The sequence below is a fragment of the Acidiphilium sp. 20-67-58 genome, from assembly GCF_002255515.1.
Classification (GTDB): Bacteria; Pseudomonadota; Alphaproteobacteria; order Acetobacterales; family Acetobacteraceae; genus Acidiphilium.
Genome location: NZ_NCAS01000012.1, coordinates 1 through 56,181, shown reverse-complemented (window position 1 = coordinate 56,181; position 56,181 = coordinate 1). Strand labels below are relative to the sequence as shown.

Annotated in this window: 57 protein-coding genes, 1 tRNA gene, 1 pseudogene and 1 riboswitch; of the genes and pseudogenes, 43 read left to right on the top strand and 16 right to left on the bottom strand. The window is 64.1% G+C overall.

Annotated features, from left to right (window positions below; translation table 11 throughout):
* Positions 1-65: 65 nt before the first annotated feature.
* The 4 genes from B7Z76_RS06885 to B7Z76_RS06870 all read right to left on the bottom strand — a co-directional run bounded on the left by B7Z76_RS06885 (position 66) and on the right by B7Z76_RS06870 (position 4,499).
* Positions 66-2,063: a TonB-dependent siderophore receptor gene (locus B7Z76_RS06885; RefSeq protein WP_174502963.1), complete on the bottom strand. Its 1,998-nt coding sequence runs from the start codon at positions 2,061-2,063 to the stop codon at positions 66-68.
* Positions 2,064-2,168: 105 nt separating this feature from the next.
* Positions 2,169-2,378: riboswitch (cobalamin riboswitch) on the bottom strand.
* 33 nt (positions 2,379-2,411) lie between these two features.
* A complete protein-coding gene (locus B7Z76_RS06880) occupies positions 2,412-3,095 on the bottom strand; it encodes a haloacid dehalogenase type II (protein ID WP_174502962.1) in 684 nt (227 codons plus the stop codon).
* A gap of 14 nt (positions 3,096-3,109) precedes the next feature.
* A complete protein-coding gene (locus B7Z76_RS06875) occupies positions 3,110-3,808 on the bottom strand; it encodes a glutathione S-transferase family protein (RefSeq protein ID WP_174502961.1) in 699 nt (232 codons plus the stop codon).
* A gap of 88 nt (positions 3,809-3,896) precedes the next feature.
* A complete protein-coding gene (locus B7Z76_RS06870; protein WP_174502960.1) occupies positions 3,897-4,499 on the bottom strand; it encodes a TetR/AcrR family transcriptional regulator in 603 nt (200 codons plus the stop codon).
* Between the two features lie 101 nt (positions 4,500-4,600).
* Here B7Z76_RS06870 and B7Z76_RS06865 point away from each other — a divergent pair, with 101 nt between their 5' ends.
* The 4 genes from B7Z76_RS06865 (at position 4,601) to dnaA (ending at position 9,073) form a co-directional block, all read left to right on the top strand.
* Entirely contained in the window at positions 4,601-5,266 is a 666-nt protein-coding gene (locus B7Z76_RS06865; protein WP_174502959.1) for a DsbA family protein, read from the top strand.
* Positions 5,267-5,359: 93 nt separating this feature from the next.
* Positions 5,360-6,544: an O-succinylhomoserine sulfhydrylase gene (gene metZ, locus B7Z76_RS06860; RefSeq protein ID WP_291342942.1), complete on the top strand. Its 1,185-nt coding sequence runs from the start codon at positions 5,360-5,362 to the stop codon at positions 6,542-6,544.
* Positions 6,545-6,781: 237 nt separating this feature from the next.
* A complete protein-coding gene (rpsT, locus tag B7Z76_RS06855; RefSeq protein WP_174502957.1) occupies positions 6,782-7,054 on the top strand; it encodes a 30S ribosomal protein S20 in 273 nt (90 codons plus the stop codon).
* 573 nt (positions 7,055-7,627) lie between these two features.
* Positions 7,628-9,073: a chromosomal replication initiator protein DnaA gene (gene dnaA, locus B7Z76_RS06850; RefSeq protein ID WP_174502956.1), complete on the top strand. Its 1,446-nt coding sequence runs from the start codon at positions 7,628-7,630 to the stop codon at positions 9,071-9,073.
* A 25-nt stretch (positions 9,074-9,098) separates the two neighbouring features.
* Here dnaA and fghA read toward each other — a convergent pair whose 3' ends face one another.
* A complete protein-coding gene (gene fghA / locus B7Z76_RS06845) occupies positions 9,099-9,950 on the bottom strand; it encodes an S-formylglutathione hydrolase (RefSeq protein ID WP_291342940.1) in 852 nt (283 codons plus the stop codon).
* Positions 9,951-10,263: 313 nt separating this feature from the next.
* Here fghA and B7Z76_RS06840 point away from each other — a divergent pair, with 313 nt between their 5' ends.
* The 5 genes from B7Z76_RS06840 to B7Z76_RS06820 all read left to right on the top strand — a co-directional run bounded on the left by B7Z76_RS06840 (position 10,264) and on the right by B7Z76_RS06820 (position 16,789).
* Positions 10,264-10,467: a cold-shock protein gene (locus B7Z76_RS06840; protein WP_007421600.1), complete on the top strand. Its 204-nt coding sequence runs from the start codon at positions 10,264-10,266 to the stop codon at positions 10,465-10,467.
* Positions 10,468-11,020: 553 nt separating this feature from the next.
* Positions 11,021-11,455 carry a MerR family DNA-binding transcriptional regulator gene (locus tag B7Z76_RS06835; RefSeq protein ID WP_174502954.1) on the top strand — a complete coding sequence of 145 codons (435 nt, stop codon included), beginning with the start codon at positions 11,021-11,023 and terminating at the stop codon, positions 11,453-11,455.
* A gap of 24 nt (positions 11,456-11,479) precedes the next feature.
* Positions 11,480-12,616 carry a thiolase family protein gene (locus B7Z76_RS06830; protein ID WP_291342934.1) on the top strand — a complete coding sequence of 379 codons (1,137 nt, stop codon included), beginning with the start codon at positions 11,480-11,482 and terminating at the stop codon, positions 12,614-12,616.
* Positions 12,616-14,976, top strand: coding sequence for a 3-hydroxyacyl-CoA dehydrogenase/enoyl-CoA hydratase family protein (locus B7Z76_RS06825; RefSeq protein WP_291342932.1), 2,361 nt, complete (start codon positions 12,616-12,618; stop codon positions 14,974-14,976). Before B7Z76_RS06830 ends, B7Z76_RS06825 begins: the two co-directional genes overlap by 1 nt.
* A 22-nt stretch (positions 14,977-14,998) precedes the next feature.
* On the top strand, positions 14,999-16,789 hold the full coding sequence (locus B7Z76_RS06820) for an acyl-CoA dehydrogenase C-terminal domain-containing protein (RefSeq protein ID WP_291342930.1): 1,791 nt from the start codon (positions 14,999-15,001) through the stop codon (positions 16,787-16,789).
* Positions 16,790-16,808: 19 nt separating this feature from the next.
* Here B7Z76_RS06820 and B7Z76_RS06815 read toward each other — a convergent pair whose 3' ends face one another.
* Genes B7Z76_RS06815 through B7Z76_RS06805 form a run of 3 tightly spaced genes read right to left on the bottom strand, consistent with a single transcriptional unit; the run spans position 16,809 to position 18,984 of the window.
* Positions 16,809-17,366, bottom strand: a complete 558-nt coding sequence (locus B7Z76_RS06815) for a YbhB/YbcL family Raf kinase inhibitor-like protein (protein WP_291342928.1) — start codon at positions 17,364-17,366, stop codon at positions 16,809-16,811.
* A gap of 11 nt (positions 17,367-17,377) precedes the next feature.
* A complete protein-coding gene (locus B7Z76_RS06810) occupies positions 17,378-18,091 on the bottom strand; it encodes an ABC transporter permease subunit (RefSeq protein ID WP_174502949.1) in 714 nt (237 codons plus the stop codon).
* Between the two features lie 35 nt (positions 18,092-18,126).
* The gene (locus B7Z76_RS06805; protein ID WP_291342927.1) at positions 18,127-18,984 is read right to left on the bottom strand and encodes an extracellular solute-binding protein; all 858 of its coding nucleotides are present in this window, start codon (positions 18,982-18,984) and stop codon (positions 18,127-18,129) included.
* 261 nt (positions 18,985-19,245) lie between these two features.
* Here B7Z76_RS06805 and B7Z76_RS06800 point away from each other — a divergent pair, with 261 nt between their 5' ends.
* The 18 genes from B7Z76_RS06800 to B7Z76_RS06715 all read left to right on the top strand — a co-directional run bounded on the left by B7Z76_RS06800 (position 19,246) and on the right by B7Z76_RS06715 (position 33,719).
* On the top strand, positions 19,246-19,533 hold the full coding sequence (locus B7Z76_RS06800) for a winged helix-turn-helix domain-containing protein (RefSeq protein ID WP_291342926.1): 288 nt from the start codon (positions 19,246-19,248) through the stop codon (positions 19,531-19,533).
* A gap of 120 nt (positions 19,534-19,653) precedes the next feature.
* Positions 19,654-20,133 carry a TspO/MBR family protein gene (locus tag B7Z76_RS06795; RefSeq protein WP_236656285.1) on the top strand — a complete coding sequence of 160 codons (480 nt, stop codon included), beginning with the start codon at positions 19,654-19,656 and terminating at the stop codon, positions 20,131-20,133.
* Between the two features lie 216 nt (positions 20,134-20,349).
* Positions 20,350-20,973, top strand: a complete 624-nt coding sequence (locus B7Z76_RS06790) for an ankyrin repeat domain-containing protein (protein WP_291342973.1) — start codon at positions 20,350-20,352, stop codon at positions 20,971-20,973.
* Between the two features lie 143 nt (positions 20,974-21,116).
* A complete protein-coding gene (locus B7Z76_RS06785; RefSeq protein ID WP_174502944.1) occupies positions 21,117-21,668 on the top strand; it encodes an acetate uptake transporter in 552 nt (183 codons plus the stop codon).
* Between the two features lie 255 nt (positions 21,669-21,923).
* Positions 21,924-22,151, top strand: coding sequence for a twin-arginine translocase TatA/TatE family subunit (locus tag B7Z76_RS06780; protein WP_174502943.1), 228 nt, complete (start codon positions 21,924-21,926; stop codon positions 22,149-22,151).
* 10 nt (positions 22,152-22,161) lie between these two features.
* A complete protein-coding gene (gene tatA, locus B7Z76_RS06775; RefSeq protein WP_174502942.1) occupies positions 22,162-22,422 on the top strand; it encodes a twin-arginine translocase TatA/TatE family subunit in 261 nt (86 codons plus the stop codon).
* Positions 22,423-22,437: 15 nt separating this feature from the next.
* On the top strand, positions 22,438-23,079 hold the full coding sequence (locus B7Z76_RS06770) for a methylthioribulose 1-phosphate dehydratase (RefSeq protein ID WP_291342924.1): 642 nt from the start codon (positions 22,438-22,440) through the stop codon (positions 23,077-23,079).
* Entirely contained in the window at positions 23,076-23,618 is a 543-nt protein-coding gene (locus tag B7Z76_RS06765) for an acireductone dioxygenase (RefSeq protein ID WP_174502940.1), read from the top strand. Before B7Z76_RS06770 ends, B7Z76_RS06765 begins: the two co-directional genes overlap by 4 nt.
* Before the next feature lie 15 nt (positions 23,619-23,633).
* Positions 23,634-24,332: an acireductone synthase gene (mtnC, locus tag B7Z76_RS06760; protein ID WP_174502939.1), complete on the top strand. Its 699-nt coding sequence runs from the start codon at positions 23,634-23,636 to the stop codon at positions 24,330-24,332.
* Positions 24,333-24,344: 12 nt separating this feature from the next.
* Positions 24,345-25,874, top strand: a complete 1,530-nt coding sequence (lnt, locus tag B7Z76_RS06755; protein ID WP_291342921.1) for an apolipoprotein N-acyltransferase — start codon at positions 24,345-24,347, stop codon at positions 25,872-25,874.
* Positions 25,875-26,174: 300 nt separating this feature from the next.
* Positions 26,175-26,660, top strand: a complete 486-nt coding sequence (locus B7Z76_RS06750) for a helix-turn-helix domain-containing protein (protein ID WP_174502937.1) — start codon at positions 26,175-26,177, stop codon at positions 26,658-26,660.
* Positions 26,661-26,724: 64 nt separating this feature from the next.
* Entirely contained in the window at positions 26,725-27,396 is a 672-nt protein-coding gene (gene rpe, locus B7Z76_RS06745; protein ID WP_291342918.1) for a ribulose-phosphate 3-epimerase, read from the top strand.
* A gap of 13 nt (positions 27,397-27,409) precedes the next feature.
* A complete protein-coding gene (locus tag B7Z76_RS06740) occupies positions 27,410-28,984 on the top strand; it encodes a heparinase II/III family protein (RefSeq protein WP_174502935.1) in 1,575 nt (524 codons plus the stop codon).
* A 4-nt stretch (positions 28,985-28,988) separates the two neighbouring features.
* Complete coding sequence (galE, locus tag B7Z76_RS06735) at positions 28,989-29,987, top strand: UDP-glucose 4-epimerase GalE (protein WP_291342917.1); 999 nt, start codon at positions 28,989-28,991, stop codon at positions 29,985-29,987.
* 8 nt (positions 29,988-29,995) lie between these two features.
* Complete coding sequence (locus B7Z76_RS06730) at positions 29,996-31,120, top strand: glycosyltransferase family 4 protein (RefSeq protein WP_174502933.1); 1,125 nt, start codon at positions 29,996-29,998, stop codon at positions 31,118-31,120.
* Between the two features lie 11 nt (positions 31,121-31,131).
* Positions 31,132-31,599, top strand: a complete 468-nt coding sequence (locus B7Z76_RS06725) for a CreA family protein (RefSeq protein ID WP_174502932.1) — start codon at positions 31,132-31,134, stop codon at positions 31,597-31,599.
* Positions 31,600-31,614: 15 nt separating this feature from the next.
* Positions 31,615-33,156 carry a bifunctional phosphoribosylaminoimidazolecarboxamide formyltransferase/IMP cyclohydrolase gene (gene purH / locus B7Z76_RS06720; protein WP_291342914.1) on the top strand — a complete coding sequence of 514 codons (1,542 nt, stop codon included), beginning with the start codon at positions 31,615-31,617 and terminating at the stop codon, positions 33,154-33,156.
* A 5-nt stretch (positions 33,157-33,161) separates the two neighbouring features.
* Positions 33,162-33,719, top strand: coding sequence for a carboxymuconolactone decarboxylase family protein (locus tag B7Z76_RS06715; RefSeq protein ID WP_174502930.1), 558 nt, complete (start codon positions 33,162-33,164; stop codon positions 33,717-33,719).
* Positions 33,720-33,862: 143 nt separating this feature from the next.
* Here the strand turns inward: B7Z76_RS06715 and parE are convergent, their stop codons facing one another.
* The 3 genes from parE to aroA are packed head-to-tail and all read right to left on the bottom strand — an operon-like array spanning position 33,863 to position 37,822.
* A complete protein-coding gene (gene parE, locus B7Z76_RS06710; RefSeq protein ID WP_291342912.1) occupies positions 33,863-35,824 on the bottom strand; it encodes a DNA topoisomerase IV subunit B in 1,962 nt (653 codons plus the stop codon).
* A 25-nt stretch (positions 35,825-35,849) separates the two neighbouring features.
* Complete coding sequence (gene cmk, locus B7Z76_RS06705; RefSeq protein ID WP_291342910.1) at positions 35,850-36,488, bottom strand: (d)CMP kinase; 639 nt, start codon at positions 36,486-36,488, stop codon at positions 35,850-35,852.
* Positions 36,485-37,822 carry a 3-phosphoshikimate 1-carboxyvinyltransferase gene (gene aroA / locus B7Z76_RS06700; RefSeq protein ID WP_291342908.1) on the bottom strand — a complete coding sequence of 446 codons (1,338 nt, stop codon included), beginning with the start codon at positions 37,820-37,822 and terminating at the stop codon, positions 36,485-36,487. The genes cmk and aroA overlap by 4 nt, the downstream gene beginning before the upstream one ends.
* 19 nt (positions 37,823-37,841) lie before the next feature.
* Between aroA and B7Z76_RS06695 the strand changes: the two genes are divergently transcribed.
* The 8 genes from B7Z76_RS06695 to rpmG all read left to right on the top strand — a co-directional run bounded on the left by B7Z76_RS06695 (position 37,842) and on the right by rpmG (position 45,845).
* A complete protein-coding gene (locus B7Z76_RS06695; RefSeq protein ID WP_408736370.1) occupies positions 37,842-38,285 on the top strand; it encodes a TIGR02300 family protein in 444 nt (147 codons plus the stop codon).
* Between the two features lie 111 nt (positions 38,286-38,396).
* A complete protein-coding gene (locus B7Z76_RS06690) occupies positions 38,397-38,588 on the top strand; it encodes a hypothetical protein (RefSeq protein ID WP_174502925.1) in 192 nt (63 codons plus the stop codon).
* Positions 38,589-38,671: 83 nt separating this feature from the next.
* Positions 38,672-39,901, top strand: coding sequence for a CaiB/BaiF CoA-transferase family protein (locus B7Z76_RS06685; RefSeq protein WP_291342906.1), 1,230 nt, complete (start codon positions 38,672-38,674; stop codon positions 39,899-39,901).
* 13 nt (positions 39,902-39,914) lie between these two features.
* Entirely contained in the window at positions 39,915-40,754 is an 840-nt protein-coding gene (locus B7Z76_RS06680) for an alpha/beta fold hydrolase (protein ID WP_291342904.1), read from the top strand.
* Positions 40,754-41,605, top strand: coding sequence for a YihY/virulence factor BrkB family protein (locus tag B7Z76_RS06675; protein WP_174502922.1), 852 nt, complete (start codon positions 40,754-40,756; stop codon positions 41,603-41,605). The genes B7Z76_RS06680 and B7Z76_RS06675 overlap by 1 nt, the downstream gene beginning before the upstream one ends.
* Positions 41,606-41,790: 185 nt before the next feature.
* Positions 41,791-44,031, top strand: a complete 2,241-nt coding sequence (gene rnr / locus B7Z76_RS06670) for a ribonuclease R (RefSeq protein ID WP_291342903.1) — start codon at positions 41,791-41,793, stop codon at positions 44,029-44,031.
* Between the two features lie 104 nt (positions 44,032-44,135).
* Entirely contained in the window at positions 44,136-45,632 is a 1,497-nt protein-coding gene (locus B7Z76_RS06665) for a S41 family peptidase (RefSeq protein WP_291342901.1), read from the top strand.
* A 45-nt stretch (positions 45,633-45,677) separates the two neighbouring features.
* A complete protein-coding gene (gene rpmG, locus B7Z76_RS06660; protein ID WP_007424241.1) occupies positions 45,678-45,845 on the top strand; it encodes a 50S ribosomal protein L33 in 168 nt (55 codons plus the stop codon).
* A 164-nt stretch (positions 45,846-46,009) separates the two neighbouring features.
* On the opposite strand, the gene lpxB is transcribed toward rpmG, so the two are convergent.
* From lpxB to B7Z76_RS06640, 4 genes are all read right to left on the bottom strand, one after another.
* Positions 46,010-47,149 (bottom strand): lipid-A-disaccharide synthase, encoded by a 1,140-nt coding sequence (lpxB, locus tag B7Z76_RS06655; protein ID WP_291342896.1) that lies wholly within the window; start codon positions 47,147-47,149, stop codon positions 46,010-46,012.
* Positions 47,146-48,021, bottom strand: coding sequence for a carbon-nitrogen hydrolase family protein (locus tag B7Z76_RS06650; protein WP_174504795.1), 876 nt, complete (start codon positions 48,019-48,021; stop codon positions 47,146-47,148). Before B7Z76_RS06650 ends, lpxB begins: the two co-directional genes overlap by 4 nt.
* Positions 48,018-48,539: a GNAT family N-acetyltransferase gene (locus tag B7Z76_RS06645; protein ID WP_174502918.1), complete on the bottom strand. Its 522-nt coding sequence runs from the start codon at positions 48,537-48,539 to the stop codon at positions 48,018-48,020. The genes B7Z76_RS06650 and B7Z76_RS06645 overlap by 4 nt, the downstream gene beginning before the upstream one ends.
* Before the next feature lie 88 nt (positions 48,540-48,627).
* On the bottom strand, positions 48,628-50,337 hold the full coding sequence (locus tag B7Z76_RS06640; RefSeq protein ID WP_236656280.1) for a c-type cytochrome: 1,710 nt from the start codon (positions 50,335-50,337) through the stop codon (positions 48,628-48,630).
* A 185-nt stretch (positions 50,338-50,522) separates the two neighbouring features.
* On the opposite strand from B7Z76_RS06640, the gene B7Z76_RS06635 reads away from it, so the two are divergent.
* The 5 genes from B7Z76_RS06635 (at position 50,523) to B7Z76_RS06620 (ending at position 53,015) form a co-directional block, all read left to right on the top strand.
* Positions 50,523-50,598, top strand: a tRNA-Lys gene (locus B7Z76_RS06635).
* A 100-nt stretch (positions 50,599-50,698) separates the two neighbouring features.
* Positions 50,699-51,043: an SH3-like domain-containing protein gene (locus tag B7Z76_RS16325; RefSeq protein WP_174502916.1), complete on the top strand. Its 345-nt coding sequence runs from the start codon at positions 50,699-50,701 to the stop codon at positions 51,041-51,043.
* Positions 51,040-51,324 carry an SH3-like domain-containing protein gene (locus B7Z76_RS16320; RefSeq protein ID WP_174502915.1) on the top strand — a complete coding sequence of 95 codons (285 nt, stop codon included), beginning with the start codon at positions 51,040-51,042 and terminating at the stop codon, positions 51,322-51,324. The genes B7Z76_RS16325 and B7Z76_RS16320 overlap by 4 nt, the downstream gene beginning before the upstream one ends.
* Positions 51,321-51,914, top strand: a complete 594-nt coding sequence (locus B7Z76_RS06625) for a nitrile hydratase subunit alpha (protein ID WP_174502914.1) — start codon at positions 51,321-51,323, stop codon at positions 51,912-51,914. The genes B7Z76_RS16320 and B7Z76_RS06625 overlap by 4 nt, the downstream gene beginning before the upstream one ends.
* Positions 51,915-51,950: 36 nt before the next feature.
* On the top strand, positions 51,951-53,015 hold the full coding sequence (locus tag B7Z76_RS06620) for an oxidoreductase (protein ID WP_236656279.1): 1,065 nt from the start codon (positions 51,951-51,953) through the stop codon (positions 53,013-53,015).
* Positions 53,016-53,065: 50 nt separating this feature from the next.
* Here the strand turns inward: B7Z76_RS06620 and B7Z76_RS06615 are convergent, their stop codons facing one another.
* Positions 53,066-53,512, bottom strand: coding sequence for an Lrp/AsnC family transcriptional regulator (locus B7Z76_RS06615; protein WP_174502912.1), 447 nt, complete (start codon positions 53,510-53,512; stop codon positions 53,066-53,068).
* 112 nt (positions 53,513-53,624) lie between these two features.
* Here B7Z76_RS06615 and rocF point away from each other — a divergent pair, with 112 nt between their 5' ends.
* From rocF to B7Z76_RS06600, 3 genes and pseudogenes are all read left to right on the top strand, one after another.
* Positions 53,625-54,599 (top strand): arginase, encoded by a 975-nt coding sequence (rocF, locus tag B7Z76_RS06610; RefSeq protein ID WP_236656277.1) that lies wholly within the window; start codon positions 53,625-53,627, stop codon positions 54,597-54,599.
* The gene (locus B7Z76_RS06605; RefSeq protein WP_174502911.1) at positions 54,596-55,666 is read left to right on the top strand and encodes an ornithine cyclodeaminase; all 1,071 of its coding nucleotides are present in this window, start codon (positions 54,596-54,598) and stop codon (positions 55,664-55,666) included. Before rocF ends, B7Z76_RS06605 begins: the two co-directional genes overlap by 4 nt.
* Positions 55,667-55,965: 299 nt before the next feature.
* Positions 55,966-56,181, top strand: a pseudogene (locus B7Z76_RS06600) (hypothetical protein); the annotation flags it as partial.

The following is a 56,181-nucleotide window of genomic DNA, read 5'->3' as shown; positions in this document are numbered from 1 at the left end:
TGTGCATCGCAACATATGTCTTTCACGAATATGTCTTATGCTGCCGCCTGAACCGAGCTGTCACATCATCCGCCGATCGTGCCTCTCAGGCCGAACAGGAAATTCTGGCCGGGGATTTGCACACCGTTTGCCGGCTCGAAGGGGGAGTTGGTCAGGTTGCGGCCGATCGCGAAAAGAGTGAGGGCCCGGCTGACGCGGTAGTTGACCGCCAGATTGGCGATCGTGCCGGGCCGGGCCAGGCCGGTGCCAGTCGGATAGCCGGAATTGGCGTAGAGGTAATCCGAGAAGCGGCCGACATAGCGGATGGCGGGCTCGATCGACAGCGCCGGGATCGGGTGGATCGAGAGGGTAAGCGATCCGGCGTTATCCGGCCGGCGCAGAAGGGCCGTCCGGGTCGCGACATCGCGGGCGATGGTGCGCGTATAGTCGATCCGGCCGGAGAGCCAGCGGGTCGGCGCGAAGCCGATGCCAGCCTCGATGCCGTGAATCCGGGCGCGAGCGACGTTCTCCTCCGTGCTGGTGCCATCAGGCAGGGAAGTATACTGGAACAGGTTAGCGATATCCTGGTGGAAATAGCTCATCTGCAGCGTCACTGCGTCAGGCATGCCGAAGGCGGGCAGCACGGTTTCGAAGCCGAACCGATAGCCAACCGAGTGTTCGGGGTGGAGGTTCGGGTTGCCGTGATAGCCGTAGCTGTCGATGCCGTGCAGGTCGTAGAGCGAGGGGGCAAGAAAGCCGCTGCCCGCCGAGGCCTTCAGCCGCGTATCGATTTCGGGCAGGGCCAGCACGAGACCGCCGCGCTCCGTCACCACGGTGCCGTAGCCGCTGACCGAGTCACCTCGGATGGCGCCCTGGACTGACAGGCGACGTGCGATGGTTGCCTGCGCGCCGACATGCCCCGCGGTGATGGATTGCGAGGCGGCGAGGCTGGAGAGGTAGGGAAAGCCGCCAAAGCTCGCATTGTAGTTCTCGATCGCCGTATCATGCGTGGTCTCGATGCCGGCGACGAGCGTCGGGTCTGTCATCGGGCCAAAATTCGGCAGGCGGATCACGTTGTTCCACTGGATCACCGTGCGGTCGCCGCGATAGCCGCTGTCGCCGGCGAACTGGTTGGGGTCGGCGGGATCGAGCAGGGTGAGGTAGCGGCGGTCGTCCTGGATATGGGCGATGTCGAGTTCGGTGGTCAGCCGGTTGTCGAACAGGTGCGATTTCACGCCGAAGCGGACGAAAACATTCGAATCGTAGCTGTTTTCATAGGGGTCGTCGAAGATCGGATATCCGAGATCGGGATACTGGGTGCCGGTCTGCCGGGCGCGGACGATCAGCGAGATCCGCGTGCCGGCGATGGGTGTGTAGCCGAGATTGACGGCGCCGAGCTTGTAGCGGAACGGGTCGCGATGCGCGGCATAGACGGCAAGCCGCCGCGCCGTCGCGTCGAACCCGGCCTGTTCGATGAGCGAACCTGTGATCGCATAATCGAATTTGCCGCTCTGGCCGGAGAGGGTAACGCTGCCTTCGCCCTGGCCGGGAAAGCCCCCGGCGATGTCGTAATCGACATGCGGTGCGCCATGGCCACGCTTGCTGATCAGGTTGATGACGCCGCCGATCGCGCCCGAGCCGTAGAGGCTGGACATCGGGCCGCGGACCACCACGATCCGCGCGATATCGCCGATGCCGGCATTGCCGAAATTGAACGCGCCGTTGGCCACCGAGGGATCATTCACCGGCACGCCGTCGCGCAGCACCAGCACGTCTTCGGAATTGGTGCCGTCGATGAAGACCGAGGTCTGGGCGCCAGGCCCACCCAGTTGCACCACGTTCAGGCCGGGAACCGTGTCGAGCGCCTGGACGAGGGTGGTCACGCCGCGCTGGCGCAGCGCGGCCGCGGTGATGACCGTGACCGATGCCGGGGTATCCGCAATGGGCGTCCGCACATAGGAGGCGGTAACCGTCTCGATCGGCACGGTGCCGGCGGGCAGCTGCGCGTTTTGGGCGTGTGCATTGGCAACAGCCCCGCACAAGGCGAGGGGAACGAAAAAACGATATCGCGCGGAGTCGCGCATGGAAAAACTCCGGTCCGGCACCCGGCGGGGCGGGCGCTGCCATAAGGGCGACCGAAGGCTACGGGACTTCACCCTTCGCTCCCGGTTCACCCCGCCCGGACGCGCGCGCATGGTCTCGGAACTGGCCGGTCTCCTGGCTCGCGGGTCAACAGCGCGCTCGGCCTTCTCGCGGGCGGGTCTGTGCCCCCTCGCAATGGCCCGGATGAACGCGCCTCACCGCTCACAGTTGCGGGGGCAGCCGCAGACGGGGCGACAAACCACCCTTCTGCGTTCCCGTTTCAGCCCTTGCGGGCCACCGATTCCTGATCAAGCTGTAGCGCCACCGGGGCTGGCGGCGCAAGCGCTGGTTCAGTCGAGGCCGAGCAGGCCGGGCAGGGCGGAGAGATCGCTGAGAACGGCATCGGGCGCGCCGGGCAGCCGCTCCGCCGGCTGTTTCGCGCGGTTGCACCAGGCGACGCGGAAGCCGAAGGCCGAGGCGCCATACGCATCCCAGCCATTGGAGGAGACGAAGCAGACCTCCTTGCGTTCCACCCCAAGGCGCGCCGGCACCATCTGGTAGACACGCTGATCGGTCTTGAACACGCCCACCGCCTCGACCGACAGCACATGGTCGAGCACGTCGCCGATCCCGGCATGGGCGATGGCGGCGGCGAGCATCGCAGGGGTGCCGTTCGAGAGAATTGCGGTGGCGATGCCCTTTGCCTTGAGGGCGCCCAGCGTTGCCTTCACCTCGGGATAGGCCGAGACGATGCGGTAGAGTGCGAGCAACGCCTCGCGCCGCTTCGGGTCGGCGAGGCTGGTCGCCTCCAGCGCGAAATCGAGCGCGTCGGCGGTGACGGTTTCGAAATCGGTATAGAGGTTCTGCAGGCTGCGCAGCCACGTGTATTGCAGCTGCTTGTCCCGCCAGAGTGTCACCAGCGCCGCGCGGCGGTCTTCCGGCACATCCGGGCAGCGGGCGACAGCGGAGCCGAAATCGAACAGCGTGCCGTAGGCATCGAACACGCAGGCGCGGACACCCTGGATTGCGGACATCGAAATCCTCCCGTTCAGGCGGCGGCCGGCAGGACGCGGGCCAGCCCGTCATAAGCGTCGAACATGCGGTCGCACCAGGCGTGCAGCGTGTCATCCTCGGCGAGGATCTTTACCGGGGTCGAGGCATGCGCCCAGAGGAAAGCGCTGAAGGCGACATGGTCGGCATAGTTCGGCGCGTCGCCGGCAAGGAATTGCTGATCCGCCAGCGTGCTGCGCAGCGGGCGCAAGGTGGCGCGGAGCGTGGCGAGATTTTCCTCGCGTGCGGCCCGCAGCGCCCCGACCGTGGTGCCGAACGCGGCCTCGCGGGTCGAGCGGAAATAGTCGCGGTCACCCTCGTGCAGGATGTCCACAAGGTCCGGCAGCACCACTTTCGCGATTGCGGGATGCACCGCTTCGCTGGTCCACTGGTTGACGAAGCGGACGAGGCTGCGGCCGACCGCGCCGCCGAACAGGCTGGGACGGTCGGGATAGGTATCCTCGAGGTAAAGCGCGATAGCCCAGCTGTCGTGAATGTTCCGGGTGCCGTCGACCAGCACGGGCACCTTGCCCTGGCCGGAAAACGCGATGGCGTCTTTCTCCATGAACCGCCAGACCACGGTCTCGCAAGGCAGACCCTTGTGCGCCAGCGCGAAACGGGTGCGCCAGCAATTGGGGCTGAAGCGCACGCGCTCGTCGGCGCCGGCGAGATCGTAAAGTTTCAGGGGTTCACGCATTCAGGGTCTCCTTGACGGCAGGCCGCACAGCAAACACCGCAGGTCCGGCGGTTACTGTCGGCGGGCTTTTTTGGGTGGTGTCTGCTGTTCATGCAGCCGCGGGCGCGGGTCTCCTGAGCCGGCTCACTGCATCCTCGACCAGGCGGTCAAGACGGCCAGGATCAGGGTCGAGCCGCGCGAAGGTGCGCAACGCGACGACGGTCCCCAGCAGCAACTCGGCTTGCGTCGCGGTATTCATGCCGGCCGGCAAAAGTCCGGCAGAATTCGCATGTTCAAGCCGCTCGTGGAAAAACTGCTGAACCCCGGCGAGGCGCGTCCCGACGATCGTCCGGGCCTCCGGGGACAGCGGGCCGCCATCCATCGCCGTGTTCACCAGGAGGCATCCGAGATGCAGCGGATCGTCCCGCGAATGATCTCGGATCAGGCCGAGAAAATCAGCGATCGAGGCGATCGGGTCAGTGCGTTCGGCGAGCTGTTCGAGAACGGGGGTCAACCCGTCATCGGCATACCGCTCGAGCGCTGCGCGGAACAGGCCGTCCTTGTCGCCATACCGGTGATACAGCGCCGCCGCGCTGAGGCCCGTCGCTTCGGTAAGATCCCTGAGCGAGGTTCCCGCGTAGCCATTTTGTCTGAAGACCGGAATGGCGCGGTCGAGAACGTCATCGTCAGTCAGGAGGCGTGGGCGTGGCATGTTACACTTGAGCTCGATTGCATTTTCGTTTCCATTATAATAAACCGATCATTATAAAACAACCCATGTGACGCTGCTGGGTGATACACATAATGTGACATATGGTATATGAAGCCGACCTCGTCTACTTTATTGATCCTATGTGCGCATGGTGTTGGGGGTTCGCGCCGGTTATCGATGCGATCCGCGCACGATATTCTCGCCGTCTGGGCATCCGCATCGTTGTCGGTGGCCTTCTGCCGGGAATGCGTGTCCCCATGGATGCCGCTGCGAAAAGCCTGACTTCCGCGCACTGGGAACGGGTGCGGAAAGCATCCGGGCAATCCTTCGATGACGCATTCTTCGACCGCTCAGCCTTCGTCTACGATACGGAGCCGGCGTGCCGTGCCATCGTCGCGGCACGCCGCCGCTCGGCGGAGGACGCGCTCACTCTTCTGGCCAGCATCCAACGTTCTTTTTATCTCTGCAACGAGGATGTGACGGATCCGGTGGTGCTGGCCGGAATCGCGGCGCGCCAGGGGTTTCGCATGGAGTCGTTCCGGGAAATGCTCTGTTCCGACGAACTTGGCGTGGAGACACGGCAGGATTTCGCGCTGACACAGAAATCCGGCATCGCCGGCGTCCCGACCCTGGTCGCCGCCAGGGGGCGGGATCGGCGGTATGTGGTCGTCACTGAGGGGTTTCGGCCGGCAAAGCGGATCATTCCGATGCTGGATCGCTGGCTGCAAAGGGAATTGCCCGCGGGAGGCGCACGGCGCGCCATCTGAACTCTGTCCCAGGCCTGACCTTCGTCGCGTGCAGTGCATGGGGGATGCCGGCTTGTGGCTTGCCGTCCGACGCGGGGAGGATATAGACGGATCATGAAGGAACGACATTATCGCCCCGCGACCACTCTGGTTCATGCAGGCCAGATCCGGTCCAATTTCGCAGAGAACGCCGAAGCGCTCTATCTGACCTCCGGTTTCGTCTATGATAGCGCAGAACAGGCGGAAGCCACGTTCAAAGGCGAGATTGCCCACTATCAGTATTCCCGCTTCGGCAACCCGACCGTGAGCATGCTTGAGGCAAGGCTTGCCGCGATCGAGGGGGCTGAGGCCTGCCGCGCGACCGCCACGGGCATGGCCGCGGTCAATGCCGCGTTGCTCGCCCATCTGAAGGCCGGGGACCGGGTTGTCGCTTCGCGGGCGCTGTTCGGCTCCTGTTCGTGGATCGTCTCGACCTTGCTGCCGCGCTACGGCATTGAGAGCGTGTTCGTCGATGGAGGCGATCTCGCGGCCTGGGAAGCGGCACTGGCGCCGGGTGCGGCGCTGGTCCTGCTCGAAACACCGTCCAATCCGATGCTTGAGATCATCGATCTGCGCGCCGTTGCCGACCTTGCCCACAAGGCCGGCGCCATTGTGGTGGTGGACAACGTGTTTGCCACGCCGCTGCTGCAACGGCCGCTCGAATTCGGCGCCGATGTCGTTGTCTACTCGGCCACCAAGCACATGGATGGCCAGGGCCGTGTGCTGGGTGGTGCCGTGCTGGGCAGCAAGGCCTGGATCGAGAACACGCTTCAGCCCTTCACCCGCAATACCGGTCCCGCGATTTCGCCGTTCAACGCCTGGGTCATCCTCAAGGGGCTTGAAACGATGGCGCTTCGCGTCGGCCAGGCGTCAGGATCGACGGCGACCATCGCGGATCACCTCGCAAGCCAGCGTCATGTGCGGCGGGCGCTCTATCCGTTCCGGGCCGACCATCCACAGGTTGATCTGGCGAAGCGGCAGATGAGCGCCGGGGGGACGCTCGTGACCTTCGAGCTTGAGGGCGGCAAGGAAGCGGCATTCCGCTTCATGAACGCGCTCGATCTGATCGCGATTTCAAATAATCTGGGCGATTCCAAATCGATGGTCACACATCCGGAAACCACGACCCACTCTCGAATCCCTGCGGAAGAGCGCGCTCGTCTCGGGATTGGCGGGGGGACGATCCGTTTCTCCGTCGGGCTCGAGGATGTCGCCGACCTGATCGACGATCTCGATCGGGCGTTCGCCGCGCTGGCATAAGTCGTTATGGAGGCGGCAGGTTCGGATAACGGTCTATTCACCAGCTCCTGCTGGGGCAGGCGTTTCTGCCGCCGCCTCGTGATCGGGCCACGCGGAATGCGGACGCTGGATTGCGCGGTTTCCCTGCTTGACGCCCAACCCGACCGGGGATATCAACATGCGTGATTTCGGGCCGCAGCAACCATGCGCTGCGGCCTGTTGGTTTTTGCTCCGTTTACTGGAAGAGATCTTTCGTCCATGGCCAATATTGCATCGGCACAGAAGCGCATCCGTCAGACCATTGTTCGCACTGCGCGCAACAAGGCTCGCCGGTCACGCGTGCACAGCTTCGTCCGGAAGGTTGAGGAAGCACTTGCGTCGGGTAATCACGCGGAAGCGCGTGCGGCGTTCGTGGTCGCTCAGCCGGAACTGCAGCGTGCGGTGACGAAGGGCGTTCTGAAGGCCAACACGGTGTCCCGGAAACTGTCCCGGCTGTCGGCGCGCGTGAAGGCGCTCTCTGCTCCCGTCTGAGGCTGGGCCTGGGTTTCGTCTGTTTCGGACGAATTCACATCGTCAGCGCTTGATTGGCTTTAAACCAAGCCATTGCTTTGGCTGGGCTAGTTCGCCCAGTCGAGCTTGTTTCTCTTAAACGGCAATCGGTGATGCGCTCAGCGAATGAAACAAGTCGCTGATCTCGTCTACCAATTGTCGTTTTCGGACGCGTTTGTCGCCCGGATCAGAATTGTTTAGCTGATCGTATTTCGCAACAGCGCGTCAACATATACTGCAACCGTTAATTGCAAGACGTTTTGGCGATTTTATCGGGAAGTGATGCGGCCAGATTTCAAATGGCTTCATCAATCTCCTGATTTAATGGGCAATTATTTAAAGATGCACATTATATCAGCAGAAAATCAAATCGATAGGGTCTTGCGCAGGGCGCTGGGTTTGGCCTAGTTTCAGGTCACAGGATGACGAATGGATGACGATGACTGATCCGTTTGATGGTTTGTTCAACCATTGATTGCGGATACGGGTTCTTGCGGCCGAATAGCAGGCCGGTCATGCGGTCGTGCAGGGATGAAGTCAGGACGGGAGCGGCACTTGAGCACGCAGGTTTGGCAGGATCAGGGGGGCGAAGCCCGGTCTTCGGGGCGTTCGCGCGGCGATGCTGGCCAGGATGAACTGGCCAGCCAGTGGAGTCGTGTCCGGGGACGCCTGCAGGAAGAGATCGGCGAGGTCGAGTATCGCAACTGGCTACGTCAGGCCGTTCTGCATGGGCTTGATGGCGATGAGGTGACCGTCATGCTGCCCACGCGCTTCCTGCGCGACTGGGTCAACAAGGAATATGGCAGTTTGCTGACGTCCTTCTGGCAGGCCGAAAATCCCGCGGTGCGCCGCGTCGATATCCGCACGAAGCCGGTGGGAATGAGCGAGCGCGCGCCCGATCTGGCCGAGGCCGAGGTGAAGGGCGCGGCCGCAAAGCCGCCCGCCGCCCGCCGCGAGATCGAGGACCGGCAGGACATGAGCGCGCCGCTCGATCCCCGGTTCACTTTCGATACGTTCGTGGTCGGCAAGCCGAACGAGTTTGCGTATGCCTGCGCGAGGCGGGTTGCGGATGGACATGCCACGCCCGGTTTCAACCCGCTGTTCCTGTATGGCGGCGTCGGGCTCGGCAAGACCCATCTGATGCACGCGATCGCATGGGAACTCTCCCAGCGCTCGGACAACGTCACGGTCGCTTACATGTCGGCCGAGAAGTTCATGCACAAATTCGTCAGTGCCCTCAGGCGGCAATCGACGATCGAGTTCAAGAACGAGTTGCGCAGCGTCGATGTCCTGATGGTGGACGATCTGCAATTCCTGATCGGCAAGGACGGAACGCAGGAAGAATTTTTCCATACTTTCAACGCGCTGGTCGATTCCGGGAAGCAGATCATCGTCTCCGCCGACAAGTCGCCTTCCGACCTGTCCGGGATCGAGGATCGGCTCCGCACCCGGCTTGGCTGCGGCATGGTCGCCGATGTCCATGCGACAACCTACGAACTCCGGCTGGCCATCCTCGAGGCGAAGGCTGCCCGCGCGGGGGTGAATGTGCCCGGCCGGGTGATGGAGTTCCTTGCGCAAAAGATTACCGCGAATGTCCGGGAACTCGAGGGCGCGCTGAATCGGCTGATCGCGCATGCCAATCTGTTCGAGCGTCAGGTCACCCTGGAAACCGCGCACGAGGTGTTGCACGATCTCCTGCGCGCCTACGACCGCAAGATCACGATTGAGGAAATCCAGAAACAGGTCGCCGAGCACTACAATATAAGGATCAGCGAAATGTCGTCGGCGCGCCGGGCGCGGAACATCGCCCGCCCGCGGCAGATCGCGATGTATCTTGCCAAGCAGCTGACCAGTCGCAGCCTCCCGGAGATCGGCCGGAAGTTCGGCAACCGTGACCACACAACGGTTATGCATGCGGTGGCGAAGGTTACCGAACTGATCGACGCTGACCCCGATTTCGCCGAGGACGTCGAATTGCTCCGCAGGATACTGACCGTCTGATCAGAAGCCCGGCGGCCAGCACCCGTCAGAGATGACGGGCGTGATGTCTGAGATGATCCTCGACAAAAGTCGAAATAAAGAAATACGAATGGTCGTACCCGTCTTGCATGCGGAGTTCGAGCGCTACACCCCTTGCCGAGCAGGCCTCCCGCAGCAATTCAGGTTTGAGTTCGCGTTCAAGAAATGGATCCGCCGTGCCCTGGTCAACCAGGATGGCCGGGCCGCCCCAGCCGCGGTCCTCGATCAGCGCGGTTGCATCGTAATCGCGCCAGGCCTTGCGGTCGGCTCCCAGATATCCGGTCAGCGCCTTTTCTCCCCAGGGGCAACGCATCGGCGATACGATCGGCGCGAATGCTGAAACGGACCGATAGCGCTCCGGGTTCTTGAGTGCGATCGTGAGGGCGCCATGGCCGCCCATCGAATGGCCGAAAATGCCGACCCGAGCGGCATCGACCGGAAATGCGGCGTTGATCAATGCCGGCAGCTCGTCCGCGATGTAGGAATACATCCTGTAGCCATTCCGCCATGGCGTCTCGGTAGAATCGACATAAAACCCGGCGCCGACGCCAAAATCATAGGCGTCCGACTCGCCCGGATAGCCAAGGCCGCGCGGCGAAGTATCCGGCGCGATCAGGGCGATTCCAAGCTCCGCGGCAACGCGCTGCGCGCCAGCCTTCACCGTGAAATTTTCTTCCGTGCATGTCAGGCCAGCCAGGTAATAAAGCGCCGGAACCTTCCCGATTTGAGCCTGAGGCGGCATGAAAACGGCGAAACGCATCGAACATCCGGTCGCCTTTGCCTGGTGCCGATAGACGCCTTGCACGCCGCCAAAACATTTCTGTATCGAAACCGTCTCGAAAACAGTGGCGTTCGTCATGTATCGATCCCCCCGTGATTTGTTCGCCAGACTATTCCGCGCTGCGTGCGGAAAGGCAATCGCAGGCGGCTCTTATGCGTTTTATCGAATTTGAACGGCTGTTTTGCGAAATCTTGCTTAAAACCGGCGTCGGAGAATTTATTCGCGTTGACAGTTCCGGTGGTTTCTGCGTCATTAATCGTGCAATCGACTTTGGCTTGCCTTGTTGCACGAGACGGGTTTCCGTACGGCCAAGACGTCCAAAACCCGGTTGTCCCTCTGGAGCCGTGCGGCGGTCGCACGGTGGGTCTGTCTTAGGAGCGACGACGCGACAATGGCGATCGGCACTGTCAAGTGGTTTAACACCACGAAGGGCTTCGGCTTTATCGTGCCGCAGGATGGCGGCAAGGATGTTTTTGTTCACATCACGGCGGTTCAGGCGGCCGGCATGCGGGGCCTCAATGAAGGCCAGAAGATTTCCTACGAGGTCACTCAGGAACGCGGCAAGGCAGCCGCTACCAACCTCAAGGCGGTCTGAACCTACCGTTCTGGTTTGGTTATGAGACGGGGCCCTCCGGGGCCCCGTTTTTTGTTGAGCGCCCCATCCTTTCCGGGGTTCCGCAGGCCTCGCCCGACGCCCGCAGGTCGGGCCTCCCGAATGCTTGCATGCCGCTCAGGCGCATTGTCCGGTCATGCGGGGTGGCCGGAGAAAGGCGGCGGCTTGGTGCGGCGCAATACCGAATCGTGCGCTCACGGCAAGATGGCAATGCATGTGATGGTCAGTTCTCCTGCCAATTGCTGCCAACTTTCATGCGGCCAGCCATTCTGACATTTTCGTGATCTGATTGTTCATTCTGCGATCGTATCGTGCGCTGTGTAGCACGAATGGCCGAAATTTTACCGGGATGAGGGCGTTTTTTTGCTTGTGAGCAGCTTACAATTGCTCGACATCGTATAGAGCATGCCCTATACGTAATGATTATTCGGTTATCGTTAAAGATGGAAACGGGTCATTCATGGTATTGTCCGCGACCGCCGTTCATCATTCGACAGGACGATCAATGACCTCACGAACTACCACTGGACCGGCTATGGCCGCGTTGCATGAACGTCATCAACGTGAGGACGAGGCTGCCGGCCAGCAGGGGGATGCGCTTTACTCGGTCAGCCAGTTGGCCCGTCAGCTTGGCGTGACGGCGCGCACCATCCGCTTCTACGAAGACAAGGGGTTGGTAAATCCCAGCCGCGCTGGAACCACCCGGGTCTACACCTCGCGTGACCGTGCCAGGCTGATGCTGATTCTGCGCGGCAAGCGGCTTGGTTTTTCGTTACGCGAGATCAAGGACTACCTCGATCTCTACGACGTCGATCCGACACAGCACGCGCAGTTGCGTCAGCTTCTCGCGGCCGTGCGCAAGCGCATCGCCAAGCTTCAGGAACAGCGCGCGGCACTCGAGCAGAGCCTGGCCGAGCTGGCCGATATCGAGCGGCAGTCGGAAAATGCCCTGAAACTGTCGACCAAATAAGCCTCGCACAGGAGTCCGAGATCAATGCCCAGCGCCGTCATCGCCGCCTATGCACGTTCGCCATTCGCCCTTGCACGAAAAGGGGGGCTTGCGCGGGTCCGGCCCGACGAGATGGCCGCGGCCGTCGTCCGGGAACTCGTGGCGCGCAGCGGTGTCGCGGTGGGGGATATCGAGGACCTGATCGTCGGCTGCGCCTTTCCCGAGGCGGAGCAGGGGCTGAACGTGGCCCGCCTGATCGGGTTGATGGCGGACCTGCCGATCAGTGTTGCCGGCGCCACGGTCAACCGGTTTTGCGGCTCATCGATGTATTCGATCCACATGGCGGCGGGCGCCATCGCGATGGGCGCGGGAGAGGCGTTCATCGCCGCCGGCATCGAGAGCATGACACGGGTGCCGATGGGCGGGTTCAACCCGATGCCGTCGCCAACCCTGTATGGCAAGATGCCGGCCGCTTACATGGGCATGGGCGAGACGGCCGAGAACGTGGCCAAGCGCTGGCAGATCTCGCGCGATGCGCAGGAGGAATTCGCCCTCGCCAGCCACGTCAAGGCGGCGGCGGCGCAGAAAGCGGGGAAGCTCGCGGACGAGATCGTGCCGATTTCGCTGGCCGGCGCAACGGTGTCCGAGGATGGCTGCATCCGCCACGATGCCTCGCGTGAGGGTTTGGCGGGGCTGAAGCCTGCCTTTGATGCCGAGGGTAGCGTCACTGCCGGAACCTCCTCGCCGCTGACCGATGGCGCTTCGGCCGTGCTGGTCTGCTCGGAGGATTACGCCGCCAAGCACGGGCTTGCGCCGCTCGCACGGATCCGCTCGGTCGCGGTGGCCGGCTGCGCGCCGGACATCATGGGCATGGGCCCGGTCGCGGCCTCGCGCAAGGCGCTCGCCCGCGCCGGCATCGAGGCTTCCGCGCTCGACGTCGTTGAACTCAACGAGGCCTTTGCCTCTCAGGCGCTCGCCTGCATCGGCGAACTCGGCCTCGATCCGGCGCGCGTCAATCTCGATGGCGGCGCCATCGCGCTCGGCCATCCGCTCGGGGCAACGGGCGCCCGCATTACCGGCAAGGCGGCGCAACTGCTCCGGCGCGAAGGCGGCAAATTCGCGCTCGCGACCCAGTGCATCGGCGGCGGCCAGGGCATCGCGACGGTTCTGGAGGCGCTCTGATGGGCGCGATCCAATCCGTCGCCGTCATCGGCGCCGGCGTGATGGGGGCAGCGATTGCCGCCCAGATCGCCAATGCCGGCATCAAGGTCCGCCTGCTCGACATCGTGCCGAAGGAAGGGGATGACCGCAACGCCATCGCGAGGCGGGCGATCGAGCGGCTGAAGACCACACAGCCGGCGCCGTTGATGTCCTCCCGCGCCGCGCGGCTGATCGTGCCCGGCAATACCGAGGACGATTTCGCCGCCCTTGCCGAATGCGACTGGATCGTCGAGGCCGTGATCGAACGGCTCGACATCAAGCAGGCGCTCTATCGGCGCCTCGCGGAGGTGCGAAAGCCAGGTTCGGTGATCTCGTCCAACACCTCCACCATCCCGCTTGCGGAACTGATGACGGACATGCCGGAAAGTCTCCGGCCGGATTTCGTCATCACCCATTTCTTCAATCCGCCGCGCTACATGCGGCTCCTCGAACTGGTCACTGGTCCGGCAACCAGCGCGGACGCCATCGCCCGCATTACCGAATTCTGCGATATCGTGCTCGGCAAGTCGGTGATCCCCTGCCGCGACACACCGGGCTTCATTGCCAACCGCATCGGCACCTACTGGATCCAGACTGCGCTCATCCTCGCGATGGAGATGGGAATCGAGATCGAGGAAGCGGATGCGATCATGGGCAAGCCGATGGGCTTTCCCTCGACCGGCGTGTTCGGGCTGATGGATCTGGTCGGCATCGATCTCGGTCCGCATGTCAATGCCTCGCTCGCCCGCCTGCTGCCGAAGACCGACGCCTTCCACAGGATGAACCGCGAGGCGCCATTCCTCGGGACGATGATTGCCGAGGGCTATACCGGCAAGAAAGGGAAGGGCGGCTTTTACCGCTCCAGCGGGCGCGGCAAGGATCGCGTGAGGGAGACCCTTTCGCTCGCCGCGGCCGCGCAGGGCCGGCTGGAATGGCGGCCCTCCATCCGCCCCGACATCGCCGAGGTCAAGGACGCGAAGAAGGATCTCAAGCAACTCGTCGGTGCGAAGTCGAAATACGGGCGCTATGCCTGGGGCGTGCTCGGCCGCGTGCTGGCCTATGCGGCCTCGCTGATCCCCGAGATCGGTGACGACATCGCCGCCGTCGATGCCGCGATGCGGCTGGGCTACACGTGGAAATACGGTCCGTTCGAACTGATCGACCGGCTTGGCGCTGACTGGGTTGCATCGCATCTCGCCGATCTCGATGAGACGACCCCGCCGCTGCTCGCCAAACTCGGCAAGGGCGCGTTCTACCGCGAGGACGGCGCCGCCCTGCTGCGCTTCATGCCCGATGGCAGCTACCGGCCGATCGGGCGCGCCCCCGGCGTTCTGCTGCTTGAGGATGCGAAGCGCGGCCGCAAGCCGGTGCTCACGAACAAATCCGCCTCGGTGTGGGATATTGGCGACGGCGTGCTCTGCTTCGAGTTCCATTCGATCATGAACTCGATCGATGGCGACATTCTGGCACTGCTCGGCAAGACCGTCGCGCTGGTGCAGAAATCCCACAAGGCGCTGGTGATCTACAGCGAGAACCTGCGCGCCGGGCCTGGCAAGGAGAATTTCTCGGTCGGCGCCAATCTCGGCCTCGCCATTTTCGCCGCCAACCTCCGGATGTGGGGCAAGATCGAGGGGACGGTGAAGGAGGGGCAGAAGGCGATGCAGGCGCTGCGCGATGCACCGTTCCCGGTGGTCGGCGCGCCATCCGGCCGGGCGCTGGGCGGCGGCTGCGAGATCCTGCTGCATTGCGACGCCGTTCAGGCCCATGCCGAAACCTATATGGGGCTTGTCGAGGTCGGTGTTGGCCTGGTTCCGGGCTGGGGCGGCTGTGCCACCATGCTGGCGCGCTGGCAGACCGCGAAGGATGCGCCGCGCGGTCCGATGCCCGCCGTCGCGAAGGTCTTCGAGATGGTATCGACCGCGAAGGTGGCGACCTCCGCCGCCGAGGCGAAGGAGCTGAAATTTCTCCGCCCCGGCGACGGCATCACCATGAACCGCGAGCGCGTGCTGGCCGATGCCAAGGCCCGGGCGCTCGCCATGGTGGCGGGATATGCGCCGGCCGAGCCGGAAACGCTGCAATTGCCGGGTGCGTCCGGACGCGTCGCCCTCGGCATGGCGGTTGAGGAATTCCGCAAGAAGGGCGTCGCGACACCGCATGACGTGACAGTATCGTCCCATCTTGCGCGCGTGCTCACCGGCGGCGATACCGACATGATCGATCCGGTGCCGGTCGCCGCGGTGAAGGACCTTGAACGCGAGGCCTTCATGGCCCTGTTCCGCACCAAGGAAAGCCAGGCGCGGATCAAGCATATCCTGGATACCGGCAAACCCCTGCGCAACTGAACCGAGACAAGGGAGATACGACATGCCCGTCTACAAGGCGCCGCTTAAGGACATGCGCTTCGTCCTGCACGAGCTCTATGACAGCACCGCCATCGCCGAGCTGCCCGGCAATGCGGATTTCACCCCCGAACTGATCGACAGCGTGCTGGAGGAGGCCGCGAAGATCAGCGAGGAGGTGCTGTTCCCGCTGAACCAGGTGGGCGATCGCGAGGGCTGCACCTATGAAAACGGCGTGGTTCGCACGCCGAGCGGCTATCGCGAGGCCTACCGCACCTTCTGCGAGGGCGGCTGGACCTCGATTTCCTCCGATCCGGATTATGGCGGGCAGGGCATGCCGCTGACCGCGGCGATGATGGTCGAGGAGATGTTCTGCTCCGCCAATGTCGCCTTCGGCCTCTACCCCGGGCTGAGCCACGGCGCCTATGTCGCGCTGAAGCATTCGGGGTCGGAAGAGCAGAAGAAGGCGTGGCTGCCCAACATCGTCTCCGGGAAATGGACCGGCACGATGTGCCTGACCGAGCCGCATTGCGGCACCGATCTCGGCATGCTCCGCACCAAGGCGGTGCCGAAGGATGATGGCAGCTACAGCATCACTGGCAACAAGATCTTCATCAGCGCCGGCGAGCACGATCTTGCGGAAAACATCGTCCATCTCGTTCTCGCCCGCCTGCCGGATGCGCCGGCCGGGGTGAAGGGCATCTCGATGTTCCTGGTGCCCAAGTTCCTGCCGCGCGAGGATGGCACGCTCGGCCCGCGCAATGGCATGCAGTGCACCGCGATCGAGCACAAGATGGGGCTGAACGGCTCCGCCACCTGCGCGATGAGCTTCGACGGCGCGACCGGCTGGCTGGTCGGCGAGCCGCACAAGGGCCTCGCTGCGATGTTCAAGATGATGAACACCGAGCGCCTCTCCGTCGGCATCCAGGGGCTCGGCATCGCCGAGGTCGCGTATCAGAACGCCGTGGCCTATGCGCGCGAGCGCATCCAGGGCCGCTCGCTCACCGGCACCAAGGCGCCGGAGAAGCAGGCGGACCCGATCCTCGTTCACCCCGATGTGCGGCGGATGTTGCTGACCAGCCGCGCCTATATCGAGGGCTGCCGGGCGTTGGCCGGCTGGGTCGCGCGGGAGCTGGAAATCCTCGAGAAATCGGATGACGACGACGCGAAGCAGGTGGCCGACGATTTCGCCTCGTTGATGACGCCGGTGGTCAAGGCGATGTTCACCGATCTCGGCTTCGAGATCGCCTCGCTCGCGGTGCAGACCTATGGCGGCCATGGCTACATCCGCGACCATGGCATCGAGCAGTATGTGCGCGATGCGCGGATCGCGATGCTCTACGAGGGCACCAACGGCATCCAGGCGCTCGACCTCGTCGGCCGCAAGCTGCCGCAGGATGGCGGCAGGCTGCTCACCCGCTTCCTCGATCCGGTCCTCGAATTCATCGAGGCGCATCAGGATAACGACGCGCTCGCCGAGTTCCTGCCCGCGCTGTCGCAGGCGCTGGAGCATGTGCAGGAAGCGACCGGCGTGATCATGGAAGGTGCGATGACCAATCGCGACGAGGTGGGGGCGGCGTCGGTCGACTATCTCCGCCTGTTCGGCCTCACGTCGCTCGCCTTCGTCTGGGCCCGCATGGTTGCGGTGGCTGCCCCCAAGGCCGGGGATGACGGCGAGGGCGCGCAGTTCTACCGTGCCAAGGTGCAGACCGCGAAATTCTTCATGGAGCGTCTTCTGCCGCAGACCGGCGCGCTGCTCACCGCGATCCGGTCGGGCGCTGCGACCATGATGGAATTTGAGGACGCCGCGTTCTGATTGGTTTGAAGCCGCCCGGTCACCTGGCCGGGCGGCCGTAAAGCCCCGTGATCGTGGCGCTGGCCAGCGCATCCTGCGCCAGCGCCCGGCGGAGCGCAGCATGGGACGCCAGCGCCGCTGCCGGCAGCCGGGCGACCCGCAGAGCGAAGACCGTCAGATGATAGTGATGCGGCGGATCGCCGACGGGCGGGCAGGGGCCCTGGTAGCCATGGATGTTGCCGCTGCCGTTGCCTTGAACGGTGCCGCGCGGCAGCGCGTTGCGCCGGCTCCCGGAACCCTCTGGCAATGACGTGACGCGCGCCGGAATGTTCGCCACGATCCAGTGCCAATAACCCTTGCCTCGCCGGGCATCGGAATCGAACAGCGTGACGGCATAGCTGCGTGTGCCCGCCGGCGCGCCGCTCCAGGCGAGGGCGGGGCTGATATCGTTACCCGTACAGCCGAGGCGGTTGAAGACCTGGGCGGCCGGAATGGTCCCGCCATCGCGAAACGCCGTCGTGTGCAGTGAAAATCCGTCGGCGCGCGCGGTTTTGGTCAGGGCCATCAGCGCAAGTGCAAGCAGAACCGGCCGTTTCATCAGCGTCATCCTCAGCGTTTCGAGCCTCGCCGGAGCAGCCAGAGCGGCAATGGCAGGGCGGCGAACAGGAACACCCAGAGCAGCGGGAACGTGGCGGAAAGCCCGCCGTCTTCAAGATCCACCCAAAGGCGCACGGGCATGCCCTGCGGAAAATAGGCGAAGATCAGCACGATGCCGAGTTCGCCCACCCCGCGCACCCAGGCCAGCGCCAGGGCGGCGCCAAGCCCGTCGCGCGCCATCGGCAGGGTGATATGGCGGAAGATCTGTCGGCGGGACACGCCGAGGGTAAGAGCCGATTCGGCGAGTTCGGCGGGAATTTCGGCGAACGCGCCGCGCGCCGCGACGACAAAGGTCGGCAGGCCGGCATAGATCCCCGCGATCAGCAGCGCCGGGGGATTGTTGGTGATGATCCCGCCGAAGCGTTCGAGCAGGGTGCCCACCGGACCGATCGGGCCGTAGAACGCGGCGAGCAGGATGCCGAGGGCGAGCGGCGGGGTCAGCAGTGGCAGCAGCAGGAACAGTTGCGCGGCATCTCGCGCCCGTCCCTTGCCGGCGGCAAGCCAGTGGGCCAGCGGCGTGCCGAGCAGTGCTATGACGGCCAGAGCCGCGAGCCCATAAGACAGCGAGACGATCAGAGACCTGCCATCGGCCCCGGAGAGGCCGAAATGGCGCCAGTCGGTCATCATGAAAAGGCCGACGAATGGCGCCGCCAGCAGCAGCAGCACGAAGCCGCGCAGCAGGGTTCCGGGAAGCGCTCCGGTCAGACCGGTCCGCCCAGTGGCGGATTGTAGCCGTATCGTGCGAACAGTTCCTGTCCCTTGCGGCTTTGCAGCAGTGAAACGAAAGCCCGTCCCGCCTCGGGATTCCGGGCGTTGCGCGGCACGCAGGCATAGAAGACGAGCGGCTGCGTGTGCAAGGTCTGCCTGTGGCCCTTCACCCTGAGCGTGACCGCGGCGCGGGAATACCATTCTGCCACCATCGATGGATCGCTGAGATTGATCTGTCGGGGCAGGGCAAGAAACGGCAGCTTGAGCGACTTCACTGCACTTTCATAGCCGATCGTGGCGTCGACCGCGCCGCTGTCGATCCGCGAGAGCAAGGAGGGTTCGGGGAAGATCTGCGCAGGGTTCACCGGCGTGCCGAGCACGCGCCGGATCAGGTCCGGCTTCTGGTAGTAACGCTGGGCAAGATCGAACGTGAACAGCACGTTGCGGCCTTGCGGATCGGTGCGCGGGTCGGTGCGGCCGAAGCGCAGACCGGGTTTTTCGAGGATGTCGAACCAGTGCGCGCCGGCATCCGCGGCCTCGAAATCCTTGTGGAAGCGCGAATGGGGCGACCATGCCAACACCATCGCGGTGCTCGCCACCGGAACGGCGTGGCTGACCAGCCCCGCTGTCTGCAAGATCTCGATCGGGCCGCGCGTGATCGAGATGAACGCGTCCACCTGGAGCGTTTTCGCCGCGATGAGATGCGCGAGGCCGAACGCGCCCCGTCCGATGCCGCGGAACTGGTCACCGGACTGGGTCTGGAATGCGGGGCCCAGGCCGCGGTCCATCAAAAGGCCCATCGAGCCCGCATACGCGATCGTGGCGGACTTGCCGGCAGCCTCCGCCGTCATGGGGGCGAGTGCGACAGCGCCTGCGAGCCTCGCGAACGCTCTTCTGGACAATATCATTGGGGAGTCTCCTTGTGCGGACCGTGCCACCTTCGGGCAATCGATATGTTCAATTGGCGATATCGTCAATTCGCCATATCGAAATCGATGATGTTTTGTGTTTGAACCGGAGGGATGGAGACCGAAACCGGAATTCCCCCGCTCAGCTTACGCATTCGCGTTGTGCAGGGTAGGGATCTTTTGCTTGGGCCTGGCCGTGCCGACTTGCTCGCGTTCATCCAGGAGACGGGCTCGATCGCGGCAGCCGGCCGGCGTATGGGCATGAGCTACAAGCGGGCCTGGCAACTCGCCGAATCGATGAACGCCACGTTCCGCGCCCCGCTGATCCATGCGGCGAAGGGCGGGGTCGCGGGTGGCGGCGCGCAATTGACCGACCTTGGCGTGGCGGTGCTTGCAGCCTATCGACAACTGGAGGCAATGTCGCGGCGTGGTGGCGCATCGGCGTTGGATGTCCTGGCCGATGCACGAGGCGCCAAGGCACCCGACGTTTGAGCATGGTGGCCGGTCCGGAAATCCGGAATCCGTCCCTTTTCACCAGCACCTGTTTTGCCTAATTTGATGTCTGAAGGAGTATGTGTCTTCCGTTTGCCAGAGCGCCCCGAACGGCACCGCATGTCCAGCGCCCAGATCCGGGCGCTGCTGGGCTTTCTTGCGCTGGCGCTCCTGGCGGGCGCTGTCGGCGGATCGGTGACCGTTCCGAACATCCAAAGCTGGTATGGCGTGTTGCCGCATCCGCCGGGCACGCCGCCGGATTGGGTATTCGGCCCTGCCTGGACGGTGCTTTACCTCGACATGGCGATCGCGGCGTGGGTTGTCTGGCGCAGCCCGGACATCCCGACACGGCAGCGCCGCGCGCTCAGCCTCTGGGGATGGCAACTCGCCGCCAATGCTCTCTGGTCGCCGGTCTTTTTCGGCCTTCACCGGCCGGATGTCGCCCTGGTCGTCATATGCGCGCTCGATGCACTGGTCGTTGCGACGATTGCCGCCTTCCGTCCCATCAGCCGTCTCGCCGCGGCGATGATGGTGCCTTATCTCGCGTGGTGCCTGTTCGCGACCTATCTCAACGCGGGCTTCTGGTTTCTGAATCGCTGATCGGGTATTATCTGGACGAGTTGCGTCGCTTGATGTCGGGCCTGGACAGATTGCGGGTCACGTCAATGACGAAGTCCATTTATCCGCGTCGGTATTCCAGCCAGAGACGGCGGACGCGGAACATCTGAGCCGATACAGGGGCGATCGGAGTGTCAACTGTATCGTCCGTGCCCTCAACCAGACAGGCGGACTGTCCGCCAGGGAACCTTGCCTGCCATGACCTTTCGATCAAAGCTGCGTTGTCTCGGACTTGCGACCCTGCTTGGCAGCATCATCAGCATCGTTCCTGCGAATGCCCAAATGGCCGGTGCCGGTCCGGGCAATGGCCTGGGGCCAATCGGCGGCATTCCCCAGCCACGCCATGAAGCGCCAACCGAAGCCCCGCCCGGACTGCCAGGCGCCTCTTCGGCCGGCAATATTTCGGCCGGCCCGGTCACCGATGCGGGCGGCGATCCGACCACGCTGCTGTTCAAGGCGATCAATCACGGCGACTACGCCCAAGCGCGTGCTGCGGTGAGTCGCGGCGCCAATCTTGCGGCCCGCAATGCGCTGGGTGAGACGCCGATCGAACTTTCGGTTGAGCTGAACCGAAACCGCATAACCTTCATGCTGCTGTCGGCGCGGGCAGAAGAGGTGCCCGCCTCGACGATCGCGACAGGGCCGTCTTTTGCGCAGCCTGCGACCAAGGCGCCGACCCGTTCCAAGGTTCATGGAATCCCGAAATCCTCAATGATGGTCAAGGCTGCGGGCCGTCCGGCATCTCCAGCCGGGCAGGTCGCGCATGATGCCGGCCGGCCCGATCCGAATGCCGGCTTCCTCGGCTTCGGGCATGGTGACTGATCCGTCCCGGTGCACCGGAGTTTGATCCGGGTGCGGTTCGTTTGCCTGAACGTGAAAAGCTGGTAATTGGAATATGGAGCGACGCTCGATGGCGGATGCCTCCGTCAACCAATGATCAGCTGAAAAATTCTAAGGGAGATGACATGAACACCTTCAACCCGGCACCACTGGGACTGTTCGGTTTCGCGCTCACCACATGGCTGCTGTCGATGATCAACGCCGGACTGCTGCCCGGGGCTGGTCTTGGCATGGTTCTCGCCATGGCATTCGCTTTCGGCGGCACGGCACAGCTCGTTGCCGGGTTGGGCGAGATGAAAGTTGGCAACACTTTTGGATTTGTGGCGTTCACCTCGTACGGCGCCTTCTGGTGGTCCTTTGGCCTGTTCGTCGAATTCTTCGCCAAAGGTGTGCCGGGTCCCATGGTCGGCTGGTATCTGCTGGTCTGGGGTGCCTTCAGCTTTGTCATGTTCATCGGCACCTTTGCCCTGAACAAGGCGCTGCAGCTGATCTTCGGCTTCCTGGTTGCAACCTTCGTGCTGCTTGGCCTCAATGACCTTCTCGGGGCTCCCGCGCTTGGCCAGTTCGGTGGATATCTCGGCCTCATCACGGCGGTGCTCGCGTTCTATCTGGGCGCCGCTGGCGTGATCAACGGCGCTCATGGCAAGGAAATCCTGCCGATCGGCGCGAAGGCCTGACCGACGATAACATCCCGCCTGGGTGACGGAGCCGGCAGTCGCCGGCTCCGTTTTCGTTTTTGCGGGAGGGCCACGAATCGGTGACCAGCCGGCCATTGGCGAGGCTGTGCGTTTGGAGTATTCATATTATGGACGGATACCGATAGCTCCGGGCGAGTCATCTCCACCGATCTGTCATCCGCCATTCGTCGGGCCGGCCAGATCGGGCCAGCCCCCCAGAGGCGGGGATCGCTATAGTGAGGAAGGATACAGATTATGGGTGGTTTGAGCATCTGGCATTGGCTCATCGTTCTCGCGGTGGTGTTGCTCCTGTTCGGAACCGGCCGGGTGGGCAACCTCATGGGTGAACTCGGCAAGGGCATGAAGGCGTTCAAGAACAATATCGCCGACGACCAGCCGTCAAAGGATGCCTCCATGCTCGAGCAGCATGCCAAGGGGCCGGAAGCCAGCGCCGAGAAAAAGGCCGAGCAGAGCAAGGTCTGAGGCCGAACCGATGGGATTCGATTCGCCTGTTCACTGGCTCATCGTCATCGCCGTGATCGCATTGCTGTTCGGCGGGTCGCGCGTCGGCAATCTGATGGGCGAGCTTGGCAAGGGCATCAAGTCGTTCAAGCAGAACATGAACGATGCCGATGCGGCGAAGCCGGCAACGGCTGAAAAGGCCGGCACTGCCGCGCCGGAACAAATTCCGGCCCCGGGGGCGAGCCCCGACGACGCCCGCGTCGCCGATACCGCAAACAACGCCCGTCACTGAGCCGGATCGAGCTGAATGAGCGCAATGCCAGCCGCCATTCAAGCGGATACCGGGGCTGAGCTGGCGTCGCGCGCCGGCGAACTCGTCGCCATCGGTGCCCGCATGGACCGGAAAGGATGGGTTCCCGCCTCGTCGGGCAATCTCTCCGCGCGTCTCGGCGCCGGGCGGATCGCCATTACCCGCAGTGGCGTTCACAAGGGACGGCTCGCGAGCGACGATATTATCGAGGTCGGGATGGACGGAGCCCCCCTCCGCGCCGGAGACCGCCCCAGTGCGGAAACCTTGCTCCATTGCCAGATTTACGAGCAATTTCCTGGCGTCGGCGCAGTGCTGCACGGCCATTCGGTGGCAGCGACGGCGCTGTCCCTGACCGATTCGGCCCCTGCAATCCAGTTCGAGGGTTACGAGATCCTCAAGGCGTTTCCGGGAATCGCAACGCACCAGACGAAGGCTTCGCTCCCGGTATTCGAGAATGACCAGGACATGCGGCGGCTGGCCGCAACGATTGCCCCTGCGCTTCAGGCTGCGCCGATCGGATATGTCCTTCGCGGTCATGGCGTTTATGCCTGGGGCGAAGACGTCGAGCGCAGCTTCTGGCGTCTGGAAGCGCTTGAATTCCTGCTGTCCTGTGAATGTGAACGGAGACGGATCAGATGAGCACACTGAAGATCTTCAACGAAACCGCCGGAGACACGCCTCTGGTCGCCACTTCGGATGCGGTGGAGATCGCGTCCGAACTCAAGGCGATCGGGGTGCGGTTCGAACGCTGGGCAAGTCCTGTCGTGCTGGCGCCGGAGGCTTCGCCGGAGGAAATCCTGCAAGCCTACCGCCCCTATCTGGATCGCCTTATGGGGGAGACCGGAGCGGGGTCCGCAGATGTCATCAAGATGACGCCGGACCATCCACAGGCCGCGGTTCTGCGCGACAAGTTCCTCAGCGAGCACATCCATACCGAGGATGAGGTCCGGTTTTTCGTGCGTGGCTCAGGCCATTTCGTCATGCATGTCGATGGCCGAGTCTACGATGCTCATTGCGCGGAGGGCGACCTGATATCGGTGCCGGCGAATACCCGGCATTGGTTCGATGCCGGGTCTGCACCGGATTTCATTGCATTGCGCATCTTCACCGACACGTCCGGCTGGGTGGCGCATTTTACCGGCGACGAGATCAGCGCGCGCTTCCCGGTCGCAGCCTGAGCCGGTCGATCGTTCGTGACCATCAGACCCGAACTCCTGCTTCTCGACATCGAGGGCACGATCGCGCCTATCAGCTTCGTCCACAACGTGCTGTTTCCCTATGCGCGCGACCGACTAGCCAGTTTCGTCGCTGCTCATGCGGCGGAGCCGGATATCGCCACGGCTCTCGCTGAACTCGACGCGATCGCCCCTGGAGCGCCGCCGGTAGCAACGCTGCTCGCCTTGATGGAGCGCGATGCCAAGATCGGGCCGCTCAAGCTGATCCAGGGACGGATCTGGGCTGAAGGTTTCGCTGCCGGCGACTTGACGGGCCAACTCTACCCGGACGTGGCGCCGGCATTGCGCGCATGGCACGCGGGCGGTGGGCGGCTTGCCGTCTACTCCTCCGGGTCGGAGGAGGCCCAGCGTCTCTTGCTCAGCCATACCGCGGACGGCGATCTGACGGGGCTGTTCGAGCGGTTTTTTGATACCCGCATGGGCGGCAAGCGTGAAGTCGCCAGCTATGCGGCGATCGCCCGGGCGCTGTCCCTCGCGCCGGCGCAGGCCCTGTTTCTGTCCGATATCGCGGCCGAACTCGCCGCCGCCTCTGCCGCGGGGCTGAAGACGTTGCAGATTGTTCGTCCCCAGGATGAAACGGTTGCGTCCCCCGATCACCCGACGGCACCCGATCTCGCCGTGGTCATGGCAACCCTCGGCTGTACCGATCTCGTCTAGGAACCATCGGACATGACCTCCATCGACCGACTTGCCGCCCGCATGCCGGCACGGCTGCGCGGCGATGCCTGGCAGTGTTTCGCGCTGGGTTTGCTTGCGGCCGTCGCGCTGCCCCCTTTCTACCTCCTGCCGGTGCTATGGTTTGTGGTGCCGGCGCTGCTGGCGCGCCTCTCACGGTCGGGCGGATGGCGCCGCGCCGCGTGGCTCGGCTGGTGTTTCGGATTTGGCTTCAACCTGCTGGGACTGTTCTGGGTCACCGAACCGATGCTGATCATGGCATCGGATTTCTGGTGGGCGATTCCGATTGCCGCCCCGGCAATCGCCGTCGCGACGGCGCTGTACATGATCCTGCCAGCACTCGCCGTCTTTGCCATACGACCCGTCAACCGGGCGGGGCGATTGTCCGCCGTGCTGCTGTTCGCGGGCGCGCTGGTACTGTCGAACCTGGCCCAGGAGTTTCTCGTCACCGGTTTTCCCTGGAATTACTGGGGTGCCGATTGGGCGTTTCCCGGCCATCTCGGCCTCGCGATGATCCAGCCGGCGGCGATTGGCGGCATTTTTCTGCTCACCCTGCTGACAGCCATTGCCGCGGGGCTTCCCTATGTCGGCCGGCGGGGCTGGATCGGCAGCGCCGTTCTGCTCGCGCTCTGGGCGGGCTACGGATTCGCGCGCACCGCTGCAGGCCCCGCACCGTCCAGCCCATATACGGTCGCGATGCTTCAGCCAGATTTCGCGGTGCCGGGCAGTTTCACGCAATCAGCACTCCAGGCGCGCTGGCAGCGCGATCTGGCCCTGACGGGCGAGGCCCTCGCCAAGGCCGGCAAGGGCAACGACATCGTCATCTGGCCGGAAACGGCGAGTCCCGCCTTGCTTCAGACCGATGCCGCCGCCCGTTCGGCGATTGCCGCAATCGCTGGCGATACGCCAATACTCGCCGGCTCGTTCCGTCTTGCTGCCGACGGGAGCATGCGCAACTCGCTGGTCGCGGTGAAAGGGAATGGCCCTTCCGTCGCATGGTACGACAAGTGGAAGCTTGTTCCGTTCGGTGAATACACGCCGGGCTGGTTGCCGCTGAAGGTGACGCCCGGTGGCGGGTTCACGCCTGGTCCCGGTCCGCGCACGCTGCATGTTCCAGGCCTTCCGCCGGTAGGGCCAATGATCTGCTACGAGTCGATATTCTCGGGCATGGTCGTCGATCCCCGCGACCGTCCCGCCTGGCTGCTGAATATCAGCGACAATGCCTGGTTCGGCGACACGACCGGCCCGTATCAGGATTTCGCCACCACGCGGTTGCGCGCGGTGGAAGAGGGATTGCCGCTCGTGGTCGACACCAATTCCGGAATTTCCGCGGTGATCGGACCGCATGGCCGAGTCGAGGCGACGTTGGGGCTCGATCGGGCAGGCGTTCTGGTTCATAAACTCCCGGTTGCGCTCACGCCGACACCGTTCAGCCGTTTCGGCGTCACTCTGGCGGGAACCCTTGGCTTTTACGCGTTGGTTTTAGGTCTGGTTTGCCTGATCGTATCGATCACCGTGACATGAGATACGTCTGGTCTCACTGTCTTAAAAATAATTCAAGCTTGTGTATTTGAGGCGTGACCACTATTGTAGATAGTGGTTGACGGATAGTGGTGCCGACCTCTGGTAGCGAGGTTCAGCCATCTAGATATTTTCTTAATTTTTGTATCTTAACCGGTTTTGAAGCTTGTGAAGGCATGATGTTTTTCTTGCGGTGCGCTATCGGAGCTGCCGATGCAAAACAGACAGGCGTCATCTTCATATCCCCGGCGGCGCAGATCGCGACCGTTTGCGGGGCCGGTTGGTGCCGCTGAGGAATAGGAAATGAGTTCAAACGGTGGTGACACCAACGATCGCAGTGACCGGGATGGCCGGCCCAGCCCGATCGATGTGCATGTCGGGTCCCGGATTCGGCTTCGGCGGACGCTGCTCGGCATGTCACAGGAAAAGCTGGGGGATGCGCTGGGGCTGACGTTCCAGCAGGTCCAGAAATACGAGCGTGGGGTGAACCGGGTCGGCGCGTCCCGCCTGTTCGACATCTCCCGCGTTCTCGATGTGCCGATCAGCTTCTTCTTCGACGATATGCCGGAGGGGATGAACGAGATGCCGATGTCCGGCCCGCGCGGCCGCAACAACGGCTTGTCCGAGGCTCAGGAACCGTTCGGCGTCGGGCTCGATGACCAGATGACCAAGCGCGAGACACTGGAACTGGTTCGCGCCTACTACCGGATCACCGAACCCACGGTGCGCAAGCGCATGTTTGACCTGATCAAGTCGCTTGCACCGTCCGATTCCTTCCCGACAGAATAAACTTGCGCGCGGCGGTGACGCGTGTGCTTGTGGTTAAGCGAGTCTCCTGGCTACATTGCAATCCATGAGTGCAACGTCCCGTCCTTCGCCGATTATCGCCCCGAGTCTGCTCGCCGCTGATTTCGGACGGCTCCGCGAGGAAGTCGCCGCCGTCGAGCGTGCCGGCGCTCACTGGCTGCATCTGGACGTGATGGACGGCCATTTCGTGCCGAATATCAGTTTTGGCGCGCTGGTGCTGAAGGCGTTGCGCCCGCATACCCGGCTGGCGTTCGATGTTCACCTGATGATCGCGCCGGCAGATCCCTATCTCGCCGATTTTGCGAAAGCCGGCGCCGATCATGTGAGCGTTCATGTCGAGGCCGGGCCGCATCTGCACCGTTCCTTGCAAACGATCCGCGATCTCGGTCTCAAGGCTGGGGTTGCCATCAACCCGGCAACGCCGGCCGAGTCGGTGCGGCATGTGCTGGATCTCGTGGACATCGTCAATGTCATGACCGTCAATCCAGGTTTTGGCGGCCAGTCCTTCCTCGACAGCCAATTGTCCAAGATTGCCGAACTCCGTCGCATGATCACGGAGTCCGGACGCGACATCCGCATCGAGACCGATGGCGGCATAGATCCCGCCTCCGCCCCTCGCGCCCTGAACGCAGGCGCGGACGTGCTGATCGCCGGCAGTGCGATCTTCGGCAAGCCGGACTATGCGGCCGCAATCGCAGCCTTGGGGGCAAGTGATTGAAGCGGAGGGAATGATGCGCGGCGCGAGACAGTGGGTTGCCCGGCTCGCGACTTTGCGCGGAGGCCATGTGCCTGATGCGCCCTCGGTCGCGCTGCGCGATCCCTGGCCTGGCGAACCGGCGCGCGGTGCGCGGATCATCAAGGGCGAGATCGAATACCAGAATGTCGTGCGCCCCCTCCGCCCCGGACTTTTCCACGAGAATGACGGCTCCCCGGTGTTTATCGCCCATATCCAGGGATTTTCCTGGCTGCGCGATCTGCGGGCATTGGGAACCGACGCGGCGCGCACCCGTGCGCGGGCGTTGATCGCCGACTGGATCCGCTGCGAAACCTTGCCGCCGCTGGCTGAGGCGCCGGAGGTTGCCGGCGCGCGGATCGCCGCCTGGCTGGGCCATTACGACTTTTTTGCCGCCTCGGCTGACGACGATTTTCGCCAGATGCTGATGTCCCGTCTCGTAGCGGAGGCCAGAATGCTGTCGGCAAACCTGCCGGCGGAAGCGCGGGATGCGAGAGCCTTCACCGCCATCAAGGGGCTGATCGCTGCGGCGGTGGCGCTGCCGGAGCATGGTGGCTTCATGCAGCGGGCTCTTCGCTTCCTCGTCCCCGAACTCGAACGCCAGATCCTTCCCGATGGGTCGCATGTCGAGCGGAGCCCTTCCGTTCACTTCTCGGTTTTGCAGGATCTTGCCGAAATCCGCGCCTTGCTGCAGCTCGCCCGGGCGGAGGTGCCGCCGCAGTTGCCCGGCGCCATCGAGCGGCTTGCCATCGGGTTGCGGGCCTTGCGCCATGGCGACGGCGGCCTCGCGCTGTTCAACGGCACGAGCGAGGACTGGCCGAATCTGATCGACCTTGTGCTGAGCCAGGCAGGTCGCACCGGCCGAAGCGCCTTGGCCCTCGCGGGGGCAGGGTTTCACCGGCTCGCTGCTGGCCGGTCGCTGGTGATCGTCGATGCCGGCCAGCCTCCCGGCCCAGGCACCGACCGTTTTGCGCATGCCGGTACACTGTCATTCGAATTCTCCGTCGGGCGTGATCGTTTGATCGTGAATTGCGGCGCCGCACCGGCCGCATCGAGCGGCTGGCGCGACGCCTTGCGCAACACAGCCGCCCATTCCACCGTTGTCGTCGCCGATGTGTCCTCGTCGGAGCTGATCGATCAGGGGCTTGGGCGACGTCCCGCCCATGTCGAGGTGCAACGCCAGGAAGCGAACGGGGCACACTGGATCGAAGCCAGCCACGACGGCTGGCAGAAGGTGCTGGGCGTCGTGCATCGCCGCCGCCTTTATCTTGCCGAGAGCGGCGATGATCTGCGTGGCGAGGACAGTATCGAGGCCGACCAGCCGCAGCCGTTCACACTCCGGTTTCATCTGCATCCGAACGTGACCGCGAGCATCCAGCAGGATGGGGAAGGGGCGTTGCTCCGCCTGGCTTCGGGCCAGGGCTGGCGGTTGCGCGCGGGTGGCGCGACGATGAGCATCGAGGAGAGCATCTATTTCGGTGGACCAGAGCCGCGTCGCGCGGAACAGATCGTGCTGACCGGAACGCCCGATGGTCCGCAGCAGGTGAAATGGGCATTGACCAGGATGGGTTGACCGGATGTCACGAATCATGCTCACCGGCGGCGCCGGCTTTATCGGCTCGCATACCGCCGTGGCGCTTCTCGAGCGCGGCTACGACGTCGTGTTGCTCGACGATTTTTCCAACGCCGCGAGGGACGTGCCAGACCGGCTGTACCGGATCACCGGCGTCACCGTTCCGGTTATCGAAGCCGATATTCGCGATCCCGAGGCGATGCGTGCGGCATTTGCCGCTTTTCCGGTTGATGCCGTGGTTCATTTCGCGGCGAAGAAGGCGGTCGGCGAGAGCGAAAGCAATCCGCTGCTCTATTTCGACGTCAACATTCTGGGCACGATCCGCCTGCTGACGGCGATGCGCGATGCGGGCGTGCGCCGGCTGGTGTTTTCTTCATCCGCCACCGTCTACGGGGAGCCGGATATCTGCCCGATACCCGAAACCGCCTCCCTCCGTGTCACCAACGTCTATGGCCGGACAAAAATGGTCATGGAGGGGATGATCGAGGACCTGTCGCGCACGGGTACGCTCGCTGCGTCCGCCATCCTGCGCTATTTCAACCCGGTCGGTGCCCATCCTTCCGGTCTGATCGGCGAGGATCCGCGTGGGGTTCCTGCCAATCTGATGCCCTATCTCTGCCAGGTTGCGGCGGGACAGCGTTCGCACCTGACCGTGTTTGGCGACGATTACCCGACGCATGACGGTACCGGTGTGCGCGATTTCATCCATGTGATGGACCTCGCCGAGGCGCATGCCGCTGCCGTGGAGCGCATCCTCGCGCATGATGGCGGTTTCGCCGTCAATCTCGGCACCGGAACCGGTTATTCCGTTCTCGACCTCATCCACGCCTTCAAGGCGGCGACGGGGATTGACGTTCCTTATCAAGTCGGCCCCCGACGGCCCGGCGATGTTGCCGCCTGCTATGCCGATCCCGGCCTCGCCGCCAGCCTGCTTGGCTGGCGCTCCACCCGCGGCGTGCAGGACATGTGCCGTGATGCCTGGCACTGGCAGAGCGGGCGCTGAGTCCGCCGTTGGATCGCCACATCGTCTTCCTGATCGGGGAAGACTGGTTTTTCCGCTCGCATTTCCGCGCTCGCGCCGAGGCTGCGCGGCTGGCGGGGTGGAAGGTCACGGTCCTGACCCGTACGGGCGATGCCGCCGCATTGTTGCGCGCGGAGGGGTTCGAGGTCATTCATGTCGACTTTCGCCGTGCCCGCCTCAACCCGCTGGCGGAATTCCGTCTGCTCCGATCGATCGCCCGCCATTACCGGGCACTCTCACCCGATGTCGTCCACCATGTTGCGCTGAAACCCATCCTGCTGGGCAGTCTTGCCGCCGCTCTCGCACGCGTTCCAGCGGTCATCAACGCGCCCGTTGGCCAGGGTTTTGTCTTCACGTCGGCACGCCTGAAGGCGCGCCTGCTGCGTCCTGCGGTCAGTCTCGGGTTGCGGCTGGCGATGGGGGCTCGCGGCGCGCTGGCCGTGTTCGAAAATCATGATGATCTGACGGCCATGACGGCCTCTGGCGCGCTCCCGTCCGAGAGGGCCTATCTGATCAGGGGGGCGGGCGTCGACCTCGCCTCATATCGGCCCCATGCTCCACCCGCCGGCAAGGTGCGCATCGTGCTCGGCGCGCGCATGCTGGCAGACAAGGGGATCAGGGAATTCATCGAGGCCGCTCGACTTCTGCGTCTGCGTGGTGTTGCTGCAGAATGCCTTCTGGCCGGCGGCCCTGATCCGCAGAATCCGGCAAGTCTTGACGCGTCCGAACTGCAACGCGCCACTGAGGCAACCTGGCTGGGGCCGATCACCGACATGGCCAGCCTTCTGGCCTCCTGTCATGTTGCGTGCCTGCCCTCCTATCGCGAGGGGCTGCCCAAATTCCTGCTGGAAGCCATGGCGTCAGGCCTGCCTTGCGTGGCAACGGACGTCGTCGGCTGCCGGGAGGCGGTGGCCGATGGCGAAAGCGGCCTGCTGGTTCCGCCACGCGATCCGGCGGCCTTGGCCGACGCGCTGGAGCGCCTCGTCGCCGATCCCGTGCTGCGCGCCCGCATGGGCGCGGCCGGGCGTGCGCGGGCGGAAACCCTGTTCGCCGACGAGGTGGTTTGCGCGGCGACGCTCGCGGTCTATGAACGCGCCATCCGACACGACGTTTGACAGGGGATGGCATGATCAGGCGGCTCGCATTTCTCGGCATCATGGCCGGGGTCTGGACGTTCGCGGCGGCAACGGCGCAGGCGGAAACCCGGATCGGCGCGGTCTCGACCAATTTCCGCCTGCTCGGCGCGAACGACAAGGTGGTGATCGAGCGGTTCGACGACCCGAAAATCCCCGGCATCGCCTGCTATGCGAGTTTCGCGAAGACCGGCGGGGTCAAGGGCAGCCTCGGTGTCGCGACCGATCCATCGCAATTCGGCCTGTCCTGTGTTGCCACCGGGCCGGTCACACTGCCGGCCGGCCTGCCGGCGAAGCAGCAGATCGCCGCGATTTCGGCGTCCTTCCTGGTCAAGCATTTCGATCTCTTCCGCCTGGTCGATCCCGATCACAAGGCGATCGCCTACGTGCTAATCAGCACGAAAATCATCCACGGCTCGCCGGCCAACGCCGTCTCCGCCGTTCCCCTTTCCGGCCACTGACAGACGAGGTTTGCGATGAGCGACAGAGTGAACATCCGAAGGGCCCTCATCTCGGTGTCCGACAAGACGGGGCTGGTCGAACTCGGCGGCGCGCTGGCGGCCCAAGGCGTTGAAATCCTCTCGACCGGCGGCTCCGCCCGCGCGCTGCGCGAGGCCGGGATCGCCGTTGTCGAGGTCGCGGATTACACGGGCGTTCCCGAAATGCTCGATGGTCGGGTGAAGACGCTGGTGCCGAAGATCCATGGCGGGCTGCTCGGCCGGCGTGACCTGCCCGAGCATCTCGCACAGATGCAGCAGCACGACATCCCGCCGATCGACCTGCTCGCGGTGAATCTCTACCCGTTCGAGGAAACGGTCGCGAAGGGGGCGGATTTTGAAACCTGCGTCGAGAACATCGATATCGGCGGCCCCGCGCTGATCCGCGCTGCCGCGAAGAACCATGATTCGGTGGCGGTTCTCACCAGCCCGGCGCAGTATGACGATCTTGTCGCGGCGCTGGCCGAGGGCGGGACGACGCTGGAGCAGCGCCGCCGCCTCGCCGCCGCTGCCTATGCCCGAACCGCCGCCTACGACGCCGCGATTTCCGCATGGTTCGCGCAGCAGACTGGAGAGATGTTCCCGGCCAGTCTTGCCCTGGCCGGCGCGCGGCAGCAGATGCTGCGCTACGGCGAGAACCCGCACCAATCCGCCGCGTTCTACCGCACCGGCAACCGTCCCGGTGTTGCTACCGCGCGGCAGTTGCAGGGCAAGGAACTCTCCTACAACAACATCAATGATACCGACGCCGCCTTCGAATGCGTCGCCGAGTTCGACCGGCCGGCGGTGGTGATCGTCAAGCACGCCAATCCGTGCGGCGTCGCCCTCGGTGCCGATCTCGCCGAGGCCTGGGACCGCGCGCTGGAATGCGATCCGGTCTCTGCCTTCGGCGGCATCATCGCCGTCAACCGCCCGCTCGACGCGGCTGCCGCCGAGAAGATGGCCAGCATCTTCTCCGAGGTGATCATCGCGCCCGACGCCGCACCCGACGCGGTGGAACTGCTGGCCCGCAAGAAGAATCTCCGCCTGTTGCTTACCGGCGGCCTGCCCGATGCGGCGGAGCCGGGTCTTGCCTGGCGCAGCGTCGCCGGCGGCTTCCTCGTCCAGACCCGCGATGCAGGGCGGATTGGCCGCGACGACCTGAAAGTCGTTACCCAGCGCGCCCCGACCAACGCCGAGTTCGCCGATCTGCTCTTCGCCTTCCGTGTGGCCAAGCATGTGAAGTCGAATGCAATCATCTACGCGAAAGCGGGGGCGACCACCGGCATCGGCGCGGGGCAGATGAGCCGCGTCGACTCCTCGCGCATCGCCGCCCAGAAGGGTGGGGAGAAGATCCCGGGCTCGGTCGTCGCATCCGACGCGTTCTTCCCCTTCGCCGACGGTCTTGTGGCCGCGATCGAGGCCGGCGCGACGGCGGTCATCCAGCCCGGCGGCTCGATCCGCGACAATGAGGTGATCGCGGCGGCAGATGCCGCCGGGATTGCCATGGTTTTCACCGGCATGCGCCATTTCAGGCATTGATCGACATGACCCACACACCCCGCCTTGGTCTTCCCGACCTCTCCCGGATGAGCGAAGCCCAACGCGCCGCTCACGATGCCATCGCGTCCGGCCCGCGCGGCCGTGTCGAGGGGCCGCTCGCAGTCTGGCTGCACAGCGCCGAACTCGCCAACAACGCGCAGGCCCTCGGCGCCTTCTGCCGCTTTGGCTCGTCGCTGCCCCCGCGCCTTTCGGAACTCGCGATCCTGGTGATGGGCGCCTATTGGCGTGCCGGTTTCGAATGGTACATCCACGCGCCGATCGCCGCGAAAGCCGGTGTGCCGGAGACCGTCATCGCCGCGATCAAGGCGGGCGAAACGCCCGTTTTCGCCGAGCCGGACGCAAGAGCGGTGCATGATTTTGCCAGCGAACTCCTCACCGCGCATGAAGTGTCCGATGAGACTTACGTCTTTGCCCGCCGCCAGCTGGGCGACCGGGCACTCGTCGATCTGGTCGGGATACTCGGCTATTACGGGCTGATTTCCATGACCATCAAGGCTTTTCGGGTGCCCGTGCCGGACGGCGAGTCAGAGCCCTTCGCCTGATGACAACAGCCATGCTCGTCAAGAGCGTGGCGGATTAGAGCATGTTCCGATCTATCCTGATCGGATGTCGTGCTCTATCTTGTTGATAATTAGAGCATCTTTATCCGCTCAGATGATCCCATCTGATCGGACGATGCTCTAACTTAGACGTCGACTTCCTGCACGCTCGATGCATGGTCCTGGATGAAGCGGAAGCGCAGCTCGGGCTTGCGCCCCATCAGGCTCTCGACGATTTCCGCCGTTTCAGCCCGCGCCTCGGGCGGGGCGAGAACGCGCAGCAGCACGCGGCGCTTCGGGTCCATCGTGGTTTCCTTGAGAATCGCCGGTGGCATCTCGCCAAGTCCCTTGAACCGGCTGATCTCGACCTTGGCGTTCGCCTTGAACGCCGTCTTCACCAGCCGGTCGCGCTCGCCATCGTCCATCGCATAGACCGACTTGCCGCCCTGGGTGAGGCGGTAAAGCGGCGGCTGGGCGAGATAGATATGGCCACCGCGGATCAGCTCCGGCAGCTCGCGGTAGAAGAAGGTCATGAGCAGCGAGGCGATATGGGCGCCGTCGACATCGGCGTCGGTCATGATGATGATCCGGCCGTAGCGCAGCGCGTCGATCTGGAACCGTTCGCCGACGCCGCAGCCCAGCGCCTCGATCAGGTCCTTCAGTTCCTGGTTCTGCCGCAGCTTCTCGGTGGAAGCGGAGGCGACGTTGAGGATCTTGCCGCGCAGCGGCAGCACGGCCTGGGTCTCGCGGTTGCGCGCCTGCTTGGCTGAGCCGCCTGCCGAATCGCCCTCGACGAGGAACAGTTCGGTGTCCTCGCGGCTTTCGCGCGAGCAATCTGTCAGCTTGCCGGGCAGGCGGAGGCGCCGCGTCGCCGATTTGCGGGGCGTGTCCTTCTGCTCGCGGCGGCGGATGCGTTCCTCCGCCCGCTCGATCACGAAGGCAAGAAGATTGTCGGCATTCGCCGGATCGCCGGTGAGGAAATGCTCGAACCGGTCGCGCAGCGCCGCCTCGGTCAGTTTCTGCGCCTCCGGCGAGGTCAGCTTTTCCTTGGTCTGGCCCTGGAATTGCGGCTCGCGGATGAACAGCGAGAGCTTGGCGGAGAGCGCGCCGGTCGCATCCTCGGCGGTAATCACCGCGGCGCGCTTGTTGCCGCGCTGCTCGCCGAAGCCGCGCAGCCCCTTGAGCAGGGCGGCGCGGAAACCCGCCTCATGCGTGCCGCCGAGTGTCGTCGGGATCGTGTTGCAATAGGTCGAGAGCGTCGCATCTGCGGTCTCAAGCCAGGCACACGCCCACTCGATCCGTCCGGCATCGTCCGGCAGGTCGGCCTGCCCGGCCCAGACGGGGGCGACCAGCTTCGGCGCGGTGCCCAGTTCCTCCGCCAGCGAATCGGCGAGACCGCCGGGAAAATGCAGTTCCGCCTGCGCCGGCACATCGCCGCCGGCAGCGATCAGCGATTCGTCGCAGGACCAGCGGATCCGCACGCCGCGGAACAGATAGGCCTTCGAGCGGCACATCCGGTAGAGCCGCACCGGGCTGAATGTCTTGTCGCCGAAAATCTCGGGGTCGGGGATGAAGCGGATCAGCGTGCCGCGCCGGTTCGGCGTCGCCCCGGCATTGACCAGCTTGGTCAGCGGCTTGCCGCGGGCATAATCCTGTTTCCACAGCGTTTTCTCGCGGGCAACCTCGACTTCGAGCCTCTCGGCCAGCGCGTTCACCACCGAGGAGCCGACGCCGTGCAGGCCGCCCGACGTGGCATAGGCCTTGCCGGCGAACTTGCCGCCCGAATGCAGCGTGGTGAGAATCACCTCGAGTGCCGACTTGTCACGGAACTTCGGATGCGGATCGACCGGAATGCCGCGCCCGTTGTCGCGCACCGTGAGCAGGTTTCCGGGTGCCAGCGTCATCTCGATGATCGAGGCGTGGCCGGCGACGGCCTCGTCCATCGCATTGTCGAGCAGCTCGGCGGCGAGGTGGTGCATCGCCGTGTCGTCGGTGCCGCCGATATACATGCCGGGGCGGCGGCGAACCGGCTCCAGCCCTTCGAGAACCTCGATGTCCTTGGCGGAATAGCTCGCCTGGCCGGCGCCCTGCTCGAACAGATCGGTCACGCTGTCTCCTCTGGTCCGGGCGGGGTCAACCCCGCGCAAGTACCTTGTTCACCAGATCGGCCGCCGCGGTAAAGGCATGATTGGCATCCATCTCGCTGGTATCGAGCAGCAGGGCGTCGTCTGCCTGCACCAGCGGGGCGGCGGCGCGGGTGCGGTCGGCCTCATCGCGCGCGGCAAGCTCGGCGCGTACCGAGTCGAAGCCGGGATCGATTCCATGGGCAAGCCGCTCAAGATGCCGGCGTTTCGCCCGCACATCCAGCGATGCGGTGACGAAGAGTTTCACGTCGGCCTCAGGAAACACGATCGTGCCGATGTCCCGCCCGTCCAGTACCGCGCCGGAGGAAGCGGCGAAACGGCGCTGGAAGTCGAGCAGGGCGGCGCGCACCGGTCTGATCGAGGCAACTGCGCTGGCCGCACGGTCAACCTCCGGGGTGCGCAGGTCGCCGCGTTCGAGATCGAGCCGGCTGAGCGAGCGGGCCTGTTCCGCGCTGGCCGCGGGATCGGCCGGATCGCCCCCTCGGTCGAGCACGCGCCGCGCCACCGCGCGGTAGAGCAGCCCGGTGTCGAGATAGGGCAGGTTGAAGGCGGCGGCGAGGCGGCGGGCGAGCGTGCCCTTGCCTGATGCGGCCGGCCCGTCGATCGCGATGACGATCGGTCGCGTCATGCCGCCGCCTCGATCGCCGCGCCGATCTCGCGCATCAGCGGCAGGAAGTCGGGGAAGCTCGTATCGATGAAGCGTGCATCGTCGATGGTCACCGGCGTTGCGGTGGCAAGGCCCATGACCAGCGCGCTCATCGCCAGGCGGTGGTCCATATGCGTCGCCACCGTGGCGCCGCCGCGCGCGCCACCCCCCTCGATGATGAGGTCGTCATCCTCCACCCGCGCCTTCACGCCGTTGGCAGTGATCATGGCGAGCGTCGCGGCGAGGCGGTCGCTTTCCTTCACCCGCAGTTCCGCGAGGCCGCGCAGCCGCGAGGTGCCGCGCGCCATCGCGCAGGCGATGGCGAGGATCGGGTATTCGTCGATCATCGATGGCGCGCGCCCCTCCGGCACATCGACGGCGCGCAGGTCAGACGCCGTGACGATGAGATCGCCCACCGGCTCGCCGCCGGCCTCGCGGGCGTTCACGATCGCGATCGCCGCTCCCATCTCGCGCAGGGTGAGAAACAGGCCCGTCCGCAGCGGGTTCAGCCCGACCCCCTGGATCGTGACGCGCGAGCCCGGCACGATCAGCGCGGCGACGATCGGGAAGGCGGCCGATGATGGATCACCGGGCACGACGACATCCGCGCCGCGCAGCTCCGGCTGCCCCCGCAGGCGGATCAGCTTGCCGGTGCCGTGCGCCGCAACGTCCACCTCGGCGCCGAAATGGCGGAGCATGTTCTCGGAATGGTCGCGGGTCGGCTCCGGCTCCTCGATCTCGGTGATTCCGCGGGCATTCAGCCCGGCGAGCAGCAGCGCCGACTTCACCTGGGCGGAGGCGACCGGCAGGCGATAGGAAAGCGGCATCGCCTCGGCGGCGCCGCGGACCGAAAGCGGCAGGCGTCCGCCCTCGCGCGCGGCGAAGACCGCACCGGTCGCGGCCAGCGGGTCGATCACCCGGCGCATCGGCCGGCGGCGCAGCGAGGCATCGCCCGTCATGACCGCGAAAATGTCGTGGCTCGCGAGAATGCCGCACAGCAGCCGCGCGGCGGTGCCGGAATTGCCCATGTCGAGCACGTCATCCGGGCTTTGCAGCCCGCCGATGCCCGGGCCGGAGGCGCGCCACTCGCCCGGGCCGGTCCGCTCCATCGTCGCACCCAGCGCGCGCATGGCGGCGGCGGTGCGCAGCACGTCCTCGCCTTCCAGCAGGCCGGAAATCCTGGTTTCGCCGACAGCCAGACCCGCGAACATCAGCGCGCGGTGGGAAATCGACTTGTCGCCCGGAACGGTGATCGTTCCAGCAAGCGGTGAAGCGGGACGGCGAGATGTCTGGGGCAGCGGGGCAGCGTGTTCCATGGCGCGGCGCTTACCACGAGTGAGCGAATTTGCCAGCCATCATTGTCGACAGCTCTCAGGGTTTGACAAGCGGGGCGATGGGTGGCATGGCGCCCGCCCTGACGGAGTTCCACCGTTTACCCTGCAATGCGAGGCTCTCATGGCGAAGCCTGAACTTGGCGACAAACACACCTGCGTGTCCTGCGGCGCGCGGTTTTTCGACCTCGGCAAGGCTCCGGCCGTCTGCCCGAAATGCGGCACCGAGCAGCCGGTCGAGCAGCCCAAGCTGAAACGCAGCGTTCCCATCCCCGATGATGTCAAGAAGCCCGCCAAGGCGCAGGCCGCGGAGGACGATGTCGATACGGATGACGTCGAGGATGCGGGCGATGACGACATTCTGACGGATGCCGACGATCTCGAGGACGACGACGCGATCGATGCCGATATCGAGGTCGAGCGTGACAGCGACGAGAACGAAAGATAATTTTTCTTTCCTGGTCGAATTTGTTTACCGGATTGTAATCCGGGGCGGGTCATTTTCGGAGGCAGCCAAAAACGGCTGTTTCCGTTGGACAGCCTGAGAAGGACATTCGCGATGACCCAGTTCGCCTCGGCGAAAACCGCCGACCAGCACGATCCGATCGTCAGCCCGCTCATTCTCGTCGATCGACTTATCTCGCTTGCCCAGGATGCGGAGCGGGCGGGTCTGACGACTGTTGCCAATCGGCTTGTTCGTCTGGCGCTGCGCAGTTGCGTCCCGCCGACAGGCGGGCCGATCGCTCACTGACCCGCCACGGATATTCCCGGACCTCCCGTTTTGACCTGCCACGGCAGTCTCGCTATTGCCGGGGCATTGACGGGAGTCCTTGAATGTCTGAACACAAAGCCGCCTCCACCAAAACACCTTCGGGGCCGCTCGCGGGTTTGACTGTTTTCGATCTGACCCGTGTGCTCGCCGGTCCCACCTGCGTGCAGATGCTGGCCGATCTCGGCGCCGAGGTGATCAAGATCGAGAAGCCCGGCAGCGGCGACGACACACGCGGTTTCGCGCCGCCCGCCCTGCCGGGAACCGAGCAGAGTGCTTATTTCGCCGGTGCCAATCGCAACAAGCGGTCGGTGACGCTCGATATCGCCAAGCCAGAGGGACAGCAGCTCGCGCGTGCGCTGATCGCGAAAAGCGATATCCTGGTCGAGAACTTCAAGGTTGGAACGCTGCCGCGCTACGGCCTTGGCTATGAAGATCTCAAGGGTGGCAATCCCGGCCTGATCTACTGCTCGATCACCGGCTTCGGCCAGACCGGACCCTACGCCTCCCGGCCCGGCTATGACAGCCTGATCCAGGCGATGGGCGGCATCATGTCGCTTACCGGCGTGCCGGATGGCCAGCCGATGAAGGTGGGTGTGCCGGTGGCGGACCTGTTCGCCGGGCTATACGGCGCGATCGGCGTGCTCGCCGCGCTGCGCCATCGGGAAATGACCGGGCAAGGCCAGCATATCGATATCGGCATGCTGGACACGCATGTTGCCTGGCTTGCCAACCAGGGCATGAATTATCTCGCCACCGGCAAGAATCCGCCGCGGCTTGGCAACGAGCATCCAAACATCGTGCCCTATCAGGTTTTCGCCACGGAAGACGGCCATATCGTTCTCTCGATCGGCAATGACCCGACCTTCGCGCGCTTCTGCAACGCGTTCGGGCTGGAACACCTGCTGGCCGACGAGCGATTCATGACGAATGCCGCCCGCGTCGCCAATCGCGCCTTCGTGACCGAAACCCTCGCCGCAGTGCTGCTGCAGCACCCTTCGGCCTGGTGGCTGGAACGGCTCGAAGAGCTGAAAATCGGCTGCGGCCCGATCAATACGCTGGAGCAGGTCTTCGCCGATCCGCACGTGATCGCGCGTGGCAATCTGATCGACATGACCAGAAACGATGGCGTATCGGTGAAACTGGTCGCCAATCCGGTCCGTCTGTCGGAAACGCCGGTGGACTATCGTCTCGCCCCACCCAATTTGGGGGAACATACGGATGAGGTGCTGACCGACATGCTTGGACTCGACGAAGCCGCCCGCGCCGCGCTGCGCCGGGACGGCATCATCTAAAGGGAAGCCGGTCGTGGCGCGGCAGGGTTTTGTTCCCTATCTGCTTGGCAACGATTTCCATCGGCTCGCCTTCGTGGAATTCGGCAACCCGGCCGCGCCGGCCGTGCTTTGCGTGCACGGCCTGACCCGCAACGGGCGCGATTTCGACAGTCTCGCCGAAAGCCTCGCCGATCGCTACCATGTCATCTGCCCCGACCTGCCGGGACGCGGACGTTCGGAATGGCTGCGTAACGGGGCGCTCTACCAGCCGCCCTCCTATGTCATTGCACTGGCGCATCTGCTCGCCTGGCTGAACAAGCCGGTTGCCTGGGTTGGCACCTCGCTTGGCGGGATTTGCGGCATGATGGTCGCGGCGGCGGCGCATACGCCGATCACTCGCCTCGTGCTCAACGATATCGGCCCGCATATCCCGGCCGCGGCGTTGGGCCGGATCCGCGATTACATGAGCGAAGCACCCGCAATTTTTCCCGACATCTCGGCGCTCGAAGCCCATCTGCGCGTTGTGCACGCGCCGTTTGGCCCGCTGACCGATCCGCAATGGGCTGACCTCGCACGTCATTCGGCGCGGCCGGTCGAGGGTGGGGGGGTCGCTCTCCATTACGATCCCGCGATCGCCGAACCGATCCGCGCCTCGGTGCCCATGGACGCTGATCTTGGTGGTATCTGGCAAGCGGTTCGGGTTCCTGTGCTCGCGCTCCGCGGAGCGACGAGCGATCTGCTGACCGAGGCAACGCTCGCGCGCATGGAAGAGGATGGTGCCGCGACGCATACCGTCCCGGCCTGCGGCCACGCCCCGGCGCTGATGGATTCGCCTACCATCGCGGTGATCCGGCGGTTCCTGGACGGCGCCTGATGTCCTGGCGGCGGCGCCTCGGGCTCTGGAGCCAGGGTCTGCGCGCCGCCATCATCGAGCTGATGAGTGGCGAAATGTCCCTCGTCGCCGCCGGTTGCGCCTTCTATGCCACGCTGTCGCTGTTTCCGGCGATCACGGCGCTGATTTCGCTCTATGGCCTCGCGTTCGACCCGATATCGGTTGAACCGCAGCTGCTCTATCTGAAGCATCTGATGCCGCCGGCGGCCTTTGACCTGATCGGCGGGCGGATCCAGCAACTTGTGTCGGGCGGCAAGACGACGCTGGGCATCGGCCTGATGATTTCCCTCGGGTTCACGCTCTATTCCTCGTCATCGGGCACCAAATCCCTGATCTACGCGCTGAACATGATCCACAAGCGGCAGGAGACGCGCGGCTTTTTCAAATTCCAGGCGGTGACCCTCGGAATGACATTGATCGCCATGATCGGGGCGATCATCGCCATCGCCGTGCTGGTCGGCATGCCGCTTGCGCTCGCCTTTCTGGGCCTTTCGAATGCGCCGGCGATGCTGACGGTGCTGCCCGGGTTTGGCCTGCTGATCGGGTTCATGGGCATCGCGCTCGGACTGGTCTACCGCTACGGGCCGGCCTTCGGGCGTGGCGCGGGGCATCCGATAGCCCCGGGTGCCCTGGTGGCGATCCTGGCCTGGCTTCTCGTGTCATACGGGTTTGCCGTCTATGTCGGTCGCTTTGCCGCCTACAGCCAGACCTATGGGCCGCTCGCCACGATCATCGGCCTGATGATGTGGTTCTACCTGAGCGCCTACGCCGTGCTGTTCGGCGCCCTCTTCAACGCGATGCTCGACAGGGCCGCTGTTGCATACAGGCCATAGTTGGAAAACTTGCCACACGTCCGGGGATGAAAGCCTGAACCGGCGTTGTCGCCGCGCTACATTGGGATTATGCGTTTTAGACTTGTAAAAACTAATGATGCGTGAGGCGTTGCCGTGCACCGATTCCAGATTGTATTCTGGGGTTCGGTCGAGAAGGTCGTCGTGACGCGCCGCCGCGGTGCCGCATGAGTCGCAAGCCGCCACGGCGTTCTGCCGAACTGCCGACCGAATCCGTGCTGCGCGAGTTCATCGCCGAAGCGGGAACGCGCCTGCGCAAGGGGGATATTGCGCGCGCGTTCGGCCTCGGCCCTGACCAGAAACCGGCGCTGCGCGCGATGTTGCGGACTCTCGAGCGCGATGGCGTGCTGGTGCGTGCTGGCGGGCGACAGGTGCGTGCGGCCGAGGCACTGCCGGAACGCTGCGTCGTCGAGATCACCGGCACCGATCGCGACGGCGATCCGCTCGCCCGGCCGGTTGGCTGGGACCGGCCCGGCAAGCCGCCGATCATTTTCATGATGCCGGAGAAACGCGGCCATGCCGCGCTCGCGCCGGGTGCCCGCATACTCGCGCGACTGCGGCGAATCGACGATGATCGTTACGAAGGCCGCACGATACGGCGACTCGATGAGGAGCCGGCCAGCATCATCGGCGTGTTCCGGGCCGAGGCGGAGGGCGGCTGGATCGAGCCGGTCGACCGCAAGAGCCGCGCTGAGTGGAAGGTTCCGCCGGGCGAGACTGCGGGGGCTGAAAGTGGCGATGTGGTTCGCGCCATGCCGTTGCCGGCCTTCGGCTACGGGCCGAAGCCTGCGCGTATCGCCGAGCATCTCGGCCGGATGGGCGACGCCCGCTCGATCAGCCTGATCGCCATTGCGGCGCTGGGGATTCCGGCCGATTTCCCTGAAACCGCCATCGACGAGGCCAAGCGCGCCCGCGGCGTTCGCCCCGGACGACGGACCGATCTGCGCGAAGTGCCGCTGGTGACGATCGACGGGGCCGATGCGCGCGATTTCGATGATGCCGTCTTCGCCGAACCGGCCGGGCCGGGACATCGCATCGTCGTCGCCATCGCCGATGTCGCGCATTACGTGCGCCCCGGCTCTGCGCTCGACCGCGAGGCGCTGAAGCGCGGCAACTCGGTCTATTTTCCCGACCGCGTGGTGCCGATGCTGCCCGAGGCGCTTTCCAATGGCTGGTGCAGCCTGCGCCCGGGCGAGGACAGGGGGTGCCTGTTCGTCGAGATGATCGTGGATTCCGAAGGCCGCAAGCTGAGCCACAAATTCGGCCGCGGCCTGATGCGCAGTTTCGCCCGTCTGACCTACGAGGAGGTGCAGGGCGCCTTCGAGTCCGGCCGGGAAGCCGATCTGCCGGACGGGACGCTCGGCCATCTCTACGCCGCCTATCGCACGCTGCTGGGCGCGCGACAGGCACGTGGAACACTCGACCTCGACCTGCCGGAGCGCAAGATCACGCTCGACGAGGCCGGCCGGGTGACGGATGTGGCGCCGCGCCCACGGCTCGACAGCCACCGGCTGATCGAGGAGTTCATGATCCTCGCCAATGTCGCGGCGGCAGAGGAACTGGAACGGCTGCGCCAGCCCTGCATGTATCGCGTACACGCCCCACCTTCGCCGGAAAAGCTGGATTCGCTCCGCAACCTGCTGGCGACATTCGAGATTTCGCTCAAACCTGGCGACCAGCTTCGCCCACGTGACCTCGACCACGTGCTTCGCCTCGTCTCCGGCACCGATGCCGCCCCTCTGGTGAACGAGGCCGTGCTGCGCAGCCAGAGCCAGGCGGAATATGCGCCCGAGAATATCGGCCATTTCGGCCTCGCGCTGAACAGCTACGCGCATTTCACATCGCCGATCCGCCGTTATGCCGATCTTCTGGTCCATCGCGCGCTGATCGCCGGGCTGAAGCTCGGCACCGACGGGTTGCGCTCCGAGCATGCCGAGGGCTTCGAGACGATTGCGGCCGCCATCACCTCGACCGAGCGCCGCGCCACCGATGCCGAGCGGCAATCGGCGGATCGCTATCTTGCCGCTTACCTGGCCGACCGGATCGGCGAGCATTTTGGCGCGCGGATCAGCGGGGTGACGCGGTTTGGTCTGTTTGTCACCCTCGATGCGACCGGTGCTTCCGGTTTCGTGCCGATGGCGCTGTTGCCCGACGATTTCTGGCATTTCGACGAGACTGACGGCACGCTGTCAGGCACCCGCTCCCGCGTGGTGTTCCGTCTCGCCGATACGGTGCTTGTGCGGCTGCGCGAAGCCAAGCCGGTGACCGGCGGGCTGCTGTTCACCCTGATCGAAGGGGGCAGCGCGCCGGGTGAGGGGAAGGGACCAGGACGCCGCCTGCCGGCGCGCAAGGGCGGCGGCAGGAAGCCTGGTCGCGCGCCGTCCAGGCAGAAACGCGGACGCCGATGAGCAGACTGCCGGCGCACTCACGCCCCCGCCGTTTCGGGGCGTGTCATGTCCGTCGATCGAGATTTGCGCCGCTGATCAGGCTCATCGTCGCGATGATATGCGTCGTGACGCCGCTGCCTGGGGCGCAGGCGGACCAGCACGGGTTTGACACCGCCCGTGTCGCGGCGGTCTGGGGCGCTGCGCTGGCTTTCATGGCGCCGCGAACGCTCGAACCGCTCGGCATACCGCGCATGGCGGTATGGGGGCTTTCGGGCATTACCGCGCTCGATCCGGACATCGCGGTGCAGGAGAAGTCCGGCAAGCTCGTTCTGTTCGGTCCGAACCGCGTCATCTACGCGACCGTCGCGCCACCTGCCGGGGATGCGGCAAAATGGGGCATGGCCTGTGCTGCGGTCGCATCGCAGGCCTACAAGGCGTCGCCTGTCATCAAGCGGGCTGGCACCGGCGGCATGATCCGCAGCTTCTTCGACGAGTTGTTCAACCATTTCGATCCTTATTCCCGCTATGTCGCCCCCCGCGATGCGGCCTCCGAACGGGCGCTGAGGCTGGGCCGTGGCGGGATCGGCATGAGCCTGGCGCGCCAGAACGGTCTTGTCGTGATCACCGGGGTCACGCCTTCAAGCCCGGCTGACCGGGCCGGCATCGCCCCCGGCATGCAACTCCTCGCAATTAATGGTCAGGAGACAGTCGGTCAGCCCGTCGGTCAGTTGCAAATGGACATCGCCGGTCCCATCGGAAGCAGTGTCAATCTGACGATCCGGCCGGGAAACAGCCTGCCGCAGACCATCACGCTGAACCGCGCCCTCGTGCCGACGCAGAGTGTCAGCGGCCAGATCGATGACGGGATCGGCTATATCCGCGTGGCAGGGTTCGATCACGGCACCGCGCAGCAATTCGCCGCCACGCTCGCGCATCTCGCGCAGGCACAGCCGGCGCCCAAGGGAATCGTCATCGATCTGCGCGGCAATCGTGGTGGCGTGCTGCGTCAGTCGGTCCTCAGTCTCGACACCCTGCTGTCGCGGGGGACCATCATTCGCACGGTTGGCCGAGATCCCGCCGCCAACAAGGTCTGGCAGGCGGAGGGGGCGGATATCGCGCGGGGCTTGCCCGTTGTGGTGCTGGTCGATGGCAGCACCGCCAGCGCCGCCGAGGTATTCTCGGCCGCGGTCGCGGACAATGACCGCGGCGTCGTGCTCGGTAGTGCAACGCTCGGCAAGGGCCTGGTGCAGAGTGTCACCGAATTGCCGGGCGGAGGAGAATTGTTCGTGACCTGGAGCCGGATGATTGCGCCTCGCGGCTGGCCTTTGCAGAGCCTGGGCGTGTTTCCGCAGGTCTGCACCAGCCTCGGCACCGATGTCCTTGCGAACCAGATCGCGGCCCTGAAGCGCGGTGATGACCTGCTGCGCAAACCGCTTGCCGAAACCCGTGCCTCACGGGCGCCGATGCCTCTTGCCGAGGTGCTGGCCCTGCGCGAATCCTGCCCGGCGGCGATCGGGGCGAGTGGCTATGAGCGGGCGGCCAGGGCGCTGATCGACGATCCGGCAGCCTATCGTGCCGCGCTGATCCGGCCGCTGCTCGATGATGTTCGCGCCGGGGGTTGACCGGGCCGGCAAGGTCGATCATATCGACCCGATCGGAGAACACGCATGGCCAAGACGAACACTGTTCAGATCAAACTCGTTTCCACCGCCGACACCGGCTTCTTCTATGTGACCAAGAAGAACGCCAAGGCGCAGACGGGCAAGCTCGAGTTCCGGAAATATGATCCGGTTGCTCGCAAGCACGTGACGTTCAAGGAAGCGAAGATCAAGTAGCTGGTTGCGGCACCATCGTGCCGCATACGCGGTTTACCTGATTGTATGAAAGGCCCGGCCTTGTCCGGGCCTTTACTTGTGTTCGCTCCATGGATGCGTAAGGCGGCGTAAGGCAGTCCCGATCCGGATGGATCGGACAAGGACGCATTCCTCCGGAACGCCTGTCAGAGCAGCTCCAGCACTCTCTCTGCCGCTGCATTGCTGGGGGTGGACGCGCCTGGAATCGCAAGCGTCGCGAGAGCGGCGGCAAATCCCGCACGCTGCGCATCTGCCAGTGAAGTATCGCCAAGCAGCGATGCAATCTCGGTCGCCAGTCTCTCAGGCGTGCATGATTGCTGCAACAGCTCCGGAACCAGTTCCTCGCCGGCCAGCAGGTTGATCATCGCCGCGTGCTTCACCTTGACCAGCCTTCGGGCCACGAAGGCGCTGATCGGGTTGACTCGATAGGTCACGGCCATGGGCACGCCGGCAAGGGCGAGCTCCAGCGTCGAGGTGCCGGATTTGGTCAGGGCGGCGGCAGAAGCGGCAAAGGCGTCATATCGTTCGGCTACATCGGTGACGATGAGCGGCGGGTGCGTCCAGGTGGCGGCCTCGGCCCGCAGTTCGCCGGCCAGTGCCGGGGCTGCGGCCAGCACCGGCATGAGATCGGGAAATCTTGAGCGCAGGCGTTCGACTGTTGCGCCGAAGATCGGCATCAGCCGGGAGGTTTCGGTGCGGCGGCTGCCGGGCATGAGGATCAGCGGCCGCGTGGTCTCGGCAAGGTCGAAACGGGCACGAAACCGCGCTGCGTTACCGGCATCAGCGCCCGATTCGAGGACCGGATGGCCGACAAAGACCGGGTTCAACCCATGCGGCGCGAAAAAATCCGGCTCGAAGGGGAGAAGACAGAGCAGCCTGTCCCACAGACCGGGAAAATGCCTGACCCGCCCCTGCCGCCAGGCCCAGACCTGGGGAGCGACGTAATGAACGCGCCGCATGCCGAGTGGTGCTATGCGTCGCAGCAGGCGAAGCGTGAAGCCCGGACTGTCGATGGTGACGACGATATCAGGTCGTTTCGCGGCAATGTCCGCCACGGTCTGTTCGAGTCGGTGGCGCAGCCGGACGATCTTGGGCAGCACTTCCGCCAGGCCCATCAGCGCCAGGTCCTGCATCGGGAACAACGACGCGACGCCCTGCTCGGCCATCCGCGCGCCGCCAATGCCAGCGACCTCGATGCCGCCGGCCCGCGCACGCATTGCAGCGATCAGGCGGGCGCCCAGCACGTCACCGCTCGCTTCGCCGGCAACGATGTAAACCAGGGTCATGTCAGCCGGACCACCGGGGCTGGCGCCGGATCTTCGGGCCAGTCGGTCCGGTTTCTGACCGCCGGGTCGGCGCGCGTTGCCGCGAGGCGGGCTGGATCGAGCGTTGTGAACAGCAGGTCCGGCGAATCCAGCGCGCCGCGGGCCAGCAGCCCGTCCTCCGGGAAACCTCGATCAACCGGTCCGAAAACACAGGTATAACCGCGATTTTCATCTACAGCGGCCGACCACGGGGCCATCCCTGTGGTTGGCGCCACGGCGGTAAAGCACTGGTTTTCCAGTGCCCGCGCCCGGGCCGACAGCCGCACCCGGTTGAAACCGTGCAGTGTGTCGGTGCAGGCCGGGATCAGGATCGTGTCCGCTCCGGCGAGCACTTGCGCACGCGTCAGCAGGGGGAACTCGGAATCGTAACAGATGGCGATGCCGAGCCGGCCGAAATCGGTCTCGAATACGGCGGTGGACTCGCCTGGCACGATCCCCCAGCGCTCGGACTCGAAGCGCGTCATTACCCGCTTGTCCTGAAAGGCGATGCGACCGTCTCCATCGATCAGTGGCGCCCTGTTGCGGATCTTCCCGTCGACGCCGCGCATGGGGACCGACCCGGGCAGGACCAGCAGGCTGCGCGCGCGGGCGAGGGTGCGGAAACCCGCCACCAGCGCATCGGCACGGCTGACGACGGCATCGAGCTCGGCCGTAATATCCGGTGCAGCGACAAAGGCGCCGGCGAGCGCCATCGAGGCATATTCCGGCAGGACGAGAAGATCGGCGCCGCCGAATTTCGCATCCTCGATCAGTCGATCCACGGTCGAGAAAAAATCATCGAGGCCCTCGGGGCGGCGGATCGGGAAGGGCGAGAGGGCGATCCGCATCGTCAGGCGCTGCCCAGTGGCTTCATCCACACCTGGAGCCGGTTTTCCACCTCTCCGACACCGCCGATCTCCCGCCAGCGCATCCGGCATGCGAGATCGGGCACAGGGGCATACCCGCGCTTGCGCCAGAACGCGTCGAGCGTGGTTGCGTCTGCCGGGCGGCGCTGATCGGTCTCGTCGCGGATCACGGCGCAGAAGGCGGCATATGTCGCGTCCGAAACCGAGCGTGCATGCGCCTCGCGCTCACGAAAAAAGCCGACGCCGATGCCCCGGCCGCGATAGGCTGGCAGCAGCACCGATTCGCCGAAATAGAAGACCGCAGCCGGGTCGAACCCGAAGGCGCGGAATGGTGCCTGCATGGCCTCGTCCTCGTCGGTGAGAGGCAGGCAGGTGGAGGCACCGATGATGGTCTCGCCCTCCCTTGCAATCACGATCGCGGCGCGTTCGCTTGCGGCGTAGGTCGCGACATAGTCGCGCTCATATGCCTCGTCGCCGTCATAGAGATAGGGCCAGGCGCGGAACACCTCGATCCGCAGGCGGGCGAGTGATTCGAGATGCGGCAGGATCGCCGCACCTCGAAGCGTTTCGGTCAGAAGCGGAGGCCGAATGGCCTCAGCTCCCCGTCTTCGCGGCTGTGTCGAGTTTCGCCGCATCGGCAAGGAAACGCGTCAGCGCGGCTTTCTTCTGCGAGAGCGACAGACCGCGTTCCTGCGCCACGACCGGGCAATACGCCGCCATCAGGAATGCGGACATGCGCTGCGCGCTGATGCCTGGATAGGCCTTGCGGATCGCCGCAATCAGCAGACGGGTGCGGTTGCCGAGGGTGGCCGGCGTTGCGCCCTGCATCATGTCCATCACCCCGTGGCCGGGAGACACGAGATCCGGGGTCAGCAGCGGACAGTTCATCTTGCGCGCAGCGGCGGAGGCGATCGGCGGGAGATCGAGATAGTCCGCATCCGCCAGTGCGATGTCATGGGGCGGTGCTGATTCGCGGATCGCCAGCACCTTTGCGGCATTGGCATCGGTCACGCCCTTATTGCCCCAGGCGGTGCGGACGTAGTTCGCGATGGCCGCGATCTGCGAGTCATCCAGCATCGAGCCAAACGCGGGCATGGCCGGGCCATTGACATGCCACGGGATCATCCCGCCGAGGACGACGCCGATCACGTTGTCGGACGGCCCGTTGGTCACCGCATCGTTGCCGGCGAGGTTGGGGAAAACGTCCTTCACACCCTTGCCATCCGCCTGGTGGCAGGCGGCGCAATTCTGATCGTAGAGCATCTTGCCCTGCGCGAGTTCACCCTTGGCAAGCGCTACCGGCTTCACCGGGTTCTCGCGCGGCGGTGTTGCCGTCTGGAGATAGGCGGCGAGGTCGTCGATATCCTGCCGCGGCATCTGGCTCAGGCTGTAATTGACCACCGACTGCATCGGCCCGAACGCCGAGCCGCGGTTCATGTTGCCGCCGTCATGCAGATAGTCGACCAGATCGCTCCGGCTCCAGCCGCCGACACCATAGGTTTTCGAGGATGATATGTTCGGCGCATACCAGGGTTCGCCAAGAATCTGCGCGCCGGCGAGCGTGTCGCCGGACTTGATGGCGAAGAGCAGGTTGCGCGGCGAATGGCATTCGCTGCAGTGGCCGAGAGCTTCGGCGAGATAGGCGCCCTTGCGCACTGCGGGCGACCAGTCCTTCTTGTCGTGGATTGGCGCGGTGCTGAAGAACATGATCCGCCAGCCGAGCAGCATCGCCCTTATATTGAACGGAAAGCCCAGCCGGTTTGGCACGTGTGGCACATCGACGGCCGGTATCGCATCGAGATACGCCTTGATGGCCGTCACGTCCGGCTTCGTCAGCTTGGCGTAGGACGTATAGGGCATCGCCGGGTAGAGATATTTCGGAAACACGCCGAGCGAGCTGCCGGGCGAGATGCCGTAATGGAGAGCGTCGTAAAACTGCCCTTGCGTCCACTTGCCGATCCCCGTTGCTTTCGCAGGGGTGATATTCGGCGAATAGATCGTGCCGAAGGGTGTCACGAAAGACAGGCCGCCCGAGAACGGCTTCGCGCCGGGGGCTGTGTGGCAAGGCATGCAGTCGGCCGCGGCCGTGAGGTATTCGCCGCGTTGCACCTCGGCGATCTGCGTCTGGCTCATCCCGCTGGTATTCGGTTTGGGCAGGGCAGGAAACGCCCCGGGTGCCGCCGCGGTCGGTGCGGGAACATAGGCGCCCGACCCCTGGCCAAAGGCAGCTTCGACACCGAGCACGCCAGCCAGCACGGCGATCATCGTTGCTGCGGTCCAGAGCGGGGCGCGTCGGAAGCTCATTTTCCTTGAGTGCGGCATCGAATTCTACCTGTTCTGTGCATTGCGGGAGCCTGCATGGCCAGTCATGTTTCTAATTCGCCATATCTGCAGATTGATCAAGTGTCGGATCGGCCTCTTCACAGACCGTGCCGATCTTGCTAGAGGGCCTTTGTCGACGCGCTGCGACGCGGGCGATCATGTGTGATGGGCGCATAGCTCAGTTGGTAGAGCAGCTGACTCTTAATCAGCGGGTCCAAGGTTCGAGTCCTTGTGCGCCCACCATCTCACTGAAAATACTGTGTTCTTTGTCATTCAGCACGGAAACCCGGTTGCTGAAATGGTTGAGTGTTGTGCTGTCGCCGGCATACGCTAGATTGCTTGCATGGCAGATGGCAGCGAAACATCCACGAGCGAAAAATTGCCGGAAAATCGGCCCCGGTCACACCACGATCTGGGTGGCGTTTCGGCCTTCATGTGCTCCGGGGTCGACACCGAGCCCCACACGCTGACCGATTTTGATCGTGAGGTCGATGCGCTGCGGCAGTTGCTCAGCCTGAAGGGGTTGATGAGTGTCGACGAATTGCGCCGCGGGATAGAGGCCATTCCGGAACAGGATTATCACGCTCTGGGCTATTATCAGCGCTGGATACGCTCGATAGCCGATAATCTGCTGTGCCGTGGAGTGATTACCGAGGCCGAATTGCGCCGCGCCCTGGCGGCGGCATGACCGCCTTCGCGCCCGGAGACAATGTTCTCGTACGGGATGATTGGCCCGAGACAGGGGGAGCCGTTCACATCCGCACACCGCATTACGTTCGCGGCATGCAGGGTGAAATCCGTGCCTATCTCGGGCGGTTCCCCAATCCCGAAGATCTGGCCTTTGCCCGACCTGCGCCTGAGCTCGAGCTCTATCATGTCGCCTTCCCGCTTCAGGCAATATGGCCTGAGGGGCGAGGAGACGATGAGATCCTGATCGAAATCTATGAAACCTGGCTGGCCAGACCATGAGCGCACCGGACGACCTGCTTTCCGCTCCCGCCGAACATCTTCTCGTCGCCATCCGCGATATCCTGGCGGAGAAATCCATTGTCTCGTCGGCCGAGATCGCCGACCGGATCGCGATTACCGAAGCGGCGAGTCCGGCCCAGGGCGGGCGCATCGTCGCACGCGCCTGGGTTGATCGGGCGTTCCGCCAACGCCTCCTTGATGACGGAACCCGCGCCGTGGAAGAGCTGGGGGTCGTCATGCGGGGGGCACCGCCGCTCGGCGTCGTCGAAAATAGCGGGTCGGTACATCACCTTGTGGTCTGCACCCTGTGCAGTTGCTACCCGCGGGCAGTGCTGGGCTATCCGCCTTTCTGGTTCAAATCGGCATCCTATCGTGCCCGCGCCGTGCGCGATCCCCGCGGGTTGCTGGCCGAATGGGGAACCAGCGTTCCCGACAATGTGAAGCTTCGCGTTGTCGACTCCACCGCTGATTATCGCTGGATGGTTCTGCCGCAGCGACCTGCCGGAACCGAGGGCTGGGACGAGGAAAGACTGGCGTCGATCGTCACGGCCGGTGACATGATCGGTGTCACGGTGCCGAAGATCAAATGAGATCCAGCCGCCCGCCAAGCATATTCCGCCAGGTACATGATGTTTGAAGATGACAAAATTCGCGTTGGCCTGGTCGGCTATGGGTATGCCGGGCGCGCATTTCATGCGCCGCTGATATCGGCAACAGATGGCTACCGGCTGACGGCGATCGCCTCGCGCGAGCCGGCGAAGGTTCGTGCCGATCTGCCCGGCCTGCCCGTGGAGGCCGACCCGGTCGCCCTGTTCAATCGTGACGACATCGATCTGGTTGTTCTCGCGTCACCGAACGAGACGCATCGTCCTCTCGCCGAAGCCGCGCTGGCACGCGGGAAACATGTCGTTGTCGACAAGCCCTTCACGCTTGACCTCGCGGATGCGAGATCTGTCATCGCCGCCGCACGACGCGCGGACCGGATCGTCTCCGTTTTCCAAAATCGGCGCTGGGACAGCGATTTTCTGGGGATTCGCAAGGCTGTCGAAGACGGGCTGATCGGCGAAATCTTTCATTTCGAATCCCATATCGACCGGTTTCGTCCGGACGTGCGGTCCCGCTGGCGGGAACAGGCTGGCCCGGGGGCCGGATTGTGGCTCGATCTGGGGCCTCATCTTGTCGATCAGGTGCTTTGCCTTTTCGGGATGCCGCAAAATGTGCAGGCCAATTTTGCGGCTCAACGCAATGGTGCTGTGGTCGAGGACTGGGTGCATGTGGTTCTCGATTATGGCAAGCGGCGTGCGATTTTGCATGCAGGAATGCTGGCCGCCGGTGGTGGGCACCGTTTCGTCGTGCATGGGGATAGGGGAACGCTGGTCAAACGCCTCGCCGACATCCAGGAAGACCAACTGCGCGCTGGCATGCGGCCGGGGTCGGACGGATGGGGCAAAGACCCGGACGATATGCTGCACTTCGACCAGGCCGGGGTGACGCGCGAAGTCCCCGTTCCGGCGGGCGATCATCGCAGGTTTTACGCTGAACTGCGTGACGCATTGCGTGGCGGTGGCGGCGGTCCGGTTCCACCGCGCGATGCGCTCGCGGTCATGGCCGTGATCGAGGCCGCCGCACGCTCATCGCAAAGTGGAGAAGCGGTTGTTCCAGACATCGTCGGGCCGGAAAAGGCGGCCTGATCGCCCCAGGCCAGAGGAATTTCCGATCCGAAAGGATCGGATGTAGTGCTCTAAAGCCGGGCGCGCGCGCTGCGCGGTGTCGCGAGGAGCAGGTTGGTTTCGCTGCCGGTTATGCCGGGAATCAGCCTGATGCGCCTGAGAATGGCGTCGAGATCGGCCAGGCTTGGGGCTGCGAGTTCAACGATCAGGTCCCATTTGCCGTTCGTCGTGTGAACCTCGATGACCTCGGGAAAGCCGCTGAGGGCGCGAACGACCTGGTCCGCAGCGCGGCCCTCGACTTCGATCAGCATGATCCCTCGCACTGGCGCCGCGACCGTATCGGCGCGTAGCACCACCGTGTAGCCGATAATCACGCCGCTTTTCTCAAGCCGTTCGATCCGGGCGCGGACCGTGGCGCGCGAAATCCCCAGCGCGAGCGCAAGGTCGGAGATGCTTCGTCTGCCATCGTGGCGCAGCAGGGTGATCAGTCTTTCGTCGAGGGAACCAGCCTGTGTCATGCACGCTATCTATATTCTGATCAAAGGCATCAGGCAAAATGGCAAAATTGACGATCATTTTTATCAATAATCCTGCTCAACTCAGCCATGGTTCCGTGGTTCGCTCGCCCTCATGGAAAGCAACGGCATCCCGGGGGGAGTGATGGTGCAGCACAAGCAATGTCGGCTGATCGGAGCCCCTGTTCAGGACGGGGCGGGACGGCCTGGATGCGACATGGGGCCAAGCGCATTCCGGGCGGCCGGGATTGCCAGGGCGATCGCCGAACTCGGCCATGCCGTGGAAGATTTGGGGAATATCGCCCCTGCGCTGGTCCGGCCGGCATTGCATGGCAACAGCGCGATCAAGGGGTTGCCCGAGGTCGCGGGGTGGACGTCGGCCCTGGCCGACGCGACCTATGCCGCATTCGATTCGACTGAGGTTTTTCCGGTCTGTCTCGGTGGCGATCATAGCCTGGCGGCGGGATCGCTCACGGGGCTGTGTCGCCGGGTGAGGGAATGGCAAAAGCCGTTTTTCGTGTTGTGGCTTGATGCCCATCCGGACCTCCACACGCTGGAGACAACCAAAAGCGGCAACCTGCATGGCGTACCGATGGCCTATGCGACCGGATTGCCGGGGTTTGACGGGTTTTTCCCGCCGCAGGCGGCATTCATCGACGCTGCGAATATCTGCATGCTCGGCATTCGCAGCGTCGATCCTGCTGAACGGCGCGTGATCGAACGGACCGGCATGACCGTTCACGACATGCGCGCGATCGACGAGCACGGGATCGCGCCGCTGCTTCGTGCGTTTCTGGGCCGGGTGGCGGCGGCCGGTGGCCATCTGCATGTGAGCCTCGATGTCGACTTCCTCGACCCGGGGATTGCGCCTGGCGTCGGGACAACCGTGCCGGGCGGGGCGACCCTCCGCGAAGCGCATCTCGTCATGGAGATGCTGCATGACAGTGGCCTTGTCGGCAGTGTCGATCTCGTCGAACTCAACCCGTTTCTCGACGAACGCGGACGAACAGCGGTGCTGATGGTCGATCTGCTGGCCAGCCTTCTCGGCAGGCGTGTGCTCGATTACCCGACAAGGAGCTATGCACAATGATTCCGAAACTGAACATCGTTCCGTTCGTCAATGTCGATAACATGATGAAGCTGGTGCTGCGCACCGGCATCGAAGAGTTTATCGTCGGGTTGGCCACGTATGTCGAAGATGATTTTCGTCGTTGGCCAAGCTTCGACAAGACGCCCCGTGTCGCATCGCATAGTCCCGAAGGGGTGATTGAGCTGATGCCCACCAGCGATGGCCGGACCTATGGGTTCAAATACGTCAACGGTCATCCGAAGAACACGCGCGAAGGCAGGCAGACGGTCACAGCCTTTGGTGTCCTTGCCGATGTGGGGACCGGCTATCCCGTTCTGCTGTCCGAGATGACGCTGCTCACCGCGCTGCGGACCGCGGCAACCTCGGCGGTTGCCGCGCGGCATCTCGCGCCGCGGGGCGCAAGCTGCATGGCGATTATCGGAAACGGTGCGCAATCGGAATTCCAGGCTGTTGCGTTCCGACGCCTGCTCGGGATCCGCCATCTTCGGCTGTTCGATATCGATGCCGAGGCGACGCGCAAATGCATGCGCAATCTGTCCGGCCTTGATATTGACGTCACACCTTGCACCTCGGCGGAAGATGCGGTGGCCGGGGCGGACATCATCACAACGGTCACCGCAGACAAGCAATATGCCACGATTCTGACTGACAACATGGTCGGGTCAGGTGTTCATATCAATGCAGTGGGTGGTGACTGTCCGGGCAAGACCGAACTCCATCGCGATATACTGCTGCGTTCGGACATATTCGTCGAATACACGCCGCAAACACGTATCGAGGGTGAAATCCAGCAGCTTCCGGCCGATCATCCGGTCACTGAACTCTGGGAGGTGATTGGCGGCGCGGCTGAGGGCCGGCGGGATGCGAGACAGATCACCGTATTCGACTCGGTCGGCTTCGCGACCGAGGATTTTTCGGCACTGCGTTTTGTCCGCTCACTTCTGGCTGGAACAGGGCTTTACGACGAACTCGACATGTTGGCGGACCCCGACGAACCGCGGGATCTGTTCGGCATGCTGCTCAGGGCTTCAAGGGAGACGGCAATACAAGAGGCGCCCCGATCATAGAGCGATGTACGATCCTCGCGGAGCGGAGTGTAACCTGGCACGAATTTCGAAGCGTCTTGATCCAGATCATATCCGGCAAGAATGGTTGTGGTGTATCCAACAAATCAGACGTTTCTCCCAGACGTTGAATTCCCTGTTCCAAACTAATGCCCCAGCTTCGTCTGGGGCTTTTTTTGGAATATATATTTCTATTTATGGGATAAGCAAAAATACTTTATAAAGACATTAATCATATATTTACAATTAAACGATAAGCGACTGAGCCATGAACGGAAAATCAATGAAAAGCAGGCTTGGTCATGGAGTTTTTGAAACGTTCTGAGTGGCTGATACTTGGCGTTCTGGCTGGCTGTTTGTCTGCAGCAATCATCGTGCTTGCCGCAAAATATGCCTACGAAAATCACATATATTTTTTCTCAAATAACGACTATTATAATCAAAAAAGCGCGTATTATTTCAAACAGATCAAGGATTATAGAAATCTTGAGCCCGGCCAGCTTATACATATGGTAAAT

Coding starts and splice junctions, on each gene's coding strand:
- B7Z76_RS06885 (WP_174502963.1), bottom strand. CDS start 2,063: ATGCGCGACTCCGCGCGATATCGTTTTTTCGTTCCCCTCGCCTTGTGC.
- B7Z76_RS06880 (WP_174502962.1), bottom strand. CDS start 3,095: ATGTCCGCAATCCAGGGTGTCCGCGCCTGCGTGTTCGATGCCTACGGC.
- B7Z76_RS06875 (WP_174502961.1), bottom strand. CDS start 3,808: ATGCGTGAACCCCTGAAACTTTACGATCTCGCCGGCGCCGACGAGCGC.
- B7Z76_RS06870 (WP_174502960.1), bottom strand. CDS start 4,499: ATGCCACGCCCACGCCTCCTGACTGACGATGACGTTCTCGACCGCGCC.
- B7Z76_RS06865 (WP_174502959.1), top strand. CDS start 4,601: ATGGTATATGAAGCCGACCTCGTCTACTTTATTGATCCTATGTGCGCA.
- metZ (WP_291342942.1), top strand. CDS start 5,360: ATGAAGGAACGACATTATCGCCCCGCGACCACTCTGGTTCATGCAGGC.
- rpsT (WP_174502957.1), top strand. CDS start 6,782: ATGGCCAATATTGCATCGGCACAGAAGCGCATCCGTCAGACCATTGTT.
- fghA (WP_291342940.1), bottom strand. CDS start 9,950: ATGACGAACGCCACTGTTTTCGAGACGGTTTCGATACAGAAATGTTTT.
- B7Z76_RS06840 (WP_007421600.1), top strand. CDS start 10,264: ATGGCGATCGGCACTGTCAAGTGGTTTAACACCACGAAGGGCTTCGGC.
- B7Z76_RS06835 (WP_174502954.1), top strand. CDS start 11,021: ATGGCCGCGTTGCATGAACGTCATCAACGTGAGGACGAGGCTGCCGGC.
- B7Z76_RS06830 (WP_291342934.1), top strand. CDS start 11,480: ATGCCCAGCGCCGTCATCGCCGCCTATGCACGTTCGCCATTCGCCCTT.
- B7Z76_RS06825 (WP_291342932.1), top strand. CDS start 12,616: ATGGGCGCGATCCAATCCGTCGCCGTCATCGGCGCCGGCGTGATGGGG.
- B7Z76_RS06820 (WP_291342930.1), top strand. CDS start 14,999: ATGCCCGTCTACAAGGCGCCGCTTAAGGACATGCGCTTCGTCCTGCAC.
- B7Z76_RS06815 (WP_291342928.1), bottom strand. CDS start 17,366: ATGAAACGGCCGGTTCTGCTTGCACTTGCGCTGATGGCCCTGACCAAA.
- B7Z76_RS06805 (WP_291342927.1), bottom strand. CDS start 18,984: ATGACGGCGGAGGCTGCCGGCAAGTCCGCCACGATCGCGTATGCGGGC.
- B7Z76_RS06795 (WP_236656285.1), top strand. CDS start 19,654: ATGTCCAGCGCCCAGATCCGGGCGCTGCTGGGCTTTCTTGCGCTGGCG.
- B7Z76_RS06790 (WP_291342973.1), top strand. CDS start 20,350: ATGACCTTTCGATCAAAGCTGCGTTGTCTCGGACTTGCGACCCTGCTT.
- B7Z76_RS06785 (WP_174502944.1), top strand. CDS start 21,117: ATGAACACCTTCAACCCGGCACCACTGGGACTGTTCGGTTTCGCGCTC.
- B7Z76_RS06780 (WP_174502943.1), top strand. CDS start 21,924: ATGGGTGGTTTGAGCATCTGGCATTGGCTCATCGTTCTCGCGGTGGTG.
- tatA (WP_174502942.1), top strand. CDS start 22,162: ATGGGATTCGATTCGCCTGTTCACTGGCTCATCGTCATCGCCGTGATC.
- B7Z76_RS06770 (WP_291342924.1), top strand. CDS start 22,438: ATGAGCGCAATGCCAGCCGCCATTCAAGCGGATACCGGGGCTGAGCTG.
- B7Z76_RS06765 (WP_174502940.1), top strand. CDS start 23,076: ATGAGCACACTGAAGATCTTCAACGAAACCGCCGGAGACACGCCTCTG.
- lnt (WP_291342921.1), top strand. CDS start 24,345: ATGACCTCCATCGACCGACTTGCCGCCCGCATGCCGGCACGGCTGCGC.
- B7Z76_RS06750 (WP_174502937.1), top strand. CDS start 26,175: ATGAGTTCAAACGGTGGTGACACCAACGATCGCAGTGACCGGGATGGC.
- rpe (WP_291342918.1), top strand. CDS start 26,725: ATGAGTGCAACGTCCCGTCCTTCGCCGATTATCGCCCCGAGTCTGCTC.
- B7Z76_RS06740 (WP_174502935.1), top strand. CDS start 27,410: ATGCGCGGCGCGAGACAGTGGGTTGCCCGGCTCGCGACTTTGCGCGGA.
- galE (WP_291342917.1), top strand. CDS start 28,989: ATGTCACGAATCATGCTCACCGGCGGCGCCGGCTTTATCGGCTCGCAT.
- B7Z76_RS06725 (WP_174502932.1), top strand. CDS start 31,132: ATGATCAGGCGGCTCGCATTTCTCGGCATCATGGCCGGGGTCTGGACG.
- purH (WP_291342914.1), top strand. CDS start 31,615: ATGAGCGACAGAGTGAACATCCGAAGGGCCCTCATCTCGGTGTCCGAC.
- B7Z76_RS06715 (WP_174502930.1), top strand. CDS start 33,162: ATGACCCACACACCCCGCCTTGGTCTTCCCGACCTCTCCCGGATGAGC.
- cmk (WP_291342910.1), bottom strand. CDS start 36,488: ATGACGCGACCGATCGTCATCGCGATCGACGGGCCGGCCGCATCAGGC.
- aroA (WP_291342908.1), bottom strand. CDS start 37,822: ATGGAACACGCTGCCCCGCTGCCCCAGACATCTCGCCGTCCCGCTTCA.
- B7Z76_RS06690 (WP_174502925.1), top strand. CDS start 38,397: ATGACCCAGTTCGCCTCGGCGAAAACCGCCGACCAGCACGATCCGATC.
- B7Z76_RS06685 (WP_291342906.1), top strand. CDS start 38,672: ATGTCTGAACACAAAGCCGCCTCCACCAAAACACCTTCGGGGCCGCTC.
- B7Z76_RS06675 (WP_174502922.1), top strand. CDS start 40,754: ATGTCCTGGCGGCGGCGCCTCGGGCTCTGGAGCCAGGGTCTGCGCGCC.
- rnr (WP_291342903.1), top strand. CDS start 41,791: ATGAGTCGCAAGCCGCCACGGCGTTCTGCCGAACTGCCGACCGAATCC.
- rpmG (WP_007424241.1), top strand. CDS start 45,678: ATGGCCAAGACGAACACTGTTCAGATCAAACTCGTTTCCACCGCCGAC.
- lpxB (WP_291342896.1), bottom strand. CDS start 47,149: ATGACCCTGGTTTACATCGTTGCCGGCGAAGCGAGCGGTGACGTGCTG.
- B7Z76_RS06640 (WP_236656280.1), bottom strand. CDS start 50,337: ATGAGCTTCCGACGCGCCCCGCTCTGGACCGCAGCAACGATGATCGCC.
- B7Z76_RS16325 (WP_174502916.1), top strand. CDS start 50,699: ATGGCAGATGGCAGCGAAACATCCACGAGCGAAAAATTGCCGGAAAAT.
- B7Z76_RS16320 (WP_174502915.1), top strand. CDS start 51,040: ATGACCGCCTTCGCGCCCGGAGACAATGTTCTCGTACGGGATGATTGG.
- B7Z76_RS06625 (WP_174502914.1), top strand. CDS start 51,321: ATGAGCGCACCGGACGACCTGCTTTCCGCTCCCGCCGAACATCTTCTC.
- B7Z76_RS06620 (WP_236656279.1), top strand. CDS start 51,951: ATGATGTTTGAAGATGACAAAATTCGCGTTGGCCTGGTCGGCTATGGG.
- B7Z76_RS06615 (WP_174502912.1), bottom strand. CDS start 53,512: ATGACACAGGCTGGTTCCCTCGACGAAAGACTGATCACCCTGCTGCGC.
- rocF (WP_236656277.1), top strand. CDS start 53,625: ATGGAAAGCAACGGCATCCCGGGGGGAGTGATGGTGCAGCACAAGCAA.
- B7Z76_RS06605 (WP_174502911.1), top strand. CDS start 54,596: ATGATTCCGAAACTGAACATCGTTCCGTTCGTCAATGTCGATAACATG.